Raw genomic sequence first — 56988 nt, forward strand, 5'->3', positions numbered from 1 at the left:
GATTTCACACAGTTCGAGGGATAGGGCAACATGAGTGATCCAAACACGAGCGATCAAACGGGCGGCGCGGCCAAGCCGAAGCGTCTGTTTCGCGTGCTCTTTGCGCTTTCTGTGGCGTTGAACCTGCTGGTGGTTTTTGCGGTCATCGGCGTGTTCACCAAAGGGCCGGGCGCGCGCGGTGGCCCGCCGGGGCTGCGCGAAATTTCCGCGCCCTACGTTGGTGCATTCGAGCGCGAGGACAAACGCGCGATGCGCGCGCAAATGCATGAGCGCTTGCCTGGGCGCAGCGCGGGAATCGCTGCCAATAAGGCAGATTACAGCGCGTTTCTGGCAATCGTGCGCGCCGAAGAGTTCGACGCACCGCGTGCTGCGATGATCATGGAGGGGCAGATGGCGCGGGTTGCGGATTTGCAAAAGCTGGGCCGTGAAATGGCGCTGGCGCGTATTGCGGCGATGAGCCTGCCAGAGCGGCGCGCCTATGCGGACCGCTTGCAGGACTGGCTTGACCACAAGGCGCACAAGCGCGGCAAGCCCGAGCGCTGATTTAAGTAGAAATCCCCCCGCGACCATGGCAAACCTTGAACGGTATTTTGTGTCGGCCAACGGTTTGGCCTCGGTCTGGATTTGGGGGGCATGGGAATGTCATTATCGCGCGACGCGGCAGAAGTTTTCAGCCTGAACGTCTTGGGCTGGCTGGTGGGGCAGGACGAAATCGTGCCCGTGTTTCTGGGCGCAACGGGGGCGAGCGAATCCGATTTGCACACAGAGGCGGGCAAACCGGAGTTCATGCTCTCCATGCTGGATTTCCTGATGATGAACGACGAATGGATCATCGCGTGCTGTGATGAGTTGCGCGTCCCCTACGAGCGGATAGGCCAAGCGCGTCAGGCCTTGCCCGGCGGCGCGGAAATGAGCTGGACATGAGCAGCACGTCCGATGTGTTCAAGGCGGTTCTGTTCGATAAGGACGGCACGTTGTTCGATTTTCGCGGCACATGGGATGCTTGGGCGGCCGGTTTCCTGCCGGTGCTCTGCTCGGGCAAGGCGGATGTGCTGCGCGAAATGGCGGTGGCTCTGAGGTTCGACCTTGAGGCGGGCGCATTCCTGCACGATTCTCTGGTGATCGCAGGCACTAACCGCGAGGTGTCCGAAGTGATGGCACGCGTGCTGGAGCGCACGGATATCGACGCGCTTGAGCGCGAAGTGTCGCAAAGCGCCGCGCAAGCACCACTCGATCCTGCGGTGCCCTTGGAGCCGCTATTGAACGCGCTCAAGGCGCAGGGCTACAAACTGGGCGTAATGACCAATGACGCCGAGGCCGTCGCCCATGCGCATTTGGGCAAGGCAGGCGTGGCCGGGCATTTCGATTTCATTTGTGGCAGTGATAGCGGCTTTGGCGCGAAACCTGCCCCCGAACCGCTGCTGGCCTTTTGCACACATGTTCAGGTGGACCCGTTTCATACGGTGATGCTGGGTGACAGCACGCACGATCTGCAAGCGGCGCGCGCGGCGGGCATGGCGGCTATCGGCGTGCTGACCGGCATTGCGCGGGCGGCGGAACTGGCCCCGCACGCAGACGCGATCCTTAACGATATCGGCGCTTTGCCCGCCTGGTTGCATGAGAAGTCTGCACGCAGGTAACAAATACGACAAGATGTGTCGCAGTTGGGATCACCAGCAGCGCGTTCCTTGGCTTTGATGTTCCCTAGCATAAGCGGGAGAGTATCATGGAAGGTTCGGACAATCGCAGACGCAGGGGCGGTGGACGTGCAGGGGCTTCGGCGCGGCGTGGCTCGTCCGCGATCGAGCAAAGCCCATGGCGTCTCCCCGTTAACATAGATCGCCCGACCGAACCTTTGGACGAGGCCGGTATCGCCGCTATTCATGACGGCGCGATGCGTATCCTTGAAGAGATAGGGATCGCGTTCCTCAACCCTGAAGCGGTTGAAATCCTCTCCAAAAGCGGGGGCTGCGATATCGACGGAGAGATCGTGCGCATGGGCCGTGACTTTGTCATGGAAAAGATTGCCCTCGCCCCGAGCCAGTTCGACATCACGCCGCGTAATCCCGATCGCAAGCTGACTATCGGCGGCAATCACATCTTGTTCGGAAATGTGTCCTCGCCGCCTAATTACTGGGATATGGCGCTGGGCAAAAAGGTGCCGGGCAATCGCGAAATGTGCCAGAACCTGTTGAAATTGACGCAGTATTTCAACTGTATCCACTTCGCGGGTGGCTATCCTGTGGAGCCTGTAGATGTGCATGCCTCGGTGCGCCACCTCGATGTGCTCTATGACAAGCTGACGATCACTGACAAGGTGATGCACGCCTACAGCCTTGGTAAAGAGCGCGTCGAGGACGTGATGGAAATGGTGCGCATCGCGGGGGGGCTAAGCCATGAGGAATTCGATTCCTCGGCCCATATGTATACCAACATCAACTCAACGTCGCCGCTGAAGCACGACTTTCCCATGATGGACGGCTGGATACGCATGGCGCGGCGCGGTCAGGCCTTGGTGGTCACGCCATTCACGCTTGCCGGTGCGATGGCGCCCGTTACGATGTCGGGCGCTGTGGCGCAATCGCTCGCCGAAGCGCTGTGCGCGGTGGTTCTGGCGCAGGTCATTAACCCCGGTTGCCCTTGCGTGATCGGCACATTCACCTCGAACGTGGATATGAAAAGCGGTGCGCCCGCCTTCGGCACCCCTGAATATATGCGTGCAACGCAGATGACCGGCCAGATGGCGCGGTTTTACGATTTGCCCATGCGCTCGAGCGGCGTGTGCGCGGCGAACGTGCCCGATGGGCAGGCGATGTGGGAGACCTCCAACAGCCTTTGGGCGGCAGTGCAATCGGGCACCAACATGGTTTATCATGCGGCCGGCTGGCTGGAGGGGGGGCTTATCGCCTCGCCCGAAAAATTCATCATGGATTGCGAGGTTCTTCAGCAAATTCAACGCTATATGGAGCCTGAGATCTTTGCGACGACACCTGATGATATCGCGCTCGATGCGATCAAATCTGTCGGCAACGATGGTCATTTCTTTGGCATCCAGCACACGCAGGACCGTTATCAGACGGCCTTTTACCAGCCGTTTCTGAGCGATTGGAAGAACTATGAGGGTTGGGAAGTCGCGGGTGCGATCTGGACGCCGGAGCGCGCGCACAACCTGTTTCGCCAGATCCTCGAAGAGTTCGAAGAACCGCCCATGGACCCGGCCATTCGCGAGGAACTGGCCGACTTCGTGGCGCGGCGCAAATCCGAAGGCGGCGCACCCACGGATTTCTGATTTGCTTAATGATAGTGGATCAATTTGAAGCTAATGCGCGTCACTTTCTGGCGCGCATTAGCTCTTTGTTAAGACCCATCGCGCAAAACTGGGCTTGTGGCTATGCGCTGCAAGACTTCGTTTTCCGAGTTAGGTTTCACAATGCACGGTTTGGTCAATAAGGCGATTGAGGCCTTTGTGATAGACACATATGGCGCGCAGCCATGGCGGGTGATCGCCCAGATGTGCGAACTTGACGATCCGCATTTCGAAGCGATGATGTCCTATGAGGGCGATATCACGTCGCGTGTCATCGACTGTGCAACACGCGTCCTGAAGGCGGATCGTGCTGATTTTCTGCAAAACCTCGGCACCTATCTGGTTTCGCAACCGAGTCAGCAGGCGGTGCGCAGGTTGCTGCGTTTCGGGGGGGTGGATTTTGTCGATTTCCTGTATTCGCTTGATGATCTGCGCGACCGCGCACGCCTTGCGGTGTCCGATCTGCATCTGCCCCGGCTCGAACTTCGCGAACATACATCGAACCAGTTCAGCCTGACGGTGCGCTCCAAACTTGACGGGTTCGGCCATGTGCTCGTCGGGCTATTGACGGCGATGGCTGATGATTACGGGGCATTGGTGATGCTCGATTATGGTGGGCGACGGGGCGAGGTTGAAACGGTCGCCATCGCCCTTCTGGAGAGGTCGTTTGCCGAAGGAAACAGTTTTGAATTGGGAGCAAGGGTTTGAAGGTTGATCGCGCGCTTGGCTGCGCCGCACCGATTGAATGGTCCGCGCTCGAAGCGGCGCTGGATATCTTGTGCCCGATGCACCTGCGCCTGACGGAAACCGGGCATATCATTCATGCGGCGCCAACTTTGCAAAAGATGTGTGCGGAATCGGATTTGATCGGTAAGCGGTTCTTGGAGGTATTCTTGCTGGATCGCCCCCGCGCGATCACCACGATGTCCGAATTGATGGCGCGCGCGCGCAGTAAACTACATATGGAATTTCGCGTTGCACCGCATACATCGCTCAAGGGGGTTTTGGTGCGTTTGCCGGCAGGGCAGGGCGCGTTGGTCAACTTGTCGTTCGGCATTTCAGTGGTCGAGGGCGTTTTAGATTACCGACTTACCAGCGCGGATTTCGCCGCGACAGATCTGGCGATCGAAATGCTCTATCTGGTGGAAGCCAAATCCGCGGCGATGGATGCGTCGCGCAAATTGAACCAGCGCCTGCAAGGTGCCAAACTCGCCGCGGAAGAGCAGGCCGCAACAGACACGCTGACCGGCCTCAAGAACCGCCGCGCGGCGGATCGTATTCTGGCGCAAAAGATCGAGGAAAGCGGCGCTTTTGCTCTGATGCACCTTGATCTTGATTACTTCAAGGCGGTCAACGACACCAAAGGGCACGCTGCAGGGGATCACGTCTTGCAGGAAGTAGCCAAGGTGATGCGCGCGGAGACGCGCAAAGGCGATATGATTGCGCGCGTCGGAGGCGATGAATTCATGATCCTGATCGATGATGAAGTGTCCAAAGTGAAACTGGCCGAGATCGCCGCACGGCTGATTCAAGGTATCGAGAAACCTATCCCTTTCGAACAGGATGTTTGCAATATCTCTGCCAGTATCGGGATTGCAGTGCACCTGGAGTGCGGCCACCTGGACCTCGACACGCTGGTGCAACATTCAGATCGCGCGCTTTATGCCTCCAAAGACAAAGGGCGGGCCTGTGCAACCTTCTTCGACGATCTCGAAGCGCCGAAACCGTAGAGCGCGTAGATCATGTTTTATGCGCACCACCCGCGCGGCGCAGCCGCAGCGCGTTGCTCAGGACGAACACACTGGAGAGCGCCATAGCGCCCGCCGCCAAGGCAGGGGAGAGCAAGACACCGAACACCGGATATAGTGCGCCCGCAGCGACGGGAATAAGCAGCACGTTATAGCCAAAAGCCCAGAACAGGTTTTGCTTGATATTGCGCAGCGTTGCATGGCTGATTGCGAAGGCGGCCTGCACGCCCGCGAGGTCACCGGAGAGCAAAACCACATCTGCCGCTTCGATCGCGACGTCGGTTCCCGTGCCGATCGCGATGCCCACTTCGGCCTGCGCCAAAGCGGGGGCATCGTTGATACCGTCGCCGACGAAAGCGACGGGGCCGTGTTTTTGCAATTCGGTGATCGCGTCTGATTTACCACCGGGCAACACGCCCGCGATCACGCGCGTAATGCCAAGTTCTTGCGCTGCGCGCTGCGCCGCTGCTTCGCTGTCACCGGTGATCATCACGGGCGTGAGGCCCGCGGCTTTCAACGCTGCGATACTCGCTACAGCGCTCGGTTTGAGCGGATCGGAGATTTCGAACCGCGCTGCCAAGGTGCCATCGACGGCCAGCAGGATTTCAGTGCCGCTAAACCCGTCTTGCGGCGCTTCGATGCCAACGGACCCTAGCAGACGCGCATTGCCAAGTAGCACGTCGCGGTTCTTGATGTGGCCACGCACGCCGCCGCCGGTAATGCTTTCAAAGCCCTCGATCGGGGCGAGGTCAAGGCCTTGGGCCTGTGCCGCTTCGATCAAGGCGCGCGCGATGGGATGCTCTGAATTCACCTCTGCCGCTGCCGCAAGGCCAAGGGCCTGCGCCGCGCTGAAATCGCCGTAAGTCACGACGTTGGTGAGCGAGGGACGCCCTATGCTCAAGGTGCCGGTCTTGTCGAATGCGACGGTTTTGACCGATTGCAATTCTTGCAAGGCCGCGCCTTTGGCGAAGAGCACGCCCAGTTCTGCAGCGCGTCCGGTGCCGACCATGATCGAGGTTGGCGTGGCGAGGCCCATGGCGCAGGGGCAGGCGATGATAAGCACGGCGACGCCCGCGACCAGTGCGTGTGTCAGGGCCGGGTCCGGCCCGAGCGCGAGCCAGATTGCGACAGTGAGGGCCGCGATCACCAGAACCGCAGGTACGAACCAGGCTGTGATCTTGTTAACAAGGTTTTGCACCGGTAAGCGCGCGCCCTGTGCCTTTTGCACCATCTCGATGATCTGGCTAAGCACCGTGTCCGCGCCAATCGCGTCCGCCTTGAAGGTCAGCGCGCCCGCGCCGTTCACCGTTCCTGCGGTGACGCGCGCGCCGATGGCCTTTTGGGCGGGCACAGGTTCGCCGGTGAGCATGCTTTCATCGACCCAGCTTTCCCCGCCGAGAACGGTGCCGTCCACCGCGACCCGCTCGCCCGGGCGCAGGCAGATCACATCGCCGATCGAGAGCGTTTCGATAGCAACTTCGCGCCGCGCGCCGCCCTGCTCGAGCATCGCAGTTGCAGGGCGTAGCGCGATGAGGCGGGTGATGGCCGCGCCCGTGCGTCCCTTCGCGCGCGCCTCCATCCAGCGCCCTGCGAGGATCAAGGTCAGGATCACGGCCGCTGCTTCGAAATAAACGGCGCGGGCGGCAGCGGGCAGCAAGGAGGGTGCGAGCAGCGCAAGCACGGAATAGAAGAATGCAGCGCCCGAACCGAGCAGGACCAGCGCGTTCATATCCGGCTGCCAGCGCAGCAGCGCGCGCAGCCCGTCCCGCCATAGGGTGCGGCCAGGGCCGATGATCACCAGAGCGGTCAACACGAACTGTGCGGCCCAACTGGCCTGCATTCCGATCGTGCGTTCGATCAGGTGGTGAAAGGCGGGGAAGGCATGCCCGCCCATCTCAAGGATAAACACCGGCAGCGTCAACAAGGCGGCCCAAAGAAAGGCGCGCTTCATGCTTGCTGCATCATCGCCGTGGGCATCGCTTGCACGTTGCGGGGTATCAAGCGCGGCGAGCGAGGCGGATTTGCCCGTGCTTTTCACGGCGGCGATCAAGGCAGGCGATTTGGTTCCAAGCGCCTGCACCTCGGCGCGCCCCGTGGCCAGATTGACCTCTGCCAAAAGCACTCCAGGCACGCCTTGCAAGGCCTTTTCGACGCGCGCGACGCAAGAGGCGCAGGTCATCCCGTCGATGTTCAAGCTAACCGTGTCGGCGCGCGCGGGCTTGCCGACGGCGTCCAGCGCGTCTTTGAGCACGGAGGCGTCAAGCGGGCCTTCGCTTTGGACTTCGGCCATGCCAGTGGCGAAATTCACCTGAGCCTGCGTGATGCCGGGCAGTGCGTTCAACGCGCCCTCTGCGCGCACGGCGCAGGAGGCGCAGCTGAGGCCTGTAACGGAAAAGCTGAAGGTTTCGGACATGTTTGTTAACCTTGTGGTGCGCGGGCGGCGCTGAGTTGACTCCGACATATGCGGTTTGCGCGCAAATATCACCCCCGCGCGTATGCGACCTTATGTGCGTGATATTGCGCATGGGCCTCAATGGCGTATCGTGGCTGGTAAGTTCGAGCCTTTACGTGATTTGCCCTAAAAGGAGCCTCCCCTCGCATGCCTAAGAACATTCTGTTCATCATGTGCGATCAACTGCGCTATGATTATCTAAGTTGCTATGGTCACCGCACGCTCCAGACCCCGAATATCGACATGCTGGCAGAGCAGGGCGTGCGCTTTAGCAACGCTTACGTGCCCTCGCCGCTGTGCGGCCCGTGCCGCATGTCGGTCTACACCGGACGCTATCCGCGCAGCCACGGGTCGTATTGGAATTCAGCGCCGCTACGGGTGGGCGAGTTTAACATCGGGGATCATCTTAACCCGCTTGGGATGCGCACGGTGCTATGCGGCAAGACGCATATGGTCGGTGATCTTGAGGGGATGAAGCGGCTTGGCATTGATCCCGAAAGCGCAGCTGGCGAGCGCATCTCGCAGGCTGGATTCGAGTGTTGGGACCGGCTTGACGGGACCTATCCGGCCAAGGGGTACAAACGTGCGAGCCATTATTTCGAGTATCTGAACGCCAAGGGCTATTCGGGCGACAACCCTTGGCACGATTATGCCAATTCGGCCGAAGGCGCCGACGGGGCAATCAAATCGGGCTGGTTCATCGAGAACAACGATTTGCCCGCGCGCATCAAGGAGGAGGATAGCGAGACGCCCTACACCACGTCGCGCGGGATAGAATTTATCAAGCAGAATGCGGGGAGTAGCTGGTGTTTGCATCTGAGCTACATCAAACCGCACTGGCCCTATATCGTGCCTGAACCCTACGCGAGCATGTTCGGCCCCGAGGATGTGCCGCCCGCGGTGCGCAGCAACGCCGAGCGCGAAAGGGCCAGTCCTGTCCAGAAGGCGTTTCAGGAGACGCGCGCCAGCACGTTCTTTGCCCGCGACAAGCTGCGCGAAAAGGCGATTCCCGCCTATATGGGATTGATCAAGCAGATCGACGATCAGCTGGGCCGCGTTTACGCCGCGCTGAAGGAGACGGGGCAGTGGGACGAGACGTTAATCGTTTTCACCTCGGATCACGGGGATTATCTTGGCGATCACTGGATGGGTGATAAGGATTTCTTTCATGACGTTTCGGTCAAGGTGCCGCTGATCGTGTTTGACCCATCGCGCAATGCGGACGCCGCGCGCGGTACGGTTTGCACGCAGTTGGTCGAAGCGATCGATCTGTTGCCGACTTTTGTCGAATATGCGGGGGGCACCGTCACGCGCGATGTGCTGGAGGGGCATTCCTTGATGGCGATTTTGCACGGAGTGCAAAAGGAACCGTTACGCGATTATGCGATCAGCGAATTTGATTTTTCGGAGCGCAAGGTGCGCGTCGATCTGGATCTACCAGTTGATAAATGTCGCCTCGTGATGGTGTTCGACGGGCGTCACAAGGCGGTGTTCAACATTGCCGGATTGCCGCCGGTCCTGTTTGATTTGCAAGATGATCCGGATGAATTGGTAGATATCGCGGCGCAGAGCGGCGCGGAGGCTGTACTGGAAAAGCTACGCGCTTACATGTGGGAGTGGGCGATGCAGCATCACGCGGCGGGCACTGTGCCAGCGGCGATGCGTGCGCAGAGGGTGGATAACGAGCATGAGGCAGGCGTGCTGATCGGCTATTGGGACGAGCAGGATGTGATCGACACGGGCGCGGCGCATCCGCTTTCATAAGTTGGTGCTCGGTCACATGTTGCCGCCAGCCAACGCCCGCAGAGCCGCCCGTATCCGCTTTTACGCCGCATCATCATCCCGAGCGCTGTCAACCGGGCTTTGGCGAACTGCTTTGTTGCGGGGCCTGTTTGCTTCTTAGAACTTGCACAGCTTGGCGAGCGCCTGCGCCAGATCGCTGCCGTTGGAGAGGTCGTGCACGATGTCAAAATGATTGCGGCCTTTGATTTCTTTGGCCTCGGCCTTGGGGAGTTGCAAAGCAAAGCTCGCGCTTTGGCGTTTGAACTCGTCAGGCTCGATTTCGCCCCATGCCAGCAAGGTGGGGGGGAAGGTGGTTAGATCGCGCAGGGACGGGCTGTTATAGCGCGCGTCCTCCACGCTCATCTTCAGCGGCTCGTTCACATAGGTGCCCACCAGTGGCTCTAACTCATAGATGCCGGAGAGTAGGATCACGCCATTGGGGCGGTGCTGCGGCGCAAGGTCAAGGCAGGTCATCGCAGCAAGATGCGCGCCAGCGGAGCTGCCGGAAAGGGAGATGCGCGCAGGGTCAATGCCAAGCAGGTCCGCCTGTTCGAACAGGTAGCTGACCGCATCAAGGCACTCGGCGGTAATCTCGTCCAGCGTGGCATGTGGCGCGAGGGTGTAGTCAAGAGCGGCAAAGGCGACGCCCTGATCAAGGAAGCCTTGGGCAGGAAAGGTACTCTCGCGTTTGGAGAGCGCCTGCCAGTAACCCCCGTGGATGAAGATATGCAGTGGCGCAGGATCATCCGTTTCGGGCATGAACAGATCGACGCTTTGGGTGTCATGTGGGCCGTAGCGCAGGGTTTGCACATGTGGATGCGCCGCGTAGGTGGCGGCGCTTTGCGTTGCATAAGCCTCAAGATAGGGCGTCAGATCGCCATCCGGTAGCGCCTTGCTGGGGGAGTAGGCCACGTCGCGCGCGGCCGCGTCCATCTCGCGCCAGCGTGGGGCGATATCGCTCATGTGACGGCGGAACGGATATTGAAACGCTCTTCCTTGTAGGCCTCGGTCTTGAGGATATCCTCAAGCTCGTCCACCGCGCGCAGGATGTCTGCCTCATCCACGAAGAGCGGCGTAATGCCGAAACGCATCATGTCGGGCGCGCGAAAATCGCCGATGACCTTGCGAGAGATCAGCGCCTGCATGCAGGGGTAACCGTGCTCGAATTTGAAGGAGACGTGAGAGCCACGCTCGTTCATATCGCGCGGACCGGTGAGGGTGACACCGGGGCAACGCGCCTCGACCTCTTTGATGAACAGCTCCATGAGTTCGATGGAGCGCGTGCGCACATCATTGAGATCGACGCCTTCCCAAACGTCCAAAGCCGCCTCAAGAATGGCGAAGGAGGCGATAGAGGGCGTGCCGATGCGCATGCGGTCGATCTTGCCGGGCATGGGGCGATAGTCTGTATCGAAGGCGAAGGGCGCCTCATGGCCGTACCAGCCCGATAGGACAGGCTCGACGGTCTCGATCAAGCGGGGGGCAACGTAGATGAACGCAGGGCCGCCGGGGCCAGCGTTGAGGAATTTATAGGTGCAGCCAACCGCGAAATCGACGTCCGTGCCGGCAAGGTCCACAGGAATCGCGCCTGCGGAGTGGGCGAGGTCCCAAACCACGACCGCGCCGACGCTATGCGCCTTGTCGATAATCGCTTTCATGTCGTGCTTGCGGCCTGTGCGGTAATCCACTTCGGTGAGGGTGATGACAGCCACCTCGTCGGTGATTGCGTCGATGACGGCTTCGGGTGCGACGGTGCGCAGCTCAAAGCCGTCTTCTTTGAGTTTTAGCAAACCCTGCACCATGTAAAGATCTGTGGGGAAGTTGCCTGTGTCGGACAGAACCACCTTGCGATCAGGCACCAGCGCAAGACCCGCGCCAACCGCCTGAAACACCTTGATAGAGAGCGTGTCGGAGACGACGATCGTGCCTTCCGGTGCGCCGACCAGCTTGCCGATGCGATCGCCAAGCGTATTGGGCTGCATGAACCAGCCTTTCGTGTTCCAGCCTTTGATCAGCTCTGTGCGCCACTCATTGTTGAGGAAATTCATCATTGCCTCGGGCGAGGCTTTGGGCATCGGCCCAAGCGAGTTGCCGTTGAGATAGGTCATTCCCTCGGGGATATCGAACATGGCGCGGGTTTTGGTGAAATCACTCATTTGCGGTTCTCTCAATTTACTTACAGCTTGACCCAGCCCTCGGGCGGCTCTTTGCCGGGGTGTATGGCATTGCAATTCGGGCATGTGCGCGCCTCGGTGGAGGCATAAAAGCTCTCGTAGACCGGGGGCAGGTCGCGCACGATGCTCTCTAGCTGCATCTCTGCCCTGTGGACCAGATGCGCGCACTCAAAGCAATACCACTCGATCGCATCGAGTTCGCCGGTTTGGCGTTTTGGCTCGATCACAAGGCCGATGGAGCCTTCCTGCGGGCGCTGCGGCGAGTGGCGCACATGGGGCGGGAGCAAGAAAATCTCGCCCTCGCGGATTGGCACGTCGTAGAATTGCTCGCCATCATAGAGTTTCAGCAGCATGTCGCCCTCGATCTGGTAGAAGAACTCTTCCACCGGATCATCGTGATAGTCCGTGCGCTTGTTGGGGCCGCCCACGACAGTCACCATCAGGTCCGCATCTTCCCAGATTTGCTGATTGCCCACAGGGGGTTTCAGCAGGTGACGGTGCTCGTCGATCCACTTTTTGAAGTTGAACGTGCTTAGCTTGGTCTTGGCCATGGTAATCTCCCTTATCTCAGAGTTTCAGCCCGCAGGTTTCAAACGCGGCGCGGGTGGCCGCCTTTTCAGCGCCCGTCAGTTCCAGCATAGGGTGGCGCACATGCCCGCCTGTCTGGCCGAGCAGTTCTTGCCAGTATTTGCCATGCGCCGTGGGCTTGCCTGCGGGTTTGGTGGATTTGATCGCGGCGCGCACGGGATCAAGGCTGTCGCGCACGCGGCGCGCCTCTGTGAACTTCCCCGCAAAGGCGAGTTCTGTGTACTCAAGCATGCGCAGGTCATTTGCTGTCTGTAGCTGGTAGGGGGGGGAGGAACAGAGGTAGAGCTTCCAATCGAGTTCCTCGATATTGTCGAGCCAGTCGTCTTCCAAAGATGTCGAGACCTGAATTTTATTGCCGATCATATGGGTCAACTTCACATATTTCTCGCGCGGCACGGAATATTTGATCGCGACGATATTTGGCAACTCGGCAATGCGCGCGGCGGTTTCGGGTTCCATAATGTAGCCGCTGTCGGGATGGCTCCACATGGCGATGCCGATATCGAGGCGATCGCAGATGCGTTTGTAGTAGGTGTAGAGCAGCTCATCGCGGTCGGTGCAAAAGCTAAGCATCGGGGTGTGAACCACCACATAATCCGCGCCGCAAGCCTGTGCGTGCAAGCCAAGCTGCACAACCGTATCCACGTTCTGATCGGAAATGGACATGATCGTGCCAGCCTTGCCCGCGCACTCGTTCGCGGCGATCGTCATATTGTCCATGCGCTCTTGCAGGCTCATCGCCCAGAACTCACCCTGCTTGCCCGCGATAAACAATCCCTTGATGTGCAGATCGTCGATCCAGTGGCGAATGTTGCTACGCAGGCCTGCCTCGTTAAACGATCCATCCGCGTGAAACGGGTTCAGCGCCGCCGCCCAGATGCCGTGCATAGTCTCGCGCGCATGTTCTTTTGCCTGATGCTTGGTGTAGTTCATGTGGTTTGTCCTTTTTGCATGGCGCTCCAAAGCGTGCAGGGCGTCAGCGGCATGTTAAGATCAGTGACGCCCATCGGTGCAAGCGCGTCAAGGGCGGCGTTCAGGATCGCGGCAGGCGCGCCAATTGTGCCAGCCTCGCCCACGCCCTTGGCACAAAGGGTGTTCATCGGAGAGGGGCGTTCAAAGCTGTGCATCTCCAGGGGGGGAACATCCGAAGCGCGCGGCATGGCGTAATCCATGAAAGAGCCGGTCAAAAGCTGCCCGTCCCCGTCAAATTCAATATGCTCCATCATCGCCTCGCCAAAGCCTTGCGCGAAACCGCCGATGATCTGGTCCTTGACCAATGCGGGGTTCACTTGGACGCCTGTATCATCGACGCAGAAGGCGCGCTCGATAGTAGGAGTGCCGGTGTCGGCGCAAATGCTCATCTGGATCAGGTAGGCACCATAGCCCCATGCCTGGCCCTTGTTTTCATAGATTATGTCTGCGGTGATCGGGTAGGACGCGCCTTTGGCCTGTTGGTGCTTGATCTCTTGGCAAGCTTCCAGAACAGCGCTGCCCCCGATAGCGGTCGAGCGAGAGGCAAGCGCGCCGATGCCTGTGGGGGTGGTGTCCGTGTCCGACAGCAAGACGGTGATGCTATCGGGTGGGAGGGAGAGGTGATCGGCCGCGATCTGCGCATAGGCGGTTTCGCGGGCGTGCCCTTGGGAGGAACTGCCGCTGGCGACTGTTGCCGTGCCATTGTCGTTCAGCGTCACGCGCGCACTTTCCCAACCGCTACCCGAGGGCTCAACATAAAAGGCAATGCCAATGCCTACGTGTTCCCCCTTGGCGCGGCGGGCGTGCCGGTCTTGTTTGAGCCTTGTGTAGTCAGAGCGCTTCTCCAGCAGATCAAGCGCGCGGGCGTAATCGCCGCTATCAAGACGATTGCCGGTGCCTGTGTCATGGGGCAACGCGCTGGGCGGCAGCAGGTTGCGCCGACGGATATCGAATGGATCAATGCCACTGGCGCGTGCGGCCTTGTCGATCAGGCGCTCCATCAGCATGTTTGCCTCGGGCCGCCCCGCACCGCGATAGATGCCTGTGGGTGTGAGGTTGTTCTGAATTGCGCGCGTTTTGATATCCAAGTGCGGGACAGTGTAGCCGGTGGGCAGGATACGCGCTGCGTTCCACGCCGGGATCAGCGCGCTATTTGGTAGCCATGGCCCGATAGGGGCCTGCACATCCGCGCTCAGACTCAGGAAGATTCCATTTGCGTCTATGTCCAGCGTTCCGCTGCTGGTGATGCCGCGCCCGTGAGTGGCCGATGTGAACTCGTCCGAGCGGGTGGCGGTCCATCTGATATCACGCTTATGGTGAAACGCGGCCCAGACGGCAAAAACGTCTTCTGGATAGAGCGAGGCTTTCATCCCGAAAGCGCCGCCCACGTGCGGTGCGATAACATGGATGCGCGACGGCTCGATGTTCAGAATAGAGGCAAGTTCGGATCGGGTGCGATGCGGTGTCTGCGTTGAGTGATAGACCGTGACGCTTGCGCTTTTGCGGATGTAGCGCACGGCAATTGCGCGCGGCTCCATCGGGGAGGGGGCGAGGCGGGGGTGGCGGACCGTGCACGCTGCGCTGTGGGCACTTTCTTGGGGCGGGGTGCCTATGCGCCAGCTTTGTGCGGCGATCTGTTTGGGTGTATGTGATTTCTCGTCCAGCTCGGCGTAGACTAGGTCTGCAGCATCTAGCGCCTGCGCTGGGCTTTCGGCGAGAACCGCAGCAATAGGTTGCCCGATCGAGGTGACGCTGCCTTGCGCGAGGCAGGCAAAGCGCAAAGGCGTGCGCAGCGGAATAACTGGATTCACCGAAAGTTCGCCAAGTGCGGGCATCCGCGCGCCTGTGTGCACTGCGACGACGCCCTCGCCGCCTTGGGCTTCTTCGATCTCGATATCGCCGATTGCTGCGCTGGCCACTTGCGAGCGGATGAAACCCACATAAAGGGGGGCATCCAGTTTGATATCGTCGGCAAAGCGCCCCGCGCCCTTGATCAATGCGGGCGTCTCGCGCGGGGCGAGCGATTGTCCGACATATTTGGATATTGGACCGTTCATGATCTACTGCATTTCTAAGTTCGCCCCCCTTTGCAGCAATTTCGAGTGCTGCATCCAAGTGCAATGCGCGAACATTGGTATCAATTTTACAAATACCTGAATTGGAAAAACGGGCAATTCTTGTATGGCGACCTTTGCTATCAACTGGTGACAGCGTCTTCTACGCATCCCTATCTGCGGGGCAGACATTCGCTGGCTACAAAGCGCTTCGAGCGTTTGGCAGGTGTTTGAAAAATTACTTCATGTCTAAAATATTTTAGCTTGAAATGTAAAAAGTAGCGGATAAGCTGATGTAATAAGATCGCTGAGCCGGCTTTGGCTTTTGCGTTCAAAGAGACGAAACAGGGAGAAAATTAGTGAAACTGACCCATTTTATAGCAGCTACCGGCGTTGCGGTTGCAAGCCTTAGCGCCACCTTCGCGCAGGCCAATGAATTCCGCCTTGGCCTGATCACTCCGCCAAGCCACATCTGGACCAAAGGCGCAGAGAGTTTTGGCGCAGCATTGTCCGAGGCCACGGGCGGCGCGCATACGGTGACGGTGTTCCCCGCCCGCCAGCTTGGCAATGAGGCGCAAATGCTGCAGCAGCTTCAGACCGGCGCGCTTGATATGGCGTTTATGACGGTGGCCGAAGTGTCCAACCGTGCGCCTGATTTTGGGGCCTTCTATGCGCCCTATCTGGCCAATGACATTGCGCATGCAGCGCGTATCCTCGACACCGATCTTGCCAAGAGTATGCTCGATCAACTCCCTGCCAAGACCGGCGTTGTCGGCATCGGCTATGGCATGGCGGGTTTGCGTCAAATCCTTGCGCGCGGGGATATCAAGAGCGCGGCAGACCTTGCAGGTCTGAAACTGCGTATCACGCCGTTCGATCCGATCCTTGATTTCTACAATGCGATTGGCGCAGCTCCGACGCCGATGCCCTTGCCTGCGGTCTATGACGCGCTGGCGAACGGGCAGGTGGACGCGATTGATATGGATGCAGAGCTGATTTATTTGCTGAAATACTACGAGCATTCCGACACGATCTTGCAATCTAACCACATGATGTTCCCGATGGTCGGGCTTGTGTCTGCGCGCGTGTGGAAGGACCTCTCGGAAGAGGACCGCACAGCGATTGACACGCATATGAAAGCGGCGCTTGCAGACGTGGTCGCGCAATACGTCGAAAAAGATGTGGAGTGGCTGGAGCAGGTCAAAGCGACGGGCGAGAATTATGTCGAAGTCGGCCCCGAGTTCTTTGGCGATGCGCTGGGCAAGTGGGATGCGATCTGGTCCGAGAAATCCTCGCAACTGGGCGCGCTGCGCGCGGCGGCTGCGGCCGTTAAGTAATCTCCCCAACTGGGCCGCCTTTCAAAGGGCGGCCCTTTTTCTTTGCATCCTGTAAGGTTTGATCATGCTCCACACCCTGTCGCGCCGCTGGGCGCGCGTCGAGATTTTCTGCGCCTCGTTTTTTGCAGTTCTCATCACACTGCTGATCTTGCTGAATGTGGTCACGCGGGCGATGAACGCGTCGATCTACTGGGTTGATGAAGCGGCGATCTATGCGATGGTCTGGATGGCGTTTCTTGCGGCCTCCGCCGGAATTCACGAACGCAATGCGGTTTCTGTCACGATCGTGCAGGACATGCTGGGCGCGCGCGGCCAGCGCATTTTGGGTTTTGCCGTCGATCTGATCGTTCTCTTGTTCGCGGCGCTTATTATGTTTTTCCTGTGGCGCTGGCTCTTGCCGCTCGATTTGATCCGCGCCGGGTTCGATTTCGAGGCCTTTCAGGGCGAGACGTTCAACTTTGTCTATGCCGAGCCGACGACGACGCTGGGGTTCAAGAAAATCTGGGTCTGGTCGATCATGGTCATTTTCGCTTTTGGCGCGACACTTCATGCAATCGCCAATCTGGTCCCCATGCGCGAAGGAGCGCTGCGATGACACCGTTTATCTTTGCGCTCTTGCTGCTGGGGGCGGTGCCCATTGCGCTGGTTCTGACGCTGACCGCCATCTGGTACATCGCCGAGAGCGGCAACATGGTACTTTTTGACAGTTTTGCGCAGCAGATGTTTTCGGGCATTGAAAACTACGGCCTGCTGGCCATCCCGCTGTTCATGCTGACGGGCGAGTTGATGAACGAGGGTGGCATGACTTCGCGGCTGATCAATGCGGCGCGCGTGTTCGTCGGCGGCTTTCGCGGTGGCCTTGCCTATATCAACCTGCTGGCAAATATGTTCATGGCGGCGATCATCGGATCAGCCGCCAGCCAGATTGCAGTGATGTCGCGTGCGATGGTGCCCGAGATGGAAAAAGAGGGCTATGATCGCGGCTTTGCGGCGGCGACCACAGCGGCGGGTGGATTGCTCGCACCGGTCATTCCGCCCTCGATGCTTTTCGTGATCTACGGCGTTCTGGCGCAAATCCCCATCGGGGATATGTTTCTTGCGGGGATTATTCCGGGGATGATGCTTGCTGGCGTTTTCTTCATCGTTATTGCGCTCATGGGGCTGAAGCAGCAGTTTCCCAAGGGCGAATGGATGAACGCCCCTGAAATACGTGCGGCCCTGCTTGCAGCATTGCCTGCGATTCTGATTCCGGCCTCGATCATCGGGGGCATTCTGTTCGGCATTGCGACCCCGACCGAAAGCGCCGCCGTCGCCTCGCTCATCGCGTTCCTGATTGGCTGGCTTTACTACGGCGAAATCGAGCTTGCAAAACTGGGCGTCGTCTTCGGGCGCACTGCGCGCAATGCGGCGATGGTGATCTTTATGATCGCTGCAGCGAGCGTGTTCGGCTGGGTGGTGATTTACGAGGCTTTGCCGCAGAAGCTGGCGGTGCTGATCACCTCGGTGACGGACAATCCCTTCATGTTCCTGCTGATCGTCAACTTGACGCTGCTTTGCGTCGGCATGCTCATTGACGGGATCGCAGCGGTCATTTTGGTGACGCCGATCCTGCTGCCGATTGCGATGAACAACTACGACATCGACCCCTATCAATTCGGTGTCGTGATGTGTCTGAACCTTGTTCTGGGGCTTTTGACGCCGCCTGTGGGCGTGGGCCTCTACATCGCATCGAGCATGAGCGGCGCGAGCCCCATGTCGATCCTGCGCTCGCTCTGGCCGTTTCTTCTGGCGGTTCTGGTGGTGTTGATCCTGCTTAGCCGTTTCCCATGGCTGTCGACGGCGCTGATCTAACGCTTCACGGCGCGCACAATTTGCTCTATCGGAGCATCCGATGAGAAAGAGCATGAGACATAACCCCCCGAGCGCAGCGCGCGCCGCACGGCTTTCGGTCGCGCCGATGATGGATTGGAGGGGGTGGCTTTTATCTACATGATTTATAATAAAAATAAACGGTAGTCTTTGCGCGGTGTTCCCATGGATTACTCCATTCAGCCGTTTACCGTGCTTTATACTGATTAGCGTGTATTTTCTCTTTATACGTTTTTGCGATTAAACAGTGTTTATGCGTATAATCGTATATTGATACAATATGCGTTACTGCGTGTATCTCTATTCATGAATGATCTCGCCCGCACTCCGCAACAGTTAGGCACTTTGATCCAGCGTGCGCGTAAAGCGCAGTGCTGGTCGCAGACGGAATTGGCCGAACGTGCCGGGCTTAGGCAAGCTACGATCTCGGGGATCGAGACGGGTGAAAAGCCGGGTCGGCTTGATACGATCCTCGCGCTGCTGGCGGCGCTTGATCTGGAGTTTCGGGTAGCAGCGCGCTCGAGAGGGCAGGGGCAGGACATCGAGGATCTGTTCTAATGGGCCGTCGCCCTGCCTATGTGCCGCTGCGCGTTTATCTGAATAACCGTCATGTTGGCATTTTGCTGCGCGAGGCAGGGGGCGCCATCCGTTTCACCTATGATGCCGATTGGCTGGCATGGCAACACGCACTGCCTGTCTCCCTGTCGATGATGCGGCGATCGAGCGTATTCTGAACGACCTTGGCAAAGCACCGCTTGGTCTTGCTGCTGATGATGCCTTCAGAATTTCGGTTGCGGGCGCGCAGGAAAAGACTGCGCTGCTCTATCATGAGGGCAGGTGGATCAAACCGCATGGCACCACGCCCACGACACACATTTTCAAAACCCGCATCGGGGCGCTGCCCGGCGGCATTGATCTGGCGGATAGCGTGGAGAATGAATATTATTGTCTGAAGCTGATGAAAGCGTTTGGCTTGCCGGTGAACACTGCACACATGAGCACCTTTGGGCAATCGAGCGCACTGGTCATCGAGCGGTTTGATCGGCGCTGGACACAGGATGGCCGCTTGCTGCGATTGCCGCAGGAAGATTGCTGTCAGGCGCTATCCGTGCCTCCAACACTCAAATACCAGAGCGAGGGCGGGCCGGGGATCACAGCCATCATGTCGCTTTTGCAAGGCAGCGATACGCCAGTGGAGGACCGCGAGACTTTTTTGAAAGCGCAGGTCATTTTCTGGCTGATCGGAGCGACAGACGGACATGCTAAGAACTTTAGTCTGTTTTTGGGTCCCGGTGGGAGCTACCGGATGACACCATTCTATGATGTCCTGACCGCTGGCCCAGCTGCCAACGCACGCCAGATCGAAGGTAAGCAAATGAAACTGGCCATGTCGGTTGGAAAGCGTCGCCATTACCGCATTGATCAAATCCATGGCAGGCACTTTGTGGAAGCCGCGGTCGAGGCTGGCATGTCTCGAAAACGCGCGATTTCTGTTCTGGAGTCTGTTGCCGAGCAGGTAAACGGCGCACTTGATACGGTAACTGATGATCTGCCAGCAGACTTTCCAATGGAAATCGTAAGTGCTGTTAATGGGTCGGTTCGCAAGCGGCTAAGTAGATTGTCGGTTGCGACGCCTTCGGATTGATCTGTGGGAATTTTTTGTATCTTGTTGGAGCTTTGTTACACAAATTGTGCCTGGAGGATTCACCACATGATTCCAGCGTGATAGCTGGTGACCATGAGCAGCTGGACCCCTACGAAGTACAAGACCAAGAATTGGTCGTCTTACAATGACAGCTTGAAGCAACGCGGATCGCTGTCGATCCATTGACTTGCAGCATATGCGTGCATGTGCGAGGCGTTGGTTTGACGCGGAGATGGCTTGGGAGGCGAAGCCATCAGGTCATCGTGGACGCCAGCAAGCCTGTAGCGATGCGGCGATCCAAGCCCGTCTGACCATGAAAGTGCTGTTCGGTTTGCCTTTGAGACAGACGACTGGCTTTGTTGAAGGTCTGCCGGAATTGATGGGGCTTGACTGCTCAGTGCCAGACTTTAGCACCTTGTGTCGACGGCAGAAGACGTTGCCGGTCGCCATTCCCTATCGGGGCTCAACGGGGCCGTTACGTCTGCTCATCCCCTCTCGGGCATTGCTGCGCAATACCCTGCCGGGGCAGCGGATAGTACCGGCATTAAAGCTGGGGGCGTATTGTCGGCCAGAAACGGCCACTGAAGTCCAAACATGTCTGGGCGATCCGTGTCAGGCTGGAACTTGCCGTGAACCATCGCGATCTGGCTCTATTCAATATGGCCATTGATAGCAAATTGCGCGGGTGTAACCTTGTGCGGATGAAAGTGATCGACGTCATGGCGTCTGGACAGATCAAGGAACGGGCATCGGTGTTGCAAAGCAAAACCCCAATACCGGTCCGGTTCGAGATTTCCGAAGGCACCCGCGCCTGCACATCTCAACGCGCCAATATGCTCGAATTGTGCGGGATTGGGTTTCATCGATAGGTTTGGAAGTGACCGCCTATGGAACCCATTCGATGCGGCGCACAAAGGTTACCCAAACCTATAAGAGAATGTGCAACCTGCGTGCCGTGCACGTTTCTGCAGGGGCATACGAAGATGGACAGCACTGTAAGATATTGGGGCGTTGATCTTGAAGATGCTTTGGCAATAGCGGAAGCTATTGAAATATGAGAGCTTGGGCCGTTCGACACGGACGGCCCAAACCCGACCTTGGCCGTTGGTTCTGGATGCTGCGGTGCGGCCCGTCGAACCAGCCATTCGCTGCGACTGCAAAATCTCAGCGCAAGCGAAATCACAGTCTGCGGACTTTTCGGTCATTCGTTTTTCTCACTTCGCTGACGCAGCATTTGCTCGCGGTTGCCGCACTTATTGTGTTGCAACGCTGCGCGTGTCGTCATTCCAGCCATTCGCGGGCTTTGTTCTAGCTGGAACCAAGACCATGCTTTCGCTGCATTCCGTCCAGACAAACAAGACGCTGATGAAACTGTCACCTAGCGTCATGGAGAAACCAAGCTGGCCTCCACGGCCACCAAAGTGCAGGTAGCTGATAGGACGCGGATTCCGCGCGCCGAGGCATATTCTGAACTGTCGTACCGAACCTTAAGCGCAGCCACGTCCGGAAACTCAAACATCACCCGTCGATTAACAGGGCTTTGTCAAGATTGCTCGGGCAGGTTACGAAGACAACAAACAGACCAGATTCAGTCTGCAACAATTTGATGCCATTCGGCTTCGGCTGTGATACTCAACTTACGGAGAATTGGTCAGGAGATCAAATGACGTCGGACTTGAAGCGATTATTGGACTTGTGCAGTTGCGGCTATTGCTGACGCAGCATACGTTTGCAGTCGCGGCGTAATTATTTCCGGTTTGCGGCTGACTTCACCAGACCGTTCATTCGTGAGTGTCGTTTTCCCTCGAACAAGGACCGCACTTTCGCTGCAACGTGGAACGCCGCCCTGCGCGACAACGGCATCTTCAAATCGCCGGGCAAGCTGTACCCGTCGCTCGTACTGACACAGGCCGATCTAGACCAGACGGAGCAGGCCTTCGGGGTGGCGGCGCAAACTCTTGCGCATCATAGAGCCTGACGGCCAGGCCACCAGCCTGCTAGGGGCCTTGCACCAGCCCTTTCACCAAAGCATCGACAAAGGCGCGGGCATTGGTCAGCTCCGTGCGCCTTTCGGTGAACAAGGCATAGGCAGGCACAGTGGCGGTCGCGAACTCAGGCAGCGGATTGCATAGCGTTTTGTCTGCCAGTGCATCGCTCACTGAAAATTCCGGGAAGATAGCAAACCCGTCCCCCTCAGCCAGAACCGCACGGATCATCGGGGCGCTGTTCACGACAAGCTGACGGCTCGGCGCAATCACGGTTTCACGGCCGTCCTCCGCGTAAAGCGGCATCTTGCGCGGCATCGTTGGGGTGCGAAGCCACAAAATACCGTTCAAGTCTTTCGCGTCTTTGATCAATTCGGCATGTTCAGGCCCGCAGCAAACCACACCGCGCGTCTCAAAGAGCTTGCGCGCAAGACGTGGGTCATCCCCAGGATCACCAATGCGAATAGCCAGATCGACGCGCGCTGCGACAGGGTTCAGCACAGTGTCATCAAGTGTGATGTCCAGCGCCACATTGGGGTGCGCCCGCGCAAACTGCGCTACTACGCGGCCAAAGCGGGGGCCTGACGCAACCGTCGGCGCGGTCACGCGCAACCGACCTCTCAGGGCGCTTCCCTCGCGCCTCATGCTGTCCAGCCCGCTTTGGAAGGCGTCGGCTATGGCGGCGGCATGGGGCAAAAACGCTTCTCCCGCCTCGGTCAGTGCGATTTTGCGGGTCGAGCGATACAAAAGCTGACGGCCCAGCCGTGCCTCCAGATCCGAGATCATCTGGCTGACATAGGGGGGCGACAGGCCAAGGCTATCGGCGGCCGCGCGAAAGCTGCCTTGCGCGACAACGGTTTGAAACACGGCGACGGGGCGTAACAGATCAAGATTATTCATAGGTAATACCTACTAATACATTCGGCAAATCGCCAATACTAAAGAATGTTTTGGTCGGTCATCTTCAACTCATCTGCAAAACAGGAGTGAATGATGCTGAAAACCCTTACCGTAAACGCCGCCCTTGCACTTAGCGCAGGCTTTGCCACTGCACAGGAAACATCGATGACCGGACCAATTTACGAAATCGCCATTCAGGAAGTCAAAAACGGCGATGTTGCCGACTGGACTGCCGCACGTGCGCCGCTGCTCGAAGGTCTGGCCCAGACGCCGGGAGTTGAAGAAGATTGGACGCTCAAGGCATTCTTCACCTTCCCGGAACCCGGCCCGCTGACCGTCTATGTCGGCCTGACCCGCTGGTCTTCAATCGAGGATTTCGGCGCCGCGTCAAAGGCGATGATGGGCATGCCGGTGGTGCAATCCTTCTTTGAAAAGGTGAACATGCAAGCCTTCGTGCAGGTTTCTCCCGCAGATGGCGCGCCCTTTATCCTTGAGGACTACATCAACAAACCCGGACAGGTTCTCGAGGTTGCCGTGCGCACGCCCAAGGCGGGTGAAGAGGGTAACTTCGACGCCGCCCGCGCTGGCTTTTTTGGCAAGGTGGCGGAGCAACCCGGCTATATCTTTGATCGTGAGTTCGTCACGGCTGATGGCGCGAGGGTCGTCATGATCGGCTGGGAAAACCAATCCGACTTCATGACTGCCCTTGGTGCGCTGTCGCAGATGCCCGAAATGGGCGCTTTCTTCGGCATCATCGACGCCAGCGCCTATCAGGCGGCCATCGTCGAATAACGCGCAATACCGCAGATGAAGCGCGGCGCCGGGCACTCGCAAGTGCCCGGCGCTTCAATCTGCGCCAAACCGATCGAGCACATTCCGGGTCACGGCGATTACCTGCATGTCCTTCCTGACCAGCCCAGCCACCCATTCACAGGTCGCCGCTGTGAAGACAGAGCCTGCGCCCTTTTTCCAATGGATGATCATGCCGTTGCCACGTGTGCAGGCATCCAGCGTCTGGGGCGTCACCTCACCATAAAGCGCCATCGCCTTGAACGCGGCATCCGCCGCGCCGATGTAGGGCGTCTCGCCCCAGATTTTGTGGTCAGCTTCGATGTTCGTCGCCAGCCCCATTGCCAGAATTTCAATCTCTTGCACTGCCCCATCCGTGCAGGTTGCAAAGGGCAACCCGTCTTCGAACCGATAGTCCAGCCCATCAACCTCATAGCCAAAGATGCGCGCCTGAGCGCCAATCACATCGCCATAACCGACCTGCGCCGCCTCAAAGGCCCAGTGCTCGGGGCGGTAGATCGTAAACCCGCCCGCGCCGCGCCCCACGCAATTGCCAAGGCCCGCATAGACACCGCGCAGCGCATTCACGCCAAATGTCAGTGCGCCGGGCCGGTCCACGGGCGCAATCTCCCATGCGCCGGTCACGAGATGGGCCTGATCGGTGCCTACCAGCGGATCGTGCTGATCAGCGGTATATTTGTAGCAAACCTGTTGCCGCCCTTCGTCCTCGATCCGCGTTTGCCACAAGAAGTTGCCAGCAAAACGCGCGACGTTTCCGCCCTGTTCAACGTAAGTATCGACTGCGTCGCGCATGTTTGCGCTCCAGTATTCATCATGGCCGACGAAGACCGCGCAAGCATACCGCGAGAGCAGCGCTGGATCGTCCTCGAGATCATGCAGGGTGACGAAGTCAAACTCGTAGCCTTCGCTTTCGGCCCAGCGGGCGAAATGGCGCTCGTAGCTGGCCCAGCCCGCCGAGGCGTATTTCTTCGAATAACCGTAGGCATAGGCCCATTCCATATAGGGATAGCGCACCATGTCGCCCACGCGTGGCGGCGTGTCCGTGAGCGCGCGTGGTGCGCCTTCGGGCAACTTGCAAAACCCGCGCGACCATGGCCGCTGGGTCGAGACGACAGGCGAGAAAGCGTTGCCATCGGGGCCAGTTATCCCCTCATAATGGTTTGATCCGCCCCAACAATTGTAAGCCAGCCAAGTGCCCGTGGCACAAACCAGAACATAGGACGGCGGGGCGGTATCAGGGGCTGCACGCACCAGAATGATATGATGCTCTTCGACCAAATCGTCGCCGCGCCGCGCCCGAAACGTTACGAGGTATCCTCCTGGCCGCCAATCAGCGGGGATGGTGAAGGCAAAGCTTTCGGGCCAGACGCATCCGTTGACCGAGCAATCCTGCGGCGTGGGGTGATGTTGGCCCGTGAGGCCGGTTTCGTGCAAAAGCTGCGTGTATTCGACACCATCACGGCCAATCTCAAGATCCCAGTCAGGCGCCGTGGTTGAGACGTGAAGCGCCACGCGATCGCCCGGGGCATAACTCATCTTCAGGGTGTAGCCCCAGATCTCCAGCACGGCATCGTCGCGCGCGGGGCCGATATAGTAATTGTCCAGTATGTGCCGCGCTTTGGCGCGGGTTCTGGGGGTGGTGGCAGGCTTGGGGCTGTCTTCTGTCATGTCACTATTCCGGCAAATATTTCTCTGACCACGCTTCAGCCGCGATACCTTGCGCAATCATGCTGTCAATATCACTCTCTGAATAGCCCAGACGCGCAAGTATAGAGCGGGTCTGCGCGCCGTATTTCGGCGCAGGTCCGGGGATAGAGATTTTAGCGCGCACAGGCCGGACCGCATTGGGTGCTGCCAGATCAACCCAGCGGCCCATGGGGTGGGTGTCGTGGCGCACGGCGCGATAGGTCGCGCGTTTGATGTCCACCGCGCCCGCGCTTTCCAGCTGCAAGCCGCCTTCGCGCGTTCCGTGAAGCGAGCCGAGTGGAACGATACCAACAGAAGTGCCTGCAAAGCGGTCGGCCCAATGCGCGATCTTCTCTTTTGCGAAACGGCCCGCGATCAGCGCCGTCAATTCGTCCTCGCCGCTTTGCGCCAAGTCCTGCAACTCGGGAACCCGCTCCAGTGCGGCGACGCGCTCTGTCGGAGCGGCAAAGAACATCCAGCCATCTGCCGCCCTGTAGCAATGATAAAACGGACCCCAGCCTTGGACGTTCCGCCCAGAAGGCTCGTCAAAGGGTGCGCGCCCCGCATAATCATACATAAATTGCGCCTGAATCATCTCGCCAGCGCCCGCAAGGGCCGCGCGCGCTGTGCCGCCTTTGCCTGTGAGCCGCACCTGCTCAAGGGCCGCGCCGAGCGCGACACAGGCGCAATACCCTGTGAGCACGTCAATGGTTCCGAAATGGGCGTGCTCTTCGGGCGTATCCGGCCCGCCACCAAATCGGGTCATCACCCCTGTTGCCGCCTGTGCTAGATCATCATAGCCCAGATGATCGGATTTGGGACCAAGGGCTGGCCCGCCAAAGGCGTCAAGCTGCACAAGGATGAGCTTTGGGTTGATCTCGGCAAGGCGCGCTTCGGTTAGGCCGAGGACCGCGCGTTGGGCATCCGTGCCATTCATGGTGAGCACGTCCGCTTGCGCCACCAGTTGCCACAGCGTTTTCTGTCCGGCGGGATCACGAAGGTTCAGCAAAAGGCTCTCTTTGCCGCGCTGCGCCTGCAGGCCAAAGACAATAGCGTTCCAGGGATCGACTGAGGGGGACACCGGCTGTACCAGCGTGACCTCCGCGCCGAAGCGCGCCAGTGTAGAGCCGATTGTGGGGCCTGCGATGACATTGGTTAGATCCAGAACTTTTAATCCATCTAGCCAGCCGCCCGTGCCCTGCGCCGCAGTTTTGGGGCGTGTTGGTTCGGCCAGACGCTCTGGCAGCGCGGCTCGAAAGTCGTCGATCTCAGGCCCTGCACGTTTTTGCAAAACGCCCCTGTCTTCAGCAAGCCATGCGACATTGCCCATCTGGCGCATCTCGCCATAGCGCGGATCATCGACCTTCAGCACCAGACCAGAGGCCAGTGCATGCGGATCGGCAAGCCACTCCTTGGTGCTGCGCTGCGCGGTTGCAGGGGCTTTGGCCGCCCCGAAGAGCTCTTCCCACTCATGCGCGGGCCGCCTCAGAAACGCTTCTTTCATGGCATTTGACAGGCGTTCACGATCGCGCTCGCCCACAGGATAGCTGCGCAACGCCCATGTGTCTGGCCACTCCGCCTGATCTACATACACATCAAAATCTGGAAGCTCCGCGAGCAGATCGCCAAGGCCCAACACCTCCAGAACCCGGCGCGGGTGTGTCACGATGGAACAGGAGACGATATAAAAACCGCGCCCGTCCGCGCAGGTATAGGTCCGGTAAAACGGGTCGAGAAACTCGGACAGCTGCGCGTAGTCCATATCGTTGGGCAGACCAAGCCGCGCGCGTCGCTCCAGTTCGAATTCGCGGGGGGATTTGTAGCGGTCGGGATACTCCTCAACCAACTCGCTGTTGTAGGCAAGGCCCTCAAAAAGGGCCGACGCCAGCGGCACTTCGATATGCTCGCCGCCAAGCCTGTCACGGGCATTGAGCGCGAACAGGACCGACATCGCCCCAAAGGATGCGCCGTAAGCCGAGGCAAGGCCAAGAGGCGTGAACGACGGGTTGATGCCCATCAATTGGCGGTTAAGGCCCATATCTGTGAATTGCCCCGTGCGCGCCGCAATCACCGCCTCCCAAGCCGCAACATCGCGCAGATCAGGATCGGTTGATGCAAAGCCCGGCATAGACAGCGAGACGATGCTCGGGTTGGCCGCCTTCAAGGCGCGCGGCCCAAGGCCGAGCCGCTCCATCACTCCCGGGCGGAAATTCTCGATCACAACATCGGCGCGCGCCACCAGATCAAGGGCGGTCTGATGATCCTTGCCCGATTTCAGATCAAGCGTGAGCGCACGCTTGCCGCGCGAGAGCATGTCAAAGGCCGGATCGCGCCATCTCCGGCCAGCAGGCGGATCGATCCGAAGCACGTCAGCGCCCATATCGGCCAGCATCATCCCGACCATCGGACCGGCCAGATACTGACCGAAATCAAGAACGCGAATATGCGAGAGCGGGCGGTTTGGCATGAGGCTGATCCATGTTTGAGAGACGGTGTGTCACTTCACCGTAGAAAACGATTGCCACAGGGCCTATGCTTAAAATGCCAAAAGAAAAGCCCAAACTGCCAATGACGCGTCTAAACATCACTGTCTTTCTATTCGATGCCTTCTCCAACATGGTTTTGGCCTGCCTGCTGGAACCGTTGCGCGTGGTGCGTGACCAGCACGGGCTTGATATCAGCTGGACCATTCTGACCCAGACTGATTTGCCCGTGGAAAGCTCCAGTGGCATCGCTGTGACACCTGACAAGCCCAAGGCACATGCTAAGCCAGCGGATCTGGCGTTTGTCATCGGTGGCGATGTGTTTCGCGACACGCGCAGCGCCTCGGATTTGCGCCGCAGTCTTGATCCGCTGATCGCAAACGCCACGGTGATTGCCGCTGACACCGGAACATGGATATTGGCGCGCTGCGGATACCTTGAGGGACGTAAAGCAACACTGCATTGGCAGCTTCTTGACGAGTTCGCGGAAACTTTTCCGCAGGTCGATGTCTCGTCTGACAGAGTTGTGCGCGACGGGCGCTTCTGGACCTGCGGAACCGCCGCCGCGGCACTGGACCTTATGCTAGACTATATCCGTGAACGTTTTGGCCCTGCTGTCGCGCTTGATGCCGGTGCGATGTTTCTGCATGACAACGCGCGGCGGCACGGGGCCTCATATCCTGCACAATCGCTGCCCTTTAATGCCTCCCCCAAGCTGGCCCGCGTCTTGCAAATCATGTCCGAGACGCTGGAAAACCCCGTGTCCATTGCGCGTTTGGCCGAAGCGGCAAACATGCCGGAGCGCTCCTTTCACCGGCTGTTTCTGCGCGAGTTGCAAATGCCTCCGGGAAAATACTATGTTCTGTTACGCCTCGCTCGGGCGCGTGAGCTGGCACGCTATGGCGGCTTGACGCGGGGCGAAATTGCCCTGCGCTGCGGTTTTGCAAATGCGTCAACGCTTGCACGCAGCTTTCGCAAGCATCACGGATCAGCTTTCGTTTGATCCGAAAAGCCTAACAACAATCGATACCCGTTCAAACCACCCTGAACCGGCCAAGGGGCGATGCAAAAGCGCACTTTGTCGTTAGTGTTTGAATGCATGGTAGCGAAATTCGAACGGTTACATGAACGGCTGCTATTTACTCTGCACGGCCGCATCAATTGTCAGCCCACTTCAGAGAGCTTTGCGCTTCTTGAGAACGCAGCGCGCAAATCAAATAAACTGAATGGGCTCATTCCTATCGACTGCTGTGGGAAGCATGAAGGCTTGGTGTGGATTGGCGAACGGGATTAGCCGTCCGCCAACGACGTTCAGATGTCGATCCGTTCAGCGATGCTCAACGCATCTTCTAACTCGACGCCGAGATAGCGCATGGTACTATCGACCTTCGTGTGGCCAAGCAGAAGTTGCACGGCGCGAAGATTGCCCGTTTTACGGTAAATCTCCGCAGCTTTGGTACGACGCATCGAGTGTGTACCGTATCCGCTGGGCTCCAGACCAATCGCTGTCACCCAAGCTCGGACAAGCCGACCATACTGACGGGTTGAGATGTGAGCGCGGTCATGGAAACGGCTAGGGAACATAAAGCGGCAAGCGATCATCTCGGGTGACCTCACCCACGCAATGACGGAAACACGCGTGTTTTCAGTAAGTTCGAACTGAACCGGCTTTTTGGTCTTGCTCTGGATCACCGAAACCCGTTCGCGAACGCGATCGTCTTTGACCAAATCAGCGACGGCGAGTTTGACCAGATCACAGCCGCGTAGTTTGCTATCAATCGCGACGTTGAACAGCGCAAGGTCGCGAAGATAGCCCGCAAGTTCCAGTCGCGCACGGATCGCCCACACCTGTTTAGGAAGCAGCGGTCGCTTCTGCCCGATAATTCGCCCCTTGTTCCAGGCTTTGCGCTTTGGGGTGACTGCGGGAAGTTTGACTCTTGGCATAATATGCCCTCCAATCCTCCCTCCATACCCAATCATCAGCACAGCGCTGACGCCGGTGGCATAGCATCGAGCTCAATGGCTGTTGTGGCAAGACGCTAAAACGCATCATCTCTGCAATTGCATTAGGCCGCAAAGAGCCCACTCCCACATATGCTGCAACCTGCTCAAATGTCTAATAAGTGCATCTAGCGGTTATTCGATGCGCGATGGGTCAACACCCCAACAAAATTGGCGTGGCGGTGAGGGTGTGATTTTGGGTGTTCCTAGCCTGGAAGTGCAGAAATCGAAGGCATTGCCAGGCTAGCCTGATGGGGCAAGAAAAGCTCCGGCTTATTGAGCCAGAGACATTTCGCCTGCTCTTGCGTTTTGCGCGATCTCGCGGGCATGGTCGCGCAAGACAAATTTCTGGATCTTGCCGGTGGACGTACGCGGGATCGGCATGAATACAAACTGCCCAGGCACCTTATAGGGAGCAAGCTGGTCCTTGCACCAAGCGCGTAAACTGGCGGCATCCGCGGTTTGACCCTTGGCCAATTCCACAAAGGCACAGGGCGTTTCGCCCCATTTTTCGTGGGGCATTGCAACCACGGCGGCGATCTCAACCGCAGGATGACGGTAGAGCGCTTCTTCCACCTCGATGGACGAGATATTCTCGCCGCCCGAAATGATGATGTCCTTGGAGCGGTCCTTGAGCTGGATATAGCCGTCGGGATGCCGCACGCCCAGATCGCCAGAATGGAACCAGCCGCCATCGAAGGCCTCTTGCGTGGCTTTGGGATTGCGGAAATAGCCTTTCATGACGACGTTGCCGCGAAACATCACTTCGCCCATCGTTTTTCCGTCGCGCGGTACGGGCACCATGGTTTCAGGGTCCAGCACATCCAATCCCTCAAGCGGCAGATATCGCACGCCTTGGCGTGATTTCAGCGCGGCCTGCTGGGCGGGCGGCAGATCAGACCAGTCCTGATGCCAGTCATTCACCACGGCTGGACCGTAGGTTTCAGTCAGCCCATACAAATGCGTCACATCAAAGCCCGCGATTTTCATATCGGCCAGGAGATTTTCCGGTGGCGGGGCGGCTGCGGTAAAGAACTGCACGGCTTGGTCGAGCCTGCGCTTTTCGGCTTCGGGGGCCGAGATCATCAGAGACATGACAATGGGCGCGCCGCACAGGTGTGTGACGCCCTCATCAGCCAAAGCGGTCCAGATTGGTTCTGCCCGCACCTGACGCAGGCAGACATGTGTCCCGATGATCGCCGACAGGGTCCACGGGAAACACCAGCCGTTGCAATGAAACATCGGCAGCGTCCATAGATAGACCGCATGTTTCGCCATCGAGGTCGTCAGCGCATTGCCCTGCGCCAACAGATATGCACCGCGGTGATGCGAAACGACGCCTTTGGGATCGCCGGTTGTGCCGGATGTGTAGTTGATCGAAATCGCGTCCCATTCGTCCAGAGGCATCAGCCAGTCAAACCCAGGATCACCCATCGACAAGAAGGCCTCATAATCCTGCGCATCTGTCGCAGCTGCAGGCCCGGTGAATTCAGCATCGTCGTATTGGATGACCAGTGGTGTCACTGTGGCCAGCGCCAGCGCGTCCTGCATCAACGGCATGAATTCGCGGTCTACGATAACGATTTTGGACATGGCATGGTCCAGCTGAAACGCAATCACCGACGCATCGAGGCGGATGTTTACGGAATGCAGGACACCGCCGCACATGGGAACACCGTAATGGCATTCCAGCATCGCGGGCGTATTGGCCAGTAAGGCCGATACCGTGTCACCGCGCCCGACGCCATGCTGCGTCAAAGCGGATGCCAACTGGCGTGATCGCGCATAATACGCAGCATAATTGCGCCGCAACGCGCCATGCACAATTGCTGTGTGATCAGGAAAGACTGACGCTGCGCGCTCCAGAAATGTCAGCGGCGTCAACGGCTGATGGTTTGCCGGATTGCGGTCCAGATCGGCGTTGTAGGGGTTCGCGGCCATGGCTCAGGCGTCCTGCCATTGGGGTGCGCGCTTTTGAATGAAGGCCCCGATGCCTTCCTCAGCGTCCTGCGCGAGCATGTTGTCGACCATCACACCCGAGGCGTAATCGTAGGCGTCGGATAGCGCCATTTCACGTTGCGCGTAATAGGCGCGTTTACCTGTTGCCAATGTCATGCTGGATTTTGACGCAATCTTGCGCGCCATCTCCATCGTTGTCTCTTGCAGTGCCTCGGGTGCCGCGACACGGTTCACAAGACCAATCTCCGCGGCCCGCGCGGCTGACGTCATATCACCCGTCAGCAACATTTCCATCGCGTGTTTGTCGGCCACATTGCGCGACAGCGCCACCATTGGTGTGGAACAGAACAGCCCTATATGCACGCCTGGTGTGCTGAAATGCGCGGTATCTGCCGCAACCGCCAGATCACAGCTTGCGACCAGTTGGCAGCCTGCGGCAGTGGCCACGCCAGTGACTTCGGCAATGACGGGTTTGGGGCAATTCACGATGCCCTGCATCACGCCTGCGCACATCGCCATGACATGTGCAAAATAGGCTTTGCCACCATCATGATGCGCCCGCCCAGCGGTCATTTCCTTGAGGTCGTGACCCGCACAAAAGGCAGGACCATTGGCCGCCAGAACAATGACCCGCACCTTTGGGTCGGTCGCCGCATCTGTAAACGCGGCACCCAGTTCCGCCAGCATTGCCTCGGACAAGGCATTGCGCCGCGATACATCGTTCAAGGTAAGGCGCAGTATGCCGTTTACGTCCAGATCGCGCAGCAGGATGTCAGATGTGGTCACGGGGCTATTCCTTTTGGGTGCTAAAGAATGTTGATTTCGACGCTGTCTGCCAAGGTGTTCGCGATAAAGCAGTAGCGGTGCGCGCGGTCCTGCATCTGCGCCAGCTCCTCGGCGCTGACCAAAAAGCCGGTATCGAAACGGACTACCGGATGCAGGTCAATTCGTGTCACCGACATCTGGCCCTTGGGGTTCTTGCCCAAATGGGCTTCGGCGTAATCGTGGTAACTGGCCACGGGCCAACCCGCTTTTGCGGCCAGCGCGAGAAAGGTCATCATATGGCAACTGGACAACGCCGAGGCGAGGGCCTGTTCGGGGTTCGTGTTGTCCGGATTTCCGCCCCAATCAGGGGCGGAATCGACGAGCAGGTCATAGCGGTTGTTGTATTGAACCGTATGCTCGTTTGAATACGCACCAGTTTGCAAAACGGGAGTCGCTCGCTGCCAATGCAGCTCAATTGCGAGGTCTGACATGTCGGTCTTCTTTCGTGTGGCAGGCCGTTACGCGGCTGCAATTTGCTTTTTGGGATCATAGAACGGACGCTCGCAGATTGTTGCGCGGATGGGGCCAGACTTTGTGACGACCTCGACCTGTGCACCGATGCTGGCGTGTTCCACTGACACCATGGCCAAAGCGATGTTCTGCTCCAAACGTGGGGAATAGACGGCGGATGTGACTTTACCGATTGCTTCGCCATCTGAATTGATTTCCCAGAACGTCGTATTCGGCCCAGTGAGAGGGGCACCGTCGATGATCAGGCCGATTTGCTTGCGACTGACACCTTCGTCCTTAATGCGACGCAACGCGGCCTTGCCGATGAAATCAGCCTCCATGTCGAGGTTCACAAGCCGATCAAATCCAAGCTCATAGGGGTTGGTACTCATGTCAGCATCTGCGTGATACGACAACATCCCTCCTTCGATGCGGCGGATGGAGGATGTGTGGCCGGGCTTGAGGCCAAAATCCAGACCTGCTGCCATGATGGTTTCCCACAGCAGGTCGCCCTTAGAACCGTCACGCAGGTAAATTTCGTATCCCAGTTCACTCGACCAGCCGGTGCGGGACACGATCAGAGGGATGCCGTCCAATTCCACTTCGCGCAGCCAGTAGTAGCGCAGGTCCATAATCTTGTCGCCAAACAGCGCACGCATGATCTCGCCGGACTTGGGACCCTGCAATTGCAGAGGGGAGACATCGGGTTCGCCAATCGTGACATCAAGGCCAGAATTGACCGCGACACCCTGCGCCCACAGGAGGATGTCGCTGTCAGCCAGGGAAATCCAGAAATGGTTTTCTGCAAGACGCAGCAGGATCGGGTCGTTCAGAATGCCGCCATCCGCGTTGGTGATAAGGATGTATTTGCACTGGCCCACGGCCATCTTGGACAGATCACGGCAGGTCAGCATCTGGGTGAATTTGGCAGCGTCAGGCCCTGTGATTTCAACCTGCCGTTCAACGGCAACATCACACAGAATAGCATCGTTCACGAGGTTCCAGAAGTTCTGCGCCGGATCACCGAAATCACGCGGGATATACATGTGGTTGTAGACGGAAAACCCTTGCGCGCCCCAACGCACTGTTGCGTCAAAATAGGGCGACTTGCGGATTTGTGTGCCGAAACCGAAATCATCTGCTTGCATTGAAACGTCCTCCCATTTGTTTGTGATCCTCCCGACCACAAACCGTTGAATTCTGTCCGAGAAATAGTCCGGGAAAGGCAAGGAAAGCGGTCCAAAGATTCCGCATTCGCAGTCCAACCAGGCCGTTTTTAAAGCGCTATGAGGACCGTTTGGACCGGTGCGGCTATTTAAGGCGCGCAGTGGCCAGCTTTGATATGTTGGGCAAAGCGGTTTTCACTTGTCGGGTCGCGAAGTGGGTCATGTAGCGGTCGATGCCCAGATCTTCGACATGGAGGTCTTCCACAAAGTCCTGAAACGCAGTCAAGTTCGGGCTTACGACCTTCATGATGTAGTCGACCCCGCCGCCCGTGGCGATACAATCAATAATCTCGTCTCGGCCTTTGACGTAGGCTTCAAAGCGGTCGAAGTCTGCCTTGCGATGACGGCTGAGTGAGACTGTCACGATCACTTGGGCGAAATCAGCCAGCAGACTCAACGCAATGTCGGCGTGATAGCCGCGAATATATCCGCCCGCTTTCAATCTGGCCAGCCGCGCCCAGCACGGTGTCGCGGAAAGACCGCTAATCTCGGCAAGCTTGGCTTTGCTCAATTGCCCATGCTGCTGAAGCGCACTGAGAATGCGGACGTCTGCGGCATCAAGGGCAAGTTTTTTCATTCAATCTGGTCTTTCATGGTATGAATGCACAGCCATAAGTCGCACGACCGCATGCTAGATTAGGATCTACCTATCTGAAAGCTCTCCAACGGGATGCCGGTTTTGCGACCAAAACGAGCAAATCCTCGTCTAGGCAGCCGAGTCGCCGGCCAATAAGTGGCTACCTTGGTACGACATCAATTTTTCGTAGCCATCCTATTTTCACAAAAGCAATGCAATCCAAACGCTAGAATGCAGCTATCAATGCCCAAGTTGAGTGTTGGCGAAATTCACAACTGGCAAGATTTCGGGCTACAGCCAGATATTGGTTGCATCACGTTCTCTAGAACCGCGTGCGGTCCAACTGTTTTCTCAATGAACACTTTGTTCACTTTCCAGGCTGCAGCCACTAGATGCGCAAATTCTAGCGCGAAAGTCCGCAATGAGCATAAAGCCACTGATCATGCATAAGCAGCGAAATGGTGCTTTGTTGGCAGTCTGTAAATTAGACCAATGATTTTTGCTGCACTCTGCGCGAATGGCTGGTTTTCCCGCTGCGCGGCAGCACCGAATTTTACGCTCACGCAGCATTTTCGACGCTGCGAGCGCACGCAGCAGGAAAAACAAATTCACGCAATGGGCTCAGCGCTGCCATTAGATCGGTCGCAGCATTTTTCGTTCATGGGCCTCGCCGCACCGACACGGACGGCTCTAACCGGTCATTCGAGGCCGAGGTCTGCGCCGCAGCGCCGCTTCACCAAACCAGCCATCACGCACGGCGCAGCATTTCCACAGGCATGACGATCGCAATGCGGAAAAACCGACATTTGCAGGGGTAGCGGATCACCATCCTGCCTATTTGCCGACCCCATCTGCGGGTTCTCGGACTTCGCTCGGCGATAAACCGGTCCAACGTCGGAAGCTTCGGAAAAAACTGTTCGGATCGCTATAAGCCAGCAGGAAGGAGATTTCCTCGTTCGCCAACGCGCTCTTGGTCAGGTATCGCAGCGCAAGGTCTTTGCGCGTTGTATCGAGGATTTGCTGGAACGTCGTGTCCTCGTCGCGTAATCGCCGTTGCAAAGTGCTGCGGCTGACGCTGAGTTCCTGGCATACCGTCACCACGTCAGCTTTGCCCAACGGCAGTTGTGTCAGTAGCGCGCTTGAGACCTTGGCGGACATGTTGCTGGTGCGGGATCGCGCGGCAAGTTGTCGTTCGAGATCCTGTTCCATCGCCCCCCACAACCCTTGGGCCTCGGATAGAAATGGTGCCGTTGCATCGGCGTGAGAGAAGCTCAGGGTGGCCTTTTCGCCATATCTCGGCATCACGCCGAGATGCCGGGCGAGTGTGTGTCGCGAATCTTCGTCAGCCCTGAGCGTGGCCGCCACCGGGACCATCGGGCGGGCAGTCATCAGCCGCGCTTTTTCAACGACGAATGCAAGATAGAGCGCCAGCATGGAGGCGGGCAAATCAAGCCCCGGTATGCTGCTGTCGTATTCCACTGTCAGTTCCGCATCATCGCCGAAAACGTGCATGCGGGTTGGACCGATAAGGCTCTTATAGCGGGTGATCCGGCGCAAACCTTGTTCAAGGTCAGGCGCACAATCCAGCGCCAGAAAGACAGGAACGATCGGCCCGCGCGCAATGGCGATGCCCATTTGGCTCGGCAAGTCATCGCGCCCTGCCAGACAGACCATTGCGTCCCACGCGGCCACGTATTGTATTGCGGTCACTCCAAGAGCTGCCTGCTTGGGATCGAGATGGCCGAGACCGGCCTCGCGGAGCATGTCTATGGGGTCGATCCCGAGCATACGGCAGGCGTTCAACCCGAGCGCGAGCGGATATGTTTCCTGCACCGTAGTCTCCCTATCAGTTGGTGGTCCCTTCGTAGTTCATTGCGCCAAAACATCCCTCTTGCAAGTTCTGCAAGTCGATTGGGACGAAATGCAAGCGTTTGACCGCATCTGCATGTTCCAGCTCTAAGCGGTCCGGCTTAGCTTGACCTCCAACGCAATCAATCAGGATCAGAAAAATGAAGTTTCAGACCACGACAATAGACGGCGTCATGATCCGCTTTGCGGCCAGCCGGAATGAAGGCAAGCCGCAGCTCTTGCTGACCTCGCCGCAACCCATGAGCGTTCTGACCTATCGCAACTGGTGGGATCAGCTATCCCAAAGCTTTGATGTGGTGGCGGTGGATCTGCCCAATCACGGCGGTTCTGACCCTGCGCGTCATGTCACGACCGTCAGTCAGCACGCGGTGTTTCTGGGCAAGATTCTGGATCACTTCGGTCTGTCGCACCCGCATGCAGTCGGGCCGGATATCGGCACTCCAACCCTGATGCGGTTCATGGCGGACAACCCGGGCCGGATTAAATCAGCGACCGTGGGCGATGCGGGCGTGGTTGGAAAGGTGGAAGGGTCGTTTCTCCTGCGGGCTCTCGTGTCTTCGCGCCTTGTGCAGTGGGCGACACTCTCTGGCGGCGGCCGCATCGGCGGGCGCATCTACTGCGCCGCCGCTAACAGCGTCGGGTATCGTCTCATCAAACCGTCACGCGAGGTAAAGGCAGACTATCTTGCCGGGTCCACGCGCTTTGCCAAGCTGCGCGGGCAAGTCGGCTTTCTGGGCAGCTATCCAACCGAAACACCGGCGCTTGAGCGTGATGTAACGCGGATCGAAGCCCCGGTGCAGGTCCTTCATGGTGAGTTCGATACATTCGTGTCTGTATCCAATTCGCGGCGGCTGGCGGACCTTCTGCCAAACAGCAGGTTCGCTGTCATTCCTGGTGCGGCACATTATGCGTGGGAGGATAACCCGTTAGACTACCTCGAAAAGGTCTTGGGCTTCATCAAGGAGGTGGATGCCACCACCTAAGCAAACCCGTATTCTTAGGGTCAGGACCCATTAATCCTGCACCACGGGCGCCAAATCCGCGAAATATCAGTGGTTTGGCCCGGAAAGGGAATAGTGGTTTTATTTTCAGGCGGGCCGAGCCGCTGAGATGAAGCGGATTTGGCGTCCTACGGATTTGGCGGATTTTCAGCCTGCCGTCTTCCCAGAGCCTTGAAATAAAAACACTATTCCTGCGTCTCTGGTCATAGTCAGACAGAAAATCTGCCAAACCAGTGGCGCAGGATTAATGGGTCCTGACCCTAGTGAAATGCCCGCCTCCGGATCTTCACTTTCAGCGATGAGTTGACGAACGGCGTCAGGAATTGGCTGGGTTTTGACTGATTTACCGCGTCCCATCAGAACAGAGTTCAGCGCAATTGTGGCAAGGATGAATGCAACGACAAGGCTGGCCCGCAAAAACCGTGAGGCATCGCCACGCAAAGCAAAGTCCCACCAGAGGGCATCCCGATACGGCACGTTGCTATAGGCAAAGAGGCCAACCCATGTGACTGCGCCCAGAAGGGCTGCGAGACTGACCAGCCAAGTCGTGTTCAGGCGGAACACCGAAGCCCCGTCGACCCTGTAAAATGCAGACTTAAAAGCGCCGAGAATACTGGTGCTGATCAGCAGGCCTGTGGCCTCCTCCCAATCGAGGCCCTTGAGCAGCGAGGCCAAGATACCTGCCACCATGAGCGCCATGGCGATGAGCCAAGCGCGATAAAGTTTCCGATAGAGGCCCCGCGAAATGACGATGAGCAACAAGCCTGCGACGCTTCCCGCAAGGTGCGACGCTTCGATAAAGGGCAAGGGGATCATGTCACGCAGCACACCAAGTCGCGCCGTATCCGCGGGTAAGTTACCAGAAACGAGCAGGAGCGTTCCGGCCAAAAGAGCGACACCGGCTGCAGCCATCGGCACGATCGGTCGGGCAAGGCGAAAGGCCCAGGTCGCGGTTTGTGTCGCCGCGTGGCGTTTTGATCCTGCCCAGACAAACGCCAACCCGACGACGGCGACCAGAAACGGCAAGAGCGTGTAGATGAGCCGGTACAGCACCAATGCGGCCAAAGCGTCTGATCTGCCAGCAGCACCCAAGCCAGCAATAATCGTTGCCTCGAAAACACCCAAGCCCCCCGGAGCATGGCTGAGAATACCAAATGCGATCGCACTGATATAAATGATGAAGAAGTAAGGGTAGCTCTGCACCAGATCGGCAGGCATCAGGACATAAAGCGTCATCGCAGCACCGGTGATGTCGAACAGGGCGGCGATGGTCAGTCCACCGGCAAGGCGAACCCCGGGCAGATTAAACCCAAAGCCCGCAAATGACAGGCGGCGCGCGCCCCGCGCCAACCATACAAAGAACGCTATGAGTGCCGAAAGCAATCCAACGCCCATGATGGTTTCGGTTGAATTCGCGAGGGGCAGAACTGTGGACAAACCCTTGGGATGAAGGGTCATGAGAGTGCCAAGGATCAGGATCAGTCCCATCCAGAACGCCACCCAAGACGTCGCAATCACCCCTGCAACACGGGCAAGATCCAATCCCATAGCAGCATAGACCCGATAGCGGACGGCTGTCCCTGTCAGATAGGAAAACCCCAGCAAATTCGAGATTGCATAGCCACTTGCGCCCGCAAGCCCCGCGATCTTGTCTGGGACTTTGCCCTTCGCAACAGAGCGCACGGCAAATACGTCATAAAACGAAAGAGCAAAAAAGCTGACCACAGTCCAAAGTAGTGCAAAACCAAGAGACTTCTTCGAGCTTCCCGCGATATCGGCTTTCACATCCGCCCAATGCACTTGGCTCGCAAACTTGTGCAAGACGTAAACAGCGACGCAGGTGACCAGGATTGGAACGGCTATCTGGACAACAGGATGCTCCAGAGCGCGAACAATGCGCTGCGGTGGACGTGCCGGTTCATGGGCGTTCATTCAGACGTTCCTCCAGAAGTTCGATCTGGATTTGTTGCAACTCAGCGAGCTTGTCCCACTGCTGGGCCAATTGATGGTCCATCTTCTCGTGGAGTTGCCGGATCTCAAGTTCTGCCTTCAAATTGACGCGGTAATCATTTTCAGCCTGTATCCGGTCTCTGGTATCCTGACGCCTTTGGCTCATCATGATGATTGGGGCCTGAAGGGCCGCAAGACTGGACAGGACGAGATTCAGCAAAATGAAAGGGTAGGGATCGAATGGCCGCACCATCAGCCCGATTGCATTGACAGTGATCCAGATGACCAAGATTGCGGTGAATGAAATGATGAATGGCCAACTACCGCCAAACGCGGCGACGTGATCGGCCATTCGTTCGCCGAATGACGTTGATTCCTCTATCGCATTTGACAGGTTCTGCGAAACCAATTGGCCAGACTGAAGGCTTTCGATAACTTGGCGGTCCAGATCGCTCAATTCGCCGCGTTCTCTCTCAAGCAGCGCTTCGACATAGGCACCGCGGAACGTTGCGAGATCAGAGCGACAGATGTGCTTGCCCGCGTCCCAACCGGGATAGGCTGCGTTGACCAGTTCGGAAACGCCGGGTCTGACGGAAACCCAAGGCCGAATGCGAGACGGCGGGAAAGCCTTCTGACAAACATGGCAATGGAACTTTGTGGTCGAGATCTTGGGCTCGGTCACAGGGCCAGCGTTCCTGCGGAACGCGACATCAGGAGCATCGAAATGCCAGTTGATAAGAAATTCAGACCAATCAAAAAGCCCAAAACCCATGTGGAGGTTGTCGGCCACTGCACCAAAATGACGGCTCCAAGAATGACCGCTGAAACCCCGCTTGCTATGATCCAGCGCCAGCTTGATATCTGATTGCGCAATCTCAGCCCAAAAGTGATCGAGAGAGCGCCATCGAGCAGAAGTGCAATGACGATGAACCCAGTGATGAATGCCGCGCCGCGATCGGGGGAAAAGACGAATGAGAGCCCTATAATTAACACAGCTGCGAAAAACAGTGTTACGATGCGCCAGTCAAAGATCGCACGGAAACTGTTGGCAAAGGCCAGACCGGCGAGGCCCCAGAACACAAAGAGCCAAGCGACCAGTTGTTCAACTACAAGCGTTGCCACCACAGGGGCAAGGATCGCAGCCACACCCAGTGCCGCAAAGACGAGCCCGAGGTTTCGGAAACTGTTCCTGATGTTCGCGTGACTTCTGGGTGTTTGGGGCGGGCTGTCAGGTTGCATGATGTTTTGATCCTTGTTGCGTTGGCCGTGCCCGCTATTCCCTTGAGAGTTTCTCAGCCATTTTGGCGTGTTTGGTATCGAAATGGTTGCGCAGATGGTTTTCGGCATCTGAATCGAGGTTCGTGCGCAGAATGCGTCCACCCTTCTTGCTCAGGCGCTCAATGACGCGGTCTGACGCTTCGGTCCGCATCATCATGAACAGCGCTGCCTGACCCGGTTGCAGGGCACCTGAAACGTCTTTCATGAAATCGTCATCAATACCGTAGTCAGAAAGGCCGCCTGAAATTGCACCTGCACCGGCCCCGACGGCCAAGCCCAACAACGGATTGAAGAAGATAAGACCCGCCAAAAGGCCCCAAAACGCACCACCGGTTGCACCAACGGTCCACATATTGACCATTTGATCCAGCTTGATGTTCCGATCCTTGTCTGCTGTCGCGATTACGGCATCCGCAATCTCCACAAGGTATTCCTTTGCCATTCCAAAGAGTTCATAACGCGCAGCCTCGGCTTTGGCGGGCGTGTCATATGCAACGACAATGAGTTCAGACATTCGATGTTCCTTTGTGAAACTGCGATCATTTCAGGTACTAAACGCGGCTGAGGATGAGTGAGTGTTGGCCCAATACGGTGGTGGCCGGGGACTGCGCGAGGGCGACACCAATACGTTTGAGCCCCCCTGCCGGAAAGGGCTTGAATGCCTCAATTAACTTCTGCGGACGGAATTTCCGCCAGCGATGATCTTGTTTATCAACGTAGCGACCGCGTTATGTTCCTCGATCTCTATGTCGGAACCTCCCGCATTTTCATGTGTGGCGGCAGCATCCATGAGAACGCCCATGATCTCTTTTTCTGGCAGGACCTTCGCATCATTCAGCGCAAGAAGCAGCGCTTCGCAGATTGATAAGGCGGCCACACCAGAACTCGTGCTATGGTCAGACATACTGTGTTTGCCTTTCAGGATTACCCGACGCGCGCAGCGAACCTGTGCGGCGGTAAATGCAGTCTTTCAAAGATCATTTCTCTTTGGACTGATCCATGTCAGTCGCGGCTGATTTCTCTTTGATAGGTAACCAGCATTTTGTGTGGATAGGAGCCCATGATGCCGAACAAGCCGCTCGCACTTAAACTGGGCGCTTTTGTAGCCTTATCAGAGGCCGAACTGTCCATTCTGGAAGGTTTGCACAAGCGCCGCCGTGCCTTTGTCGCTGGACGCGATCTGGTGCATCAGGGGCAAATAGATCATGCCGCATACATTCTTGAGTCCGGGTGGGCCTGTTCCTACAAACTGCTGCACGATGGGCAGCGACAGATTGTCGATTTCCAGATACCAGGCGATTTTTTGGGGCTGCGGAGTGTGGTGTTGCACATCTCGGATCATAGTATTGAGCCTGTCACTGATATCGAAGTGACGGAAGTGCATGTCTCTGACCTTCTGGAGGTGTTTTCGCACACGCCGCGGCTGGCGACAGCGGTCCTTTGGGCGGCATCTCGCGACGAGGCGATGGTGGTCGAGCATCTGGTAGGTATCGGGCGTCGCGATGCGGCTGAACGCATGGCGCATTTCCTGCTCGAACTTGGGGCCAGATTGTCCCTTGTCGGCTTGGGAAGCAGGGCGGGATACGCTTGTCCTCTGACACAATATCTTTTGGCCGATGCCCTAGGGTTAAGTGCCGTTCACGTGAACCGCGTGCTGCGGCAATTGCGCGAACAGGGACTGGTTACATTCCGCGATGGTTTTGTCACGTTTGATGACTATGACCGGCTGGTTGAATTTGCAGATTTTGAGATGACCTATTTGGATCAAGTTGGACCATTGTTGGCGAAATGATCAGTTTTCTTGGTTTGGCAGAACTGAGTGACTGTCCTGAAACGAGAAACACGCGGGACGGGGGACATGGGAACAGTCTGTCCCACGTGTCTCTGGATCACTCGGACTGGTTACACGTCCACCTAAGTTCGGTGAACACTGGGGACTATCGCGCCGCCCTCGTTCTCCCACACTGATGTAGGTTGGTCTGGACCTATTATTTCCGGTAGTACCGGATGGAAGTTCACAAACTGGTGGAGTTTGGCCGACGTCCGGTTGATGATTGCCCGGGCGGCTCCACCCAGTGTTTCGCGGTTTTCTGCCGTTGACTTAAGAAAACGCACAGAAATGGCGGAAACAGGAAATGTAACCTCGATATCTTCACCTCCAAGTGCTGTTTGCACTCCACCGAATTGATCCAGAAGCCCCAGCATTGCCGTGTTCTCGCTGTGGACCAGGGCATTGAACTCGGTAATTCGACCTTGCCTCGCGAATTTCGCCAGCGCGCCAAGGAGAAGACTGCCCAGCCCCTGACGCTGATAGTGATCGGCAATGGTGATCGCGATCTCAGCGACATGTTTTTGATCGGGTAGCCGTATATATCGCGCGATGCCAATCGGTTCTGGCGTTGGTCCATCTCTGAGCAAAGCGCCTACCGCGACGTGGTCCGGGCCGTTTGTGGCTGTGAACGTGTCCAGTTCTTTCTCGGTGAGGTTTTTGTGCGCCCCCAGAAACCGAAAATATCTCGCACGATCGGACAAATGCGCGAAACCAATCTCCAATAGGTGGCGATCTGTCGATGTCACTTCCCTCACGAGCACGGACGCGCCGTTTTTGAGGGTTGTTGGGAAGTGCGTGAGTTTCACTGCTTGCCTCGAAGGTCAGATACGCCTTGTTGCTCTGCAAAAGTTTCATCTGTCGCGCCTTGCCGCGCTTTGGGCTTATCTTCTAGAATGCGTGTCCCCGCACGGCCCTCGATGATGGCGCGGGCATCTGTCAGCTGTCCTATTCCGGCGAGTTTGCCACTGACGGTTGTGAAGGCCACCGCAGCGGCAACCTTTGGACCCATCGACCCGGGTGGAAGGTCAAGGTTCCCAAGTTTTGACGGAGTGGTCGTGCTGATGGCGGTCTGATTGGGAGCGCCAAAATCTCGGTAGACGGCTGGTACGTCAGTCAGCAGCAAAAGCGCGTCTGCGTCGAGGCCGAGGGCCAGAAGGGCTGACGTTCGGTCCTTGTCGATGACCGCCTCGACGCCCTCCATGTCACCGCTCGCGTTTCGAATGACGGGAATGCCTCCACCGCCCGCGCAGATGACGATATGCTCAGCGTCCAAAAGAACCTTTATGGCGTCCAAACCGATGATGCGAAGGGGCATGGGCGAGGGAACGATCCGGCGCATGCCGCCGGTTGCTTCCTGCACCATCTGCCAGCCGTGATCGCTGACAGCCAACGCGGCTTCTTTTTCAGTATAGACAGGACCGATGGGCTTGCTGGGGGTGCCAAAGGCAGGGTCTTTCGGGTCCACCTCCACACGGCTGAGGAGGGTTGCACAGCGCGAACCTTTTGGGAGCGCGTTCATCAATTCTTGTTCGATCAAGTAGCCAATCATGCCGTCTGTCTCAGCGCCCAGCACATCCAGCGGCCATGGTTTTTGAGGATCATAGGACGCACCTTGGAGGGCCAGCAAACCAACCTGTGGTCCGTTGCCATGGGCCACGATGATTTCATGGTCACGCGCCAGATCAGCAAGCGCAAGTGCCGCAAGCCTTACGTTCGTCCGCTGAACGGCTGCGGTCAGCGGCTCACCTCTGCGCAATAATGCATTTCCGCCAAGGGCCACAACGATGCGCATGTCAGGCCCCCATTGTGGCGACGAGGACCGCCTTGATCGTATGCATCCGGTTTTCTGCCTGATCGAATACGACAGAGGCGGCGCTTTCAAACACCTCTTCGGTCACTTCCATGCAGTCGATGCCGAACTTTTGGAACGTCGCCTCGCCCACTTCGGTGTCGCGGTTGTGGAAGGCGGGCAGGCAATGCATGAATTTGGCGTAAGGGTTCTTGGTCTTTTCCATCACCTCGGTTGTCACGCGATAAGGCGACAGCAGTGCGATCCGCTCTTCCCAGACGTCATCAGGTTCACCCATCGAGACCCAGACATCGGTGTAGACGAAATCGGCCCCTTCCAACCCTTCGGCATGCTTCTCGGTCAGGGTGATCCGCGCGCCCGTGGCCTCGGCAATGGTGCGGCATTGCGCGACAAGCTCTGCATCGGGCCAGCAGCTTTGTGGGCCACACAGGCGGATATCCATGCCGATCAGGGCGGCACCGACCATCAGGCTTGAGCCCATGTTATTTCCCGCATCCCCCATGAAGCAAAATGCGATATCTGAAAGATGCTTGTGCGTGAATTCCTTCATGGTCATCAGGTCAGCGAGGATCTGGGTGGGATGAAATTCATCCGTCAGCCCGTTGAAAACCGGTACGCCGGAAAACTCCGCCAGCACCTCTGCATCCTTTTGGCCAAAACCGCGATACTCGATCCCGTCATAGAAGCGGCCAAGAACGCGGGCGGTGTCTTTCATCGTTTCCTTGTGGCCGATGTGGCTGCCGGATGGACCCAGATAGGTGACATGGGCGCCTTGATCATAGGCTGCGACTTCAAAACCGCTGCGGGTGCGGGTGCTGTCCTTTTCAAAGATCAGAGCGATGTTCTTGCCTTCGAGCATGGGTCGTTCATATCCGCCTGCCTTGGCCATCTTGAGGGAGGCCGCGAGTTGCAACAAGTGCCGTATTTGGTCTGGCGTGAAATCGAGCAGCTTAATGAAACTGCGTCCGCGAAGGTTCTGTGGCATTAAATGTTCCTTGAAGAATGAGTGCATTGGGTAGGGTATTGGTGTGCCATCACGCGGGTTGCGATATGTTGGCTTGCCACACGGCGGCTCCAAGCCAGATCATCGCCGCGATGATTGAGATGGCACCGACCAGAACCAGATAGAACGGTGCGCCAAATGCGAATTCAGCGACAATACCAACTGGCATCAACATGCCCGCCAACCCGAGCCAAGAGATCCAACGTGCGGAAAATGCGTTCAGCGGCAGTTTTAGGATCAGGTAGCCGATCATGATGTTGAGCAGAGCAAAGAGGTTGCCGTGCACATGTGCCAGACGCGATTCAAAGTGCGTTCCAGTCGAATAGTCGGCGATCCATTGCGCGCGGCTCGGTGCAAAATCGCGCAGATAGATCAACCCAAAACCGTAAAGCATGAAAGCTGCCAGTAGGAACAATCCGGCCACGATGTTCTTTTTTCCATAGGTCATATGGCGTCTTCCATTTCTGTTAGGTTTCAGGTGCGGTTTGGCGGCAAGACCTCGTAAATAGAGTGCGATTGTGATCCATGTGCCTGCGCGCAGGATCATGGCACCCACAGTGCGCATCTCGTACGGGTTGCCTTGCAAAATGTGCCAACCAAGCAATGCAAATACTGCGACAATTGCGAGGGCCATTGCGATAGCTGCCCAATTCGCCCATGCCTTGCGCAGCGAAATGCCTAAACCAATTGCCATGTAGGCGAAGCCGGACAGAAAATTGAACCACAGCACGAAAGGAACGGCGTCGCCCGCTGCTGCACGCGCGGCGGACGGGCCAAACAGAGCGCGGCCACCGGACACAATTGTCAAAGCTCCAAATGCCAGCGCCACAGCGGCTGCGATCCAAATGCCTTTAGGCACCTCTTTCAATGTGGCTTGTTTTGGTGTCACAGGGTGTTCCTTCAAACAGCGTCGCGGATCAGGGGGCAGGTCATGCAATGTGATCCACCGCGTCCACGCCCCAGTTCTGATCCGGGTATCGTGATGACCTCGACGCCCGCTTTGCGCAGGAGGGTGTTTGAGAAGACGTTGCGCTCGTAGCCGACGACAACGCCCGGCTCGAGGCAGAGCAGATTGTTGGCATCGTCCCATTGTTCGCGAGCGGCCTCATAGGCGTCGCCGCCTGTTGGCACGGTGCGAAGTTTCTTGATATTCAAAGCATCCGCGACCACATCGAGGAAGGGTTTTGTTTCAACCTCGACGGCAATGGTTTTGTGGTCCGTTTGGCGCAGGCTTGTGCAGCGGATTGCATCTGTCACTTCGGAAAAGACCGTGACCAGATCACGGTCACAGAAGGTGAAGACCGTATCTAAATGCATCGCACTGCGGGATTTAGGGAACTGGCAGGCTATAACGCGGGTTGCACCGCCGCCTGCAAAAAGCCCACGCGCGATCTGGCCCACGGCCTGAGGCGTCGTCCGCTCGCCCATGCCAACGAGGACAGTGCCATTGCCGATTGGCATCACGTCGCCGCCCTCGACCGTGGCAGGCCCGTGGTCTTGTCTTGGATCACCCCACCAGATGGGAAACCCGGCATCCTTGAAATCCGGGTGAAACCGATAAATCGCGGCAAGGTTCAGCGTCTCTAACCGCCTTGCAGGCCAGTGCATCGGGTTGAGTGTAACACCGCCGTAAATCCAACAGGTTGTATCGCGGGTGAAGATGTGGTTAGGCAAGGGGGGCAGGATGAAATCAGCCGGATCCAGCATGGGGGCCAGTACGCCCTTGGCGGTAATCGGTAACTCTGCCTTGCTCATCCCGCCGATTAGAATAGTGGATAGCAGATCGGCGGGGATTTCCATCAGATGGGCCATGAGATCCTCAGCAAGGCCGATGCCAACGGTATTGTCAGTAATGCGCGCCTCCAAAAGCCAGCGGCGGGCTTCCATGTCGGCCAATGTCTCGGCCAAGAGTTGGCGCAGGAACACGACCTCGACCCCGCGATTGCGCATCGCATCAACAAAGGTCATGTGCTCGATGCGCGCCTGTTTGACCCAGATCACATCATCAAACAGCAGCTCGGCGCAGTTGGCGGGTGTCAGCCTTGCCATGGCAGCACCGGGTTTATGCACCAGAACGCGGCGCAGTTTGCCCGCCTCTGAGTGAAGGCCGTAGGCCAATGAAGCATCGTGTGTCATGTTGGGGTTCCTTGAAGCAGCACGCCAAGACTGAGGGCGGCCATGATGATGACGGTGAGGCCCAGCAGCACGGGCCAGACAAAGCGCAGCCAGCGCTCATAAGGAACGCGCGCGATGGCGAGCCCGCCCATGACTACGGCAGAGGTGGGAGTGACGAGGTTGACGACGCCGGTCGCAGATTGAAATGCGGTAACAATTAGGCTGCGCTCGACCCCGGCAAAGTCGCCAACCGGCGCGAGGATCGGCATCGACAAAACGGCAAGACCTGACGTCGAGGGTACGAAGAAGGCCATCACCACTTCGATCCAGTACATCACGTTGATAAACACGATTCGATTGAGGCCCGCGACTGTACCTTCCGCCCAATGCAGGATGGTGTCGGTCATATGACCGGCGTCCATGATAACGACGATACCGCGTGCAAGCCCGATAATGAGCGCGACACCCAGAAGGTCGCGCGCACCGCCGACGAAGGCCTCGACCATACCTTTTTCGCCCAGACGCCCGATAAGGCCGATGCCGATTCCGGCGAATAGGAACAGCCCGCTCATCTCAGCCATCCACCATCCGCCCAGCGACACGCCCCAGATCATGACGGCGAAGGTGGCCCCAAAAAGCAGCAGGACGATTTTATGCAGACCGGTAAAGTCAGAGATGACCGCCTCGGCCGTGCCAAAATGCGCCTCGTTCGCGGCCTTCAGATCATAGACAAACGACTTAGAAGGATCGGCTTTGACCCTTGCAGCATAGCGCATGACATAGGCCACGGTGGCCGCAAAAGTGATGCCAAGGATGACAAAGCGCAGCATCAGCCCATCGGTAAACGGGACACCTGCCGCGTCCGACGCAATGACGGTAGAGAAGGCGTTCACGGTCGAGCCAAGCACACCGATGCCAGCGCCCAATAGGATCACCGCCACTGCTGTCATGGAGTCATAGCCTGCGGCGATCATGACGGGGGTCAGCAGCACGTAAAAGGCCAGTGTTTCCTCGGCCATGCCTTCGGTCGTGCCACCTATGGCGAACAGACCCATCAGGATCGGGATCATCCACTTTTCGCGGCCCTTGAGCCGGGTCATGGCGCGTTTGATGCCCGCGTCGATGGCCCCGGTGGCTGTGACCACGCCAATAAATCCGCCGATCATCAGCACGAACAACGCCACGTCGATCGCGTTCGCGGTATAGCTGCCAGGATCGTAAAAGCCTGCGATAGGGGCAAGGATGACATCGAAGACGCCCTGCGGGTTGGCCTCGGTGGGGGCATAGGTCCCCGCCACGGGGAGTTCCTTGCCAAGCGCCTCGGAGGCCACGCGTTCATATTGGCCCGCCGGGATCACCCATGTCAGGGCCGCGATGATCACGATCAGCGCGAACAGAATCGTATAGGCCGAGGGAAATGAGAGCCGTTTGGTGGTTTCGGGAGCGGGTGTTGTTGGATTTGCCATCTGGTGTCCTTTGTCGGCACGCATCGCAACGGCGATCGCGGCGGTTGGGACAATATTACCGGGGGCTGGCAGGTGCTGGACTGACTGAGGTTAGCTGCCTATCAGGATGCACTGCGGTACAGATGTGGGGGCCGGAATGGTCGAGCACACGAGTGCCAGAAACTAAGAATCCGCCCCGATTGGTTCGAGCGAAGGGACCAGATGTTTGCATCCACTCCAGAGACTACATACTTTACGTTCACACAATGTCCGGTTTTAAATCTCGGACTGGTTGGATTGAGTTGTTATGAAGAAACACGATACTGGAGTGTGCAGGCTGACAAGAAAGCGCGGGAAGTACGTTAAATCCCATATTGTCCCAAAGGCGCTGACGCCAAAAGAGGTTCCAGGCGGCCCGATGTTTCAATCGGACGGCCAAGAACGTCCCAAAAAACGCTTTGATAGTTGGTATGACCAACAGCTCGTAATCCGAAAAGGCGAAGATATTCTCGCGTCAATTGACGATGATGCGATTAAAGAAATTCAGCGGCTGAAACTTGCATGGAAGTATTGGGACGATGTTTCCGAACTTGAGATGGAACCATTCGGGGCTGGGGCTGCTATTGGGCTAAGATCGCTTAGCGACGTCGATCACATTACGCTGGCTAAGTTCGCAACTAGTATCCTCTGGCGTGCGGGCGCTTCCGGAATGATGGATTTACAGAGCTTTCAGGTTTCGGAAGCGCTTCTCGAACAGGCCAGAGAAGTAGTACTTGGGCATTGCGAATTCGATCCGAAAATATTTCCGATCAAGGTTTTCCAGTTTGCCACAAAAGGCCCGTTGCACAACCTTACTCCCATGAATCATGAAATGATTCGACCTGATGGATCGACAGAGAAATTCTTTCGGGTCTTTGCTAATGGCCTTTTCTTTCACATTACTGACACGGTATCGTCTCAGCCTTACGATCTTGGAAAAGAAACCTGGTATCTTGGCAATTCTGGCAGGCTCGACGTGATCTGTATGGATTTCGAGAAATCCGCTCAGAGTGAATTTGTTACTTCAGTTTTTCAGCACTTCGCTTCACTGAAGAACAGTGGTGGCAAGAGAACTTAGGACGGTTCAGCCAGCCATAGCAAACATCCGACCAGTATGCGGCATCTGTTGCGATGCGCTCACAGCCGAACTTTCCCAAACTCACCCTTCGCCCATATCCACTACCGGCGTCTGCTGGTGGCTCAGCCGCAACCATGTGCCTTCATCGTTCAGGTAGGTCGAGGTGCAAAGCGCCTCATAGATCGGCAGGTCGCTCCGTTCTGCGGACACGCGGTACGCCAGAACAGCAATGTTGACCTGTCGTGATATATGACGCTCACTCATCACGACCGTGCGCCATCTCTGCGCGACATCAGCCTCTCTCCAGAGGGCATCACCGCGCAGGATCCCGACGGGGTAGGGGAACACAAAGACGGCGTCTTTTGCGGTCATATTGCGGGCGCTTTCAGCTCCGCTCGTCCAGAAACGCTCTTCGAGATTCCATAGGGTGTCATCCGGTGTCATGCCGCGCCCTTGTCAATGTCCGACATCTCCCGGAATTGCTTGATATTTGCATCTCAGTTCCCTTGAGCCAGCGTTACGATCCAGCCAAGAAAAAGGGCTGCTGCGATGATCCAATAGACGGGCGCGCCGGTTGGCAGTTTCACAGATTGAGCGACCGAGCCATTTCCGGAGGGTCCCGTGGTTTTTGCTCGATTTGGCAGAAAGGCCAGCAGTCCCGACGCAACGCGACCTTGATCCGATAGCAGCGTGGGCACGTCCTCGAAACGGGCCAATAACGCTACCAGTCTTTGCCGTGCCGGGGCCTCTTGCATCTTGGCCAGATCAGACGCCTCATTCCACGGATCGACGTTCAGTCGGGCAAGCATCGACAGGACAGACACGCTGGTGCCTGTTCGGTCTTCACCGACCGGTGCCCCAAGAAAACGCTCAAAGGCCGGATCTTGGCCCAACTGGGTCATGGACATCGCCATTGTATTCTCCTGTCCTGTGATTGGCAGAAATGGTTTAGCCGCGCGATTGTCTGTACATTTTGTGACAGGGTAAGCCTTGATGTGCCGTGCTGCGCTGATGCAGATCAGGGCTTAAGACGCGTAGGAGCAGTCTTGGCGCTGGTCAACGCATGGGTTGCCCGCGCGACGATGATCTCTTCGTCAGTTGGGATGACCAGCACGTCAACTTCGGAACTCAGGGAGCCGATGCGGGTGGCATGTCTGTCGTTTGCGTCGGTGTCGATCTCCACACCCATCCAGAGCAGACGATCGCAGATGCGACGACGCACGAGGGCAGAATTTTCGCCGATCCCAGCGGTAAAGACGATGGCGTCGATCCCGCCAATGGCGGTTGCGAGCCGGGCCAATTCACCTGCTGCACGATAACAGAATAGGTCGATCGCTTCCTGTGCTGGGGCTGAGGCAATTGCTTCTAGGGCGGCCATGTCATTGCTGATGCCTGACACACCGAGAAGACCGGATTTCGTATAGAGCAACGATGTGACGTCCTGCGCGGTTAGTCCTTTTTCCTGCATCAAATACAACACGACGCCCGGGTCGAGCGCGCCGCAGCGACGGCCCATCATCAGCCCATCCAGAGCGGTGAACCCCATGCTTGTTGCAACACTGCGTCGGCTCAACATCGCGCACATGCTGGCTCCGCTGCCCAGATGGGCGACAATCACACGCCCATCGGCACGGCCGCCAAGATGGGTAGGTAGGGTGCCAGCGATGTAATCATAGGACAGACCGTGGAAGCCATAACGCAATATACCCTCGTCAGTCATTGCACGGGGCAGAGCAAAGAGTTGCGACAGCCGACTTTGCGTCCGGTGAAAGCTGGTGTCGAAGCAGGCGACCTGCGGCAGACCCGGATCGGAGGCGGCTACGCAGCGGATTGCCGTCAGATTATGCGGTTGGTGCAGTGGCGCAAGCGGCACCAGCGTTTCGAGATCAGTCAGCAGCACATCGGTGACCCGCGCCGGTTCGGCGTGCGTGCGCCCGCCATGCACCACGCGATGCCCGGCGGCCCGGATCGTGACACCGCCACGGTTGGAGTTCAGCCAGTCCAATAATTTTGGAATTAGATCGTCTAGACCTGCCGACGGCTCAAGCGGCATCGGACTGGCCTGTGGGACTGCAACCCCCACACTTTTGCGTACCGAAAAGACCGGGTTTGTGCCGATCCCTGCGATCTTGCCGCGTAGTATCGGTGGTGGGCTGCCCGGTGCATAGGGATACACTGCGAACTTGAGGCTGGAAGAGCCCGCGTTCAGCACAAGGATGGCGTCTGTCATGGCAATGTCGATGGTTGGTGGTTGATGAACAGCTGCGCCAATGCGCAGGAGGCAAGCCGCGACACCGTGCTGTCGGCCCGGCTGGTCAAGATGATCGGCACCCGTGCGCCCAGCACGATGCCTGCTGCATCGGCACCGGCCAGATAGATCAACTGCTTGGCCATCATGTTAGCGGCCTCCAAATCCGGGGCGACGAGGATGTCTGCAATGCCCGCCACATCCGACACGATCCCTTTGGCAGCGACCGCTACTGGAGAGATGGCATTATCAAAAGCTAATGGACCATCCAGCAACCCACCGGTGATCTGGCCCCGATCCGCCATTTTGCACAAGGCGGCGGCGTCCAACGTCGAGGTTATTCGGGGGTTCACAGTCTCAACTGCTGAAAGGATTGCGACCTTTGGCAGTGGCGTCCCTAGCGCGAGTGCCAGGTCAATGGCGTTTTGGACAATGTCGCGTTTGACCCTGAGATCAGGATAGATGTTGATCGCGGCATCTGTGATCAGCAGGGGTTTGGGATAGGTCGGCACGTCCAGCACATAGACATGGCTCATCCGCCGCTCGGTGCGCAGGCCAAGGGTGGTATCGACGATCGCTTCCATCAACTCATCCGTGTGCAGCGCTCCTTTCATGAGGGCATCCACTGTGCCCGCCCTGACAAGGGCCACAGCTGCAAGGGCTGCGGCATGGCTATGGGGCGCGTTGACAACCTCAAATCCCTTAAGGCTGAGCCCAGCCTCTTGTGCCGCAGCTTCGATCTTTGCCTTTGGTCCGACCAGAACGGGAAGAATAATCCCTTGCCGACTGGCCTCTAGCGCGCCGCTCAGGGACAGCGCATCGCAAGGATGCACAACGGCGGTCCGAACCGGTTCCAGATCCTCGGTCGCTGCGATCAGCCTGGCATATTGCGCGCCTTGGACATGCAGATGGACCTCGGGCAGGACGACGCGCGGGCGGCGCACCTTTTCGCGTGGAGCGATGACACGGGCCACGCCTTCGATGACTGATCTGCCGTCTTGGTTGAGGCAGGTGCAGGCGAGCAGCAGGCGGTCTTTCTCAAGCTTTTCCGTCACTTCAACCCGTACGGTGACCGTATCGCCAAGCCCGACCGGAGCCTCGAATGTCAGGCTCTGGTTTAGGAAAATCGTGCCGGGGCCGGGCAACTCGGTCCCTAGTACGGCCGAAATGAGCGCGCCACCCCACATGCCATGGGCAATCACACCGTGGAACATGTCTGACTTGGCGTATTCGGCATCGACATGCGCTGGGTTCACGTCGCCGGACATAACGGCGAACAATTCGATATCCTGCGGCTTCAACGTCCGCGTCAGTTCCGCGTGGTCGCCCACTGCAATCTCGGCGTAAGTCTTGTTCTCGATATACTGCATCGGTTCAGGCGCGGACATGCAGGCCTCCGTCGACATAAGTGACATCGCCAGTGACGCTGCGCATGCCGTCGCTTGCCAGCATGACTGCCACATCCCCCACATCCTTGATCGTCATAAGATTCTGCTCGGGTGCGCGACTTCGTGCGGCGTCGATCAACGCGTCAAAATGGGCGATACCGGAGCCTGCGCGTGTTTGCAGCGGCCCTGGCGAGATCGCGTTGACGCGGATGCCTTTGGGGCCAAGTTCAACCGCAAGGGCGCGCATGGTCCCCTCAAGGGCGGCTTTGATTGGTCCCATGATATTGTAGTGGTCAACGACTTTTTCGCCGCCGTAATACGTCATGGTCAGGATCGTGCCACCCTTTGTCATCAACGGTTCGGCGAGCTGTGCCATGCGGATCAGCGAGTGGACCGAGATGTCCATGGCCTGTGCAAAGCCCGCGCGGGAGCAATCAACAACCCGACCGTGCAGGTCTTTTGCCACGCAAAAGGCGATGGAGTGGACAAGAACATCGAGCCGCCCCCAGCGAGCGTCGATCGCCGCAAAAACGGCGTCCATCTGCCCCTCGGCTTCGACGTCGAGTGGCAGTAGCAGCTTTGCTCCCACGGCGTCGGCAACTGGCTGCACGTAGGGTTTGGCCGTCTCGTTCACATAGGTCATTGCGATCTCGGCCCCCGCATCAGCGAAGGCCTGCGCACATCCGGCTGCGATGGAATGGGCGTTCGCAACCCCAACCACCAGCACGGTTTTGCCCTCCAGCGACTTCATCGCTGCATGACATAGGAGCCGGGCGCATCACATAGCGCCTTGTAGGTGCCCGACGTTGTACCCATGCTTGGTGGTGCGGCGAGCGCACTTGATCGCGCGGCAAGCCAACTGGCGAAGTCAGTCCACCATGAACCGTCTTCGGCCGCGTTTTTCTCAATCCATTCGGCGGGATCGCGGTAGGTGGCATTAGCTTTGGTCTCAGCGATCCGGAAATGCCGTCCCGCATGGCCGGGCTCTGAGACAATGCCTGCATTGTGTCCGCCGCTTGTGAGCACAAAAGTCACATCCGTATCAGCCAGAAGCTGCATCTTGTAGACTGATTGCCAAGGGGCGACATGGTCATCCTCGGTGCCGACGGCAAAGATCGGCGCGCGGATATCAGAGACGGCAATGGCTTTGCCCCCGACATGATATCGGCCTTCGGCCAAGTCGTTATTGAGAAAAAGCTTGCGCAAATATTCGGAATGCATCCGAGCCGGCATCCGTGTGGCGTCGGCGTTCCACGCCATCAGATCGAAGGCATCGCTGCGCTGTCCCAGCAGATAATTGTGGATCGCAGGCGCCCAGATCAGATCACGGGCGCGCAGCAGCGCGAAGGCACCGGCCATCTGATCCGAGGAGAGATAGCCCTTTTCGGCCATCATGTCCTCGATCAGCGTGACCTCACTGTCATTGATGAACAGGCGCAGCGGTCCGGCTTCGGTGAAATCGACCTGTGCTGCAAGGAAGCTGGCCGACGCCAGACGCGCGTCACCGTCCCGGCCCATCGCCGCCGCTGCGATCGAGAGCAGGGTGCCACCAAGACAATAGCCGACAGCGTGCAGCTTGGGCGCTTTTGTGATGGCGAGGGCGGCATCAATGGACTCCATCACGCCAAGCTGGCGGTAGTCTTCCATGCCCAGATCGCGGTCTTCCGCGCCGGGATTTTTCCATGAAACGATGAATACGGTAAAGCCTTGGGCCACAAGAAACGCGACCAGCGAATTCTGTGCCGACAGGTCGAGGATGTAGTATTTCATGATCCAGGCTGGCACGATCAGGATCGGCTCTGGCCGAACTGTGTCGGTCGTAGGCGTATATTGAATCAACTCGATCAGGTTGTTGCGGAACACCACCTTGCCGGGCGTGGTCGCCAGATTGCGCCCCACCTCAAAGACTTGCGGTCCAGCGGGCGGTGCGGTTCCGGTTTTCGCGATCAGGTCTTCGGTCAGATTCTTCACACCGCGCACAAGGTTCTGACCATGCTCAGTAAGAGTGGCCGAGATCACGTCCGCGTTGGTCATGGCAAAGTTCGACGGTGCGGCCGTGTCGGTCATCAGACTGGCCACGAACCCCATGAGGTTCTCATGTTCGGGCGTCACACCGTGCACGCCGGTCATGGCGTCCTGCCACCAAGCCCAGGACTGCTGATGTGCCTGAGACCAGACGTTGAATGGGTATTTCTGCCAGGCTTCACCGGCGAACCGACGGTCGGGGTTCAGGGCCAGCGATGTGTCTTGCGCAGCCTCTGGCTTACCGATACCAAGGCTGGCCATCCAAACGGTCTGAGCGTTCTGCAGTGCCTTTTCCATCAGGTGCAACTGCTTGCCCGGCGAGACGGCGAGGTGGGTTGCCCAGTCCATCCACGCCTCGGCCAGCACCGAAGGTGAGAGCCCTGAGGTTGCCTTTGCGACGCTTGCGTGGGCCATCCGGTCAAGCGTTTCAAAGGGCGCGAGCGAAGGCGGTTTTTTAGGGTCAACGGCGTGTCTTTTGATCTCCGACGTCTGAGTGGATGGGGCCGGTTTATCTGCGCGAGACGCGATCAGTTTGGGTTGTGTTGACATGGCTTGTCCTCCGGGTAACGACGCGACTGGCGCATCCTTTTCCGGACATCTAATGCGTTTGCTGCACTGCGGCGTTGATCTGGGTTAGTGTCTGGGCAGAATTGATCACCGTCTTCGGCTATGATTGGCCCTAAGGTTTAGGGTGTAGATATTAACGCCTGTCACGCGCGGTGACGGCACCGGTGCCAAGTTCGATAATTTCCGCCGTAATCGCCTCCTGCCGCACACGGCGCAGGGTCGCTTGAAACGTCTCCAGTTCACGTGCGATTTGAGTCCCTGCGGACGACATGGCTTCCATCCGCGCTTCGTTTTCAGCGGCAAAAGCGTGGAGCGCCGCCTTGCAGACTTGCGCGTTGAAGTAATCCTGACCGAGCGAAGCGATCAGGGTGCTTGGCGATAACTGCATCAGGGGGCGGTCTTGCGATGCAGGCGGAAGATTGGCCAGATCGATCGGAAACAGATGTTGCCGGACAAGGGCAGGGCGGCCTGCCTGCCAGCCGGTGAAGATTACATCGAGACAGTCAATGCG

At 57.9% G+C, this 56988-nt stretch carries 54 protein-coding genes and 2 pseudogenes (2 of these 56 cut by a window edge); 21 read left to right on the forward strand and 35 right to left on the reverse strand.

Going from position 1 to position 56988, the window contains the following annotated elements; translation table 11 throughout:
- The 7 genes from B9P63_RS13855 to B9P63_RS13885 all read left to right on the forward strand — a co-directional run.
- A protein-coding gene (locus B9P63_RS13855) for a hypothetical protein (protein WP_085309818.1) crosses the window boundary here: on the forward strand, positions 1 to 24 show its 3' portion. Its footprint begins 366 nt before the window's first position; 24 of the gene's 390 nt are visible here — the last part of the coding sequence; the start codon falls outside the window, past its left edge; it ends in the stop codon at positions 22 to 24.
- 6 nt (positions 25 to 30) lie between these two features.
- Positions 31 to 543 (forward strand): periplasmic heavy metal sensor, encoded by a 513-nt coding sequence (locus B9P63_RS13860; RefSeq protein WP_085309820.1) that lies wholly within the window; start codon positions 31 to 33, stop codon positions 541 to 543.
- Positions 544 to 639: 96 nt separating this feature from the next.
- Positions 640 to 924 (forward strand): DUF3572 domain-containing protein, encoded by a 285-nt coding sequence (locus tag B9P63_RS13865; protein WP_085309822.1) that lies wholly within the window; start codon positions 640 to 642, stop codon positions 922 to 924.
- Positions 921 to 1640: an HAD family hydrolase gene (locus B9P63_RS13870; protein ID WP_085309824.1), complete on the forward strand. Its 720-nt coding sequence runs from the start codon at positions 921 to 923 to the stop codon at positions 1638 to 1640. The genes B9P63_RS13865 and B9P63_RS13870 overlap by 4 nt, the downstream gene beginning before the upstream one ends.
- A gap of 86 nt (positions 1641 to 1726) precedes the next feature.
- A complete protein-coding gene (locus B9P63_RS13875; protein WP_095533050.1) occupies positions 1727 to 3289 on the forward strand; it encodes a trimethylamine methyltransferase family protein in 1563 nt (520 codons plus the stop codon).
- A gap of 141 nt (positions 3290 to 3430) precedes the next feature.
- Complete coding sequence (locus tag B9P63_RS13880; protein WP_085310055.1) at positions 3431 to 4015, forward strand: heme NO-binding domain-containing protein; 585 nt, start codon at positions 3431 to 3433, stop codon at positions 4013 to 4015.
- Positions 4012 to 5037: a GGDEF domain-containing protein gene (locus B9P63_RS13885; RefSeq protein ID WP_085309828.1), complete on the forward strand. Its 1026-nt coding sequence runs from the start codon at positions 4012 to 4014 to the stop codon at positions 5035 to 5037. Before B9P63_RS13880 ends, B9P63_RS13885 begins: the two co-directional genes overlap by 4 nt.
- Positions 5038 to 5047: 10 nt before the next feature.
- Here the strand turns inward: B9P63_RS13885 and B9P63_RS13890 are convergent, their stop codons facing one another.
- Complete coding sequence (locus B9P63_RS13890) at positions 5048 to 7468, reverse strand: heavy metal translocating P-type ATPase (RefSeq protein WP_085310057.1); 2421 nt, start codon at positions 7466 to 7468, stop codon at positions 5048 to 5050.
- A gap of 186 nt (positions 7469 to 7654) precedes the next feature.
- Here B9P63_RS13890 and B9P63_RS13895 point away from each other — a divergent pair, with 186 nt between their 5' ends.
- On the forward strand, positions 7655 to 9271 hold the full coding sequence (locus B9P63_RS13895) for a sulfatase-like hydrolase/transferase (RefSeq protein ID WP_085309830.1): 1617 nt from the start codon (positions 7655 to 7657) through the stop codon (positions 9269 to 9271).
- Between the two features lie 135 nt (positions 9272 to 9406).
- Here the strand turns inward: B9P63_RS13895 and B9P63_RS13900 are convergent, their stop codons facing one another.
- From B9P63_RS13900 to B9P63_RS13920, 5 genes are read right to left on the reverse strand one after another with little or no spacing between them, the layout of a single operon-like run.
- Positions 9407 to 10252: an alpha/beta hydrolase gene (locus B9P63_RS13900; protein WP_085309832.1), complete on the reverse strand. Its 846-nt coding sequence runs from the start codon at positions 10250 to 10252 to the stop codon at positions 9407 to 9409.
- Positions 10249 to 11445 (reverse strand): kynureninase, encoded by a 1197-nt coding sequence (gene kynU, locus B9P63_RS13905; RefSeq protein ID WP_085309835.1) that lies wholly within the window; start codon positions 11443 to 11445, stop codon positions 10249 to 10251. The genes B9P63_RS13900 and kynU overlap by 4 nt, the downstream gene beginning before the upstream one ends.
- A gap of 20 nt (positions 11446 to 11465) precedes the next feature.
- On the reverse strand, positions 11466 to 12014 hold the full coding sequence (locus B9P63_RS13910; RefSeq protein WP_085309837.1) for a 3-hydroxyanthranilate 3,4-dioxygenase: 549 nt from the start codon (positions 12012 to 12014) through the stop codon (positions 11466 to 11468).
- A 16-nt stretch (positions 12015 to 12030) separates the two neighbouring features.
- The gene (locus B9P63_RS13915; RefSeq protein ID WP_085309840.1) at positions 12031 to 12984 is read right to left on the reverse strand and encodes a dihydrodipicolinate synthase family protein; all 954 of its coding nucleotides are present in this window, start codon (positions 12982 to 12984) and stop codon (positions 12031 to 12033) included.
- Positions 12981 to 15080, reverse strand: a complete 2100-nt coding sequence (locus tag B9P63_RS13920) for a xanthine dehydrogenase family protein molybdopterin-binding subunit (protein ID WP_085309842.1) — start codon at positions 15078 to 15080, stop codon at positions 12981 to 12983. Before B9P63_RS13920 ends, B9P63_RS13915 begins: the two co-directional genes overlap by 4 nt.
- A 362-nt stretch (positions 15081 to 15442) precedes the next feature.
- On the opposite strand from B9P63_RS13920, the gene B9P63_RS13925 reads away from it, so the two are divergent.
- From B9P63_RS13925 to B9P63_RS19440, 8 genes and pseudogenes are all read left to right on the forward strand, one after another.
- Positions 15443 to 16414, forward strand: coding sequence for a TRAP transporter substrate-binding protein (locus B9P63_RS13925; RefSeq protein WP_085310059.1), 972 nt, complete (start codon positions 15443 to 15445; stop codon positions 16412 to 16414).
- A gap of 64 nt (positions 16415 to 16478) precedes the next feature.
- Positions 16479 to 17009, forward strand: a complete 531-nt coding sequence (locus B9P63_RS13930; protein WP_085309844.1) for a TRAP transporter small permease — start codon at positions 16479 to 16481, stop codon at positions 17007 to 17009.
- Positions 17006 to 18265, forward strand: a complete 1260-nt coding sequence (locus B9P63_RS13935; protein WP_085309846.1) for a TRAP transporter large permease — start codon at positions 17006 to 17008, stop codon at positions 18263 to 18265. Before B9P63_RS13930 ends, B9P63_RS13935 begins: the two co-directional genes overlap by 4 nt.
- Positions 18266 to 18589: 324 nt before the next feature.
- Positions 18590 to 18841, forward strand: coding sequence for a helix-turn-helix domain-containing protein (locus B9P63_RS13940; RefSeq protein ID WP_085309848.1), 252 nt, complete (start codon positions 18590 to 18592; stop codon positions 18839 to 18841).
- Positions 18841 to 19017 carry a HipA N-terminal domain-containing protein gene (locus B9P63_RS19435; protein WP_245830678.1) on the forward strand — a complete coding sequence of 59 codons (177 nt, stop codon included), beginning with the start codon at positions 18841 to 18843 and terminating at the stop codon, positions 19015 to 19017. Before B9P63_RS13940 ends, B9P63_RS19435 begins: the two co-directional genes overlap by 1 nt.
- Positions 18960 to 19928 carry a HipA domain-containing protein gene (locus B9P63_RS13945; RefSeq protein ID WP_245830679.1) on the forward strand — a complete coding sequence of 323 codons (969 nt, stop codon included), beginning with the start codon at positions 18960 to 18962 and terminating at the stop codon, positions 19926 to 19928. The genes B9P63_RS19435 and B9P63_RS13945 overlap by 58 nt, the downstream gene beginning before the upstream one ends.
- 93 nt (positions 19929 to 20021) lie before the next feature.
- Positions 20022 to 20433, forward strand: a pseudogene (locus B9P63_RS13950) (transposase); the annotation flags it as partial.
- A 55-nt stretch (positions 20434 to 20488) separates the two neighbouring features.
- Positions 20489 to 20986: pseudogene (locus tag B9P63_RS19440) on the forward strand (tyrosine-type recombinase/integrase).
- 326 nt (positions 20987 to 21312) lie between these two features.
- Here the strand turns inward: B9P63_RS19440 and B9P63_RS19645 are convergent.
- Together B9P63_RS19645 and B9P63_RS13970 are read right to left on the reverse strand one after the other, a co-directional pair.
- A complete protein-coding gene (locus B9P63_RS19645) occupies positions 21313 to 21447 on the reverse strand; it encodes a DUF1330 domain-containing protein (protein ID WP_085309850.1) in 135 nt (44 codons plus the stop codon).
- 478 nt (positions 21448 to 21925) lie between these two features.
- Complete coding sequence (locus B9P63_RS13970; protein WP_085309854.1) at positions 21926 to 22813, reverse strand: LysR family transcriptional regulator; 888 nt, start codon at positions 22811 to 22813, stop codon at positions 21926 to 21928.
- A 90-nt stretch (positions 22814 to 22903) separates the two neighbouring features.
- Here B9P63_RS13970 and B9P63_RS13975 point away from each other — a divergent pair, with 90 nt between their 5' ends.
- Positions 22904 to 23605 carry a hypothetical protein gene (locus B9P63_RS13975; RefSeq protein ID WP_085309856.1) on the forward strand — a complete coding sequence of 234 codons (702 nt, stop codon included), beginning with the start codon at positions 22904 to 22906 and terminating at the stop codon, positions 23603 to 23605.
- A gap of 54 nt (positions 23606 to 23659) precedes the next feature.
- Here the strand turns inward: B9P63_RS13975 and B9P63_RS13980 are convergent, their stop codons facing one another.
- Together B9P63_RS13980 and B9P63_RS13985 are read right to left on the reverse strand one after the other, a co-directional pair.
- Entirely contained in the window at positions 23660 to 25291 is a 1632-nt protein-coding gene (locus B9P63_RS13980; protein WP_085309858.1) for a N,N-dimethylformamidase beta subunit family domain-containing protein, read from the reverse strand.
- Between the two features lie 4 nt (positions 25292 to 25295).
- Positions 25296 to 27776 (reverse strand): CoA transferase, encoded by a 2481-nt coding sequence (locus tag B9P63_RS13985; RefSeq protein ID WP_085309860.1) that lies wholly within the window; start codon positions 27774 to 27776, stop codon positions 25296 to 25298.
- Positions 27777 to 27850: 74 nt separating this feature from the next.
- On the opposite strand from B9P63_RS13985, the gene B9P63_RS13990 reads away from it, so the two are divergent.
- Positions 27851 to 28795 (forward strand): GlxA family transcriptional regulator, encoded by a 945-nt coding sequence (locus B9P63_RS13990; protein ID WP_245830680.1) that lies wholly within the window; start codon positions 27851 to 27853, stop codon positions 28793 to 28795.
- Between the two features lie 308 nt (positions 28796 to 29103).
- Here the strand turns inward: B9P63_RS13990 and B9P63_RS13995 are convergent, their stop codons facing one another.
- The 7 genes from B9P63_RS13995 to B9P63_RS14030 all read right to left on the reverse strand — a co-directional run bounded on the left by B9P63_RS13995 (position 29104) and on the right by B9P63_RS14030 (position 36663).
- Positions 29104 to 29736: a tyrosine-type recombinase/integrase gene (locus B9P63_RS13995; protein WP_085309862.1), complete on the reverse strand. Its 633-nt coding sequence runs from the start codon at positions 29734 to 29736 to the stop codon at positions 29104 to 29106.
- Positions 29737 to 30066: 330 nt separating this feature from the next.
- On the reverse strand, positions 30067 to 31734 hold the full coding sequence (locus tag B9P63_RS14000) for an acyl-CoA synthetase (protein ID WP_085309864.1): 1668 nt from the start codon (positions 31732 to 31734) through the stop codon (positions 30067 to 30069).
- Positions 31735 to 31737: 3 nt separating this feature from the next.
- A complete protein-coding gene (locus B9P63_RS14005) occupies positions 31738 to 32538 on the reverse strand; it encodes an enoyl-CoA hydratase (RefSeq protein WP_085309866.1) in 801 nt (266 codons plus the stop codon).
- 20 nt (positions 32539 to 32558) lie between these two features.
- Entirely contained in the window at positions 32559 to 33008 is a 450-nt protein-coding gene (locus B9P63_RS14010) for an OsmC family protein (RefSeq protein WP_085309868.1), read from the reverse strand.
- A gap of 27 nt (positions 33009 to 33035) precedes the next feature.
- Positions 33036 to 34175 carry a glycine cleavage T C-terminal barrel domain-containing protein gene (locus tag B9P63_RS14015; RefSeq protein WP_085309870.1) on the reverse strand — a complete coding sequence of 380 codons (1140 nt, stop codon included), beginning with the start codon at positions 34173 to 34175 and terminating at the stop codon, positions 33036 to 33038.
- 163 nt (positions 34176 to 34338) lie between these two features.
- The gene (locus B9P63_RS14020; RefSeq protein ID WP_085309871.1) at positions 34339 to 34830 is read right to left on the reverse strand and encodes an Lrp/AsnC family transcriptional regulator; all 492 of its coding nucleotides are present in this window, start codon (positions 34828 to 34830) and stop codon (positions 34339 to 34341) included.
- Positions 34831 to 35664: 834 nt separating this feature from the next.
- Complete coding sequence (locus B9P63_RS14030; protein ID WP_139816263.1) at positions 35665 to 36663, reverse strand: AraC family transcriptional regulator; 999 nt, start codon at positions 36661 to 36663, stop codon at positions 35665 to 35667.
- Between the two features lie 176 nt (positions 36664 to 36839).
- Here B9P63_RS14030 and B9P63_RS14035 point away from each other — a divergent pair, with 176 nt between their 5' ends.
- Positions 36840 to 37682: an alpha/beta fold hydrolase gene (locus B9P63_RS14035; RefSeq protein ID WP_085309877.1), complete on the forward strand. Its 843-nt coding sequence runs from the start codon at positions 36840 to 36842 to the stop codon at positions 37680 to 37682.
- A gap of 165 nt (positions 37683 to 37847) precedes the next feature.
- On the opposite strand, the gene B9P63_RS14040 is transcribed toward B9P63_RS14035, so the two are convergent.
- From B9P63_RS14040 to B9P63_RS19445, 5 genes are all read right to left on the reverse strand, one after another.
- Positions 37848 to 39632: a putative bifunctional lysylphosphatidylglycerol flippase/synthetase gene (locus B9P63_RS14040; protein WP_085309879.1), complete on the reverse strand. Its 1785-nt coding sequence runs from the start codon at positions 39630 to 39632 to the stop codon at positions 37848 to 37850.
- Positions 39619 to 40332 (reverse strand): DUF1003 domain-containing protein, encoded by a 714-nt coding sequence (locus B9P63_RS14045; protein WP_245830681.1) that lies wholly within the window; start codon positions 40330 to 40332, stop codon positions 39619 to 39621. Before B9P63_RS14045 ends, B9P63_RS14040 begins: the two co-directional genes overlap by 14 nt.
- On the reverse strand, positions 40329 to 40889 hold the full coding sequence (locus tag B9P63_RS14050; RefSeq protein WP_176219167.1) for an HdeD family acid-resistance protein: 561 nt from the start codon (positions 40887 to 40889) through the stop codon (positions 40329 to 40331). The genes B9P63_RS14045 and B9P63_RS14050 overlap by 4 nt, the downstream gene beginning before the upstream one ends.
- A 34-nt stretch (positions 40890 to 40923) precedes the next feature.
- Entirely contained in the window at positions 40924 to 41442 is a 519-nt protein-coding gene (locus B9P63_RS14055) for a DUF1269 domain-containing protein (protein ID WP_085309884.1), read from the reverse strand.
- A gap of 153 nt (positions 41443 to 41595) precedes the next feature.
- Positions 41596 to 41832 carry a hypothetical protein gene (locus B9P63_RS19445; protein WP_085309886.1) on the reverse strand — a complete coding sequence of 79 codons (237 nt, stop codon included), beginning with the start codon at positions 41830 to 41832 and terminating at the stop codon, positions 41596 to 41598.
- 156 nt (positions 41833 to 41988) lie between these two features.
- Between B9P63_RS19445 and B9P63_RS14065 the strand changes: the two genes are divergently transcribed.
- Positions 41989 to 42720: a Crp/Fnr family transcriptional regulator gene (locus tag B9P63_RS14065; RefSeq protein WP_085309888.1), complete on the forward strand. Its 732-nt coding sequence runs from the start codon at positions 41989 to 41991 to the stop codon at positions 42718 to 42720.
- A gap of 122 nt (positions 42721 to 42842) precedes the next feature.
- Here B9P63_RS14065 and B9P63_RS14070 read toward each other — a convergent pair whose 3' ends face one another.
- From B9P63_RS14070 to B9P63_RS14100, 6 genes are read right to left on the reverse strand one after another with little or no spacing between them, the layout of a single operon-like run.
- The gene (locus B9P63_RS14070) at positions 42843 to 43565 is read right to left on the reverse strand and encodes a GNAT family N-acetyltransferase (RefSeq protein WP_085309890.1); all 723 of its coding nucleotides are present in this window, start codon (positions 43563 to 43565) and stop codon (positions 42843 to 42845) included.
- Positions 43562 to 44551 (reverse strand): carbamate kinase, encoded by a 990-nt coding sequence (locus B9P63_RS14075; protein ID WP_085309892.1) that lies wholly within the window; start codon positions 44549 to 44551, stop codon positions 43562 to 43564. Before B9P63_RS14075 ends, B9P63_RS14070 begins: the two co-directional genes overlap by 4 nt.
- A 1-nt stretch (position 44552) precedes the next feature.
- The gene (gene argF / locus B9P63_RS14080) at positions 44553 to 45554 is read right to left on the reverse strand and encodes an ornithine carbamoyltransferase (protein WP_085309894.1); all 1002 of its coding nucleotides are present in this window, start codon (positions 45552 to 45554) and stop codon (positions 44553 to 44555) included.
- 49 nt (positions 45555 to 45603) lie between these two features.
- Positions 45604 to 46461, reverse strand: coding sequence for a hypothetical protein (locus B9P63_RS19450; RefSeq protein ID WP_245830682.1), 858 nt, complete (start codon positions 46459 to 46461; stop codon positions 45604 to 45606).
- An 11-nt stretch (positions 46462 to 46472) separates the two neighbouring features.
- Complete coding sequence (gene arcA, locus B9P63_RS14095) at positions 46473 to 47708, reverse strand: arginine deiminase (protein WP_085309896.1); 1236 nt, start codon at positions 47706 to 47708, stop codon at positions 46473 to 46475.
- Complete coding sequence (locus tag B9P63_RS14100; protein WP_085310065.1) at positions 47705 to 49153, reverse strand: YfcC family protein; 1449 nt, start codon at positions 49151 to 49153, stop codon at positions 47705 to 47707. The genes arcA and B9P63_RS14100 overlap by 4 nt, the downstream gene beginning before the upstream one ends.
- Positions 49154 to 49439: 286 nt before the next feature.
- On the opposite strand from B9P63_RS14100, the gene B9P63_RS14105 reads away from it, so the two are divergent.
- Positions 49440 to 50249 carry a hypothetical protein gene (locus B9P63_RS14105; RefSeq protein ID WP_085309898.1) on the forward strand — a complete coding sequence of 270 codons (810 nt, stop codon included), beginning with the start codon at positions 49440 to 49442 and terminating at the stop codon, positions 50247 to 50249.
- Between the two features lie 81 nt (positions 50250 to 50330).
- Here the strand turns inward: B9P63_RS14105 and B9P63_RS14110 are convergent, their stop codons facing one another.
- The 7 genes from B9P63_RS14110 to B9P63_RS14140 form a co-directional block, all read right to left on the reverse strand.
- On the reverse strand, positions 50331 to 50693 hold the full coding sequence (locus B9P63_RS14110; protein WP_085309900.1) for a hypothetical protein: 363 nt from the start codon (positions 50691 to 50693) through the stop codon (positions 50331 to 50333).
- 53 nt (positions 50694 to 50746) lie between these two features.
- Positions 50747 to 51163 (reverse strand): hypothetical protein, encoded by a 417-nt coding sequence (locus tag B9P63_RS14115; RefSeq protein WP_085309902.1) that lies wholly within the window; start codon positions 51161 to 51163, stop codon positions 50747 to 50749.
- 104 nt (positions 51164 to 51267) lie between these two features.
- A complete protein-coding gene (locus tag B9P63_RS14120; protein WP_085309904.1) occupies positions 51268 to 52479 on the reverse strand; it encodes an acetate/propionate family kinase in 1212 nt (403 codons plus the stop codon).
- A complete protein-coding gene (locus B9P63_RS14125) occupies positions 52476 to 53885 on the reverse strand; it encodes a bifunctional enoyl-CoA hydratase/phosphate acetyltransferase (protein ID WP_217806509.1) in 1410 nt (469 codons plus the stop codon). Before B9P63_RS14125 ends, B9P63_RS14120 begins: the two co-directional genes overlap by 4 nt.
- Complete coding sequence (gene fabI / locus B9P63_RS14130; protein ID WP_085309906.1) at positions 53872 to 54636, reverse strand: enoyl-ACP reductase FabI; 765 nt, start codon at positions 54634 to 54636, stop codon at positions 53872 to 53874. Before fabI ends, B9P63_RS14125 begins: the two co-directional genes overlap by 14 nt.
- A complete protein-coding gene (locus B9P63_RS14135) occupies positions 54633 to 56459 on the reverse strand; it encodes a PHA/PHB synthase family protein (RefSeq protein WP_085309908.1) in 1827 nt (608 codons plus the stop codon). The genes fabI and B9P63_RS14135 overlap by 4 nt, the downstream gene beginning before the upstream one ends.
- Positions 56460 to 56610: 151 nt before the next feature.
- On the reverse strand, positions 56611 to 56988 hold the final stretch of the coding sequence (locus B9P63_RS14140) for a F0F1 ATP synthase subunit gamma (protein ID WP_085309910.1). Its footprint extends 468 nt past the window's final position; 378 of the gene's 846 nt are visible here — the last part of the coding sequence; the start codon falls outside the window, past its right edge — the gene reads right to left on this strand; its stop codon occupies positions 56611 to 56613.

Origin of the sequence: Planktotalea arctica (assembly GCF_002105285.1) — a bacterium.
Taxonomy (GTDB): domain Bacteria; phylum Pseudomonadota; class Alphaproteobacteria; order Rhodobacterales; family Rhodobacteraceae; genus Planktotalea; species Planktotalea arctica.

Bases quoted from the DNA above. Each gene is read 5' to 3' on its own strand.
- B9P63_RS19445 (WP_085309886.1), bottom strand. From the start codon at position 41,832: ATGTCTGACCATAGCACGAGTTCTGGTGTGGCCGCCTTATCAATCTGC.
- B9P63_RS14055 (WP_085309884.1), bottom strand. From the start codon at position 41,442: ATGTCTGAACTCATTGTCGTTGCATATGACACGCCCGCCAAAGCCGAG.
- B9P63_RS13880 (WP_085310055.1), top strand. From the start codon at position 3,431: ATGCACGGTTTGGTCAATAAGGCGATTGAGGCCTTTGTGATAGACACA.
- B9P63_RS14075 (WP_085309892.1), bottom strand. From the start codon at position 44,551: ATGCGCATCGTTGTGGCCCTTGGCGGAAATGCATTATTGCGCAGAGGT.
- B9P63_RS13870 (WP_085309824.1), top strand. From the start codon at position 921: ATGAGCAGCACGTCCGATGTGTTCAAGGCGGTTCTGTTCGATAAGGAC.
- B9P63_RS14100 (WP_085310065.1), bottom strand. From the start codon at position 49,153: ATGGCAAATCCAACAACACCCGCTCCCGAAACCACCAAACGGCTCTCA.
- B9P63_RS13945 (WP_245830679.1), top strand. From the start codon at position 18,960: ATGGCAACACGCACTGCCTGTCTCCCTGTCGATGATGCGGCGATCGAG.
- B9P63_RS19435 (WP_245830678.1), top strand. From the start codon at position 18,841: ATGGGCCGTCGCCCTGCCTATGTGCCGCTGCGCGTTTATCTGAATAAC.
- B9P63_RS13860 (WP_085309820.1), top strand. From the start codon at position 31: ATGAGTGATCCAAACACGAGCGATCAAACGGGCGGCGCGGCCAAGCCG.
- B9P63_RS13990 (WP_245830680.1), top strand. From the start codon at position 27,851: ATGCCAAAAGAAAAGCCCAAACTGCCAATGACGCGTCTAAACATCACT.
- B9P63_RS14015 (WP_085309870.1), bottom strand. From the start codon at position 34,175: ATGCAAGCAGATGATTTCGGTTTCGGCACACAAATCCGCAAGTCGCCC.
- B9P63_RS13975 (WP_085309856.1), top strand. From the start codon at position 22,904: ATGATGCTGAAAACCCTTACCGTAAACGCCGCCCTTGCACTTAGCGCA.
- B9P63_RS14020 (WP_085309871.1), bottom strand. From the start codon at position 34,830: ATGAAAAAACTTGCCCTTGATGCCGCAGACGTCCGCATTCTCAGTGCG.
- B9P63_RS13995 (WP_085309862.1), bottom strand. From the start codon at position 29,736: ATGCCAAGAGTCAAACTTCCCGCAGTCACCCCAAAGCGCAAAGCCTGG.
- B9P63_RS13970 (WP_085309854.1), bottom strand. From the start codon at position 22,813: ATGAATAATCTTGATCTGTTACGCCCCGTCGCCGTGTTTCAAACCGTT.
- B9P63_RS14065 (WP_085309888.1), top strand. From the start codon at position 41,989: ATGATGCCGAACAAGCCGCTCGCACTTAAACTGGGCGCTTTTGTAGCC.
- B9P63_RS13895 (WP_085309830.1), top strand. From the start codon at position 7,655: ATGCCTAAGAACATTCTGTTCATCATGTGCGATCAACTGCGCTATGAT.
- B9P63_RS13980 (WP_085309858.1), bottom strand. From the start codon at position 25,291: ATGACAGAAGACAGCCCCAAGCCTGCCACCACCCCCAGAACCCGCGCC.
- B9P63_RS14050 (WP_176219167.1), bottom strand. From the start codon at position 40,889: ATGCAACCTGACAGCCCGCCCCAAACACCCAGAAGTCACGCGAACATC.
- B9P63_RS14000 (WP_085309864.1), bottom strand. From the start codon at position 31,734: ATGGCCGCGAACCCCTACAACGCCGATCTGGACCGCAATCCGGCAAAC.
- B9P63_RS14040 (WP_085309879.1), bottom strand. From the start codon at position 39,632: ATGAACGCCCATGAACCGGCACGTCCACCGCAGCGCATTGTTCGCGCT.
- B9P63_RS13910 (WP_085309837.1), bottom strand. From the start codon at position 12,014: ATGGCCAAGACCAAGCTAAGCACGTTCAACTTCAAAAAGTGGATCGAC.
- B9P63_RS14135 (WP_085309908.1), bottom strand. From the start codon at position 56,459: ATGTCAACACAACCCAAACTGATCGCGTCTCGCGCAGATAAACCGGCC.
- arcA (WP_085309896.1), bottom strand. From the start codon at position 47,708: ATGACACACGATGCTTCATTGGCCTACGGCCTTCACTCAGAGGCGGGC.
- B9P63_RS13930 (WP_085309844.1), top strand. From the start codon at position 16,479: ATGCTCCACACCCTGTCGCGCCGCTGGGCGCGCGTCGAGATTTTCTGC.
- B9P63_RS14105 (WP_085309898.1), top strand. From the start codon at position 49,440: ATGAAGAAACACGATACTGGAGTGTGCAGGCTGACAAGAAAGCGCGGG.
- B9P63_RS14110 (WP_085309900.1), bottom strand. From the start codon at position 50,693: ATGACACCGGATGACACCCTATGGAATCTCGAAGAGCGTTTCTGGACG.
- B9P63_RS13890 (WP_085310057.1), bottom strand. From the start codon at position 7,468: ATGTCCGAAACCTTCAGCTTTTCCGTTACAGGCCTCAGCTGCGCCTCC.
- B9P63_RS13865 (WP_085309822.1), top strand. From the start codon at position 640: ATGTCATTATCGCGCGACGCGGCAGAAGTTTTCAGCCTGAACGTCTTG.
- B9P63_RS14035 (WP_085309877.1), top strand. From the start codon at position 36,840: ATGAAGTTTCAGACCACGACAATAGACGGCGTCATGATCCGCTTTGCG.
- B9P63_RS13920 (WP_085309842.1), bottom strand. From the start codon at position 15,080: ATGAACGGTCCAATATCCAAATATGTCGGACAATCGCTCGCCCCGCGC.
- kynU (WP_085309835.1), bottom strand. From the start codon at position 11,445: ATGAGTGATTTCACCAAAACCCGCGCCATGTTCGATATCCCCGAGGGA.
- B9P63_RS13915 (WP_085309840.1), bottom strand. From the start codon at position 12,984: ATGAACTACACCAAGCATCAGGCAAAAGAACATGCGCGCGAGACTATG.
- B9P63_RS13875 (WP_095533050.1), top strand. From the start codon at position 1,727: ATGGAAGGTTCGGACAATCGCAGACGCAGGGGCGGTGGACGTGCAGGG.
- B9P63_RS14120 (WP_085309904.1), bottom strand. From the start codon at position 52,479: ATGACAGACGCCATCCTTGTGCTGAACGCGGGCTCTTCCAGCCTCAAG.
- B9P63_RS14010 (WP_085309868.1), bottom strand. From the start codon at position 33,008: ATGTCAGACCTCGCAATTGAGCTGCATTGGCAGCGAGCGACTCCCGTT.
- B9P63_RS14115 (WP_085309902.1), bottom strand. From the start codon at position 51,163: ATGGCGATGTCCATGACCCAGTTGGGCCAAGATCCGGCCTTTGAGCGT.
- B9P63_RS13985 (WP_085309860.1), bottom strand. From the start codon at position 27,776: ATGCCAAACCGCCCGCTCTCGCATATTCGCGTTCTTGATTTCGGTCAG.
- B9P63_RS13940 (WP_085309848.1), top strand. From the start codon at position 18,590: ATGAATGATCTCGCCCGCACTCCGCAACAGTTAGGCACTTTGATCCAG.
- B9P63_RS13900 (WP_085309832.1), bottom strand. From the start codon at position 10,252: ATGAGCGATATCGCCCCACGCTGGCGCGAGATGGACGCGGCCGCGCGC.
- B9P63_RS13935 (WP_085309846.1), top strand. From the start codon at position 17,006: ATGACACCGTTTATCTTTGCGCTCTTGCTGCTGGGGGCGGTGCCCATT.
- fabI (WP_085309906.1), bottom strand. From the start codon at position 54,636: ATGAAGTCGCTGGAGGGCAAAACCGTGCTGGTGGTTGGGGTTGCGAAC.
- argF (WP_085309894.1), bottom strand. From the start codon at position 45,554: ATGCCACAGAACCTTCGCGGACGCAGTTTCATTAAGCTGCTCGATTTC.
- B9P63_RS14125 (WP_217806509.1), bottom strand. From the start codon at position 53,885: ATGTCCGCGCCTGAACCGATGCAGTATATCGAGAACAAGACTTACGCC.
- B9P63_RS19645 (WP_085309850.1), bottom strand. From the start codon at position 21,447: ATGTTTGAGTTTCCGGACGTGGCTGCGCTTAAGGTTCGGTACGACAGT.